Source organism: Burkholderia pyrrocinia (assembly GCF_022809715.1).
GTDB classification, from domain to species: domain Bacteria; phylum Pseudomonadota; class Gammaproteobacteria; order Burkholderiales; family Burkholderiaceae; genus Burkholderia; species Burkholderia pyrrocinia_C.
In genome coordinates this window covers 171,276-227,879 of the sequence record NZ_CP094460.1, presented here as the reverse complement: position 1 = coordinate 227,879, position 56,604 = coordinate 171,276, and the positions used below count along the sequence as shown (strand labels likewise).

At 66.4% G+C, this 56,604-nt stretch carries 50 protein-coding genes, 1 tRNA gene and 4 pseudogenes (1 of these 55 cut by a window edge); 28 read left to right on the top strand and 27 right to left on the bottom strand.

Features of this window, described 5'->3' with window-relative positions; translation table 11 throughout:
- The 5 genes from MRS60_RS17895 to MRS60_RS17875 form a co-directional block, all read left to right on the top strand.
- On the top strand, positions 1 to 3 hold the end of the coding sequence (locus tag MRS60_RS17895; protein ID WP_131947782.1) for a LysR family transcriptional regulator. Its footprint begins 975 nt before the window's first position; only the last 3 of its 978 coding nucleotides appear in the window; its start codon lies beyond the left edge, outside the window; it ends in the stop codon at positions 1 to 3.
- A gap of 76 nt (positions 4 to 79) precedes the next feature.
- Positions 80 to 1,468, top strand: a complete 1,389-nt coding sequence (locus MRS60_RS17890) for a nucleobase:cation symporter-2 family protein (RefSeq protein WP_034179914.1) — start codon at positions 80 to 82, stop codon at positions 1,466 to 1,468.
- Positions 1,469 to 1,811: 343 nt separating this feature from the next.
- A complete protein-coding gene (locus tag MRS60_RS17885; protein ID WP_146120827.1) occupies positions 1,812 to 1,991 on the top strand; it encodes a hypothetical protein in 180 nt (59 codons plus the stop codon).
- Entirely contained in the window at positions 1,933 to 2,289 is a 357-nt protein-coding gene (locus tag MRS60_RS17880; protein WP_374955227.1) for a hypothetical protein, read from the top strand. Before MRS60_RS17885 ends, MRS60_RS17880 begins: the two co-directional genes overlap by 59 nt.
- A gap of 240 nt (positions 2,290 to 2,529) precedes the next feature.
- A complete protein-coding gene (locus MRS60_RS17875) occupies positions 2,530 to 2,847 on the top strand; it encodes a hypothetical protein (RefSeq protein ID WP_034180108.1) in 318 nt (105 codons plus the stop codon).
- A 480-nt stretch (positions 2,848 to 3,327) separates the two neighbouring features.
- On the opposite strand, the gene MRS60_RS17870 is transcribed toward MRS60_RS17875, so the two are convergent.
- Positions 3,328 to 3,552, bottom strand: a complete 225-nt coding sequence (locus tag MRS60_RS17870) for a hypothetical protein (RefSeq protein ID WP_243566314.1) — start codon at positions 3,550 to 3,552, stop codon at positions 3,328 to 3,330.
- A 332-nt stretch (positions 3,553 to 3,884) separates the two neighbouring features.
- On the opposite strand from MRS60_RS17870, the gene MRS60_RS17865 reads away from it, so the two are divergent.
- The gene (locus MRS60_RS17865) at positions 3,885 to 4,289 is read left to right on the top strand and encodes an NUDIX hydrolase (RefSeq protein ID WP_243566313.1); all 405 of its coding nucleotides are present in this window, start codon (positions 3,885 to 3,887) and stop codon (positions 4,287 to 4,289) included.
- Between the two features lie 103 nt (positions 4,290 to 4,392).
- Here MRS60_RS17865 and MRS60_RS17860 read toward each other — a convergent pair whose 3' ends face one another.
- Together MRS60_RS17860 and MRS60_RS17855 are read right to left on the bottom strand one after the other, a co-directional pair.
- Positions 4,393 to 4,605 (bottom strand): hypothetical protein, encoded by a 213-nt coding sequence (locus tag MRS60_RS17860; protein ID WP_243566312.1) that lies wholly within the window; start codon positions 4,603 to 4,605, stop codon positions 4,393 to 4,395.
- A gap of 434 nt (positions 4,606 to 5,039) precedes the next feature.
- Positions 5,040 to 5,972 carry a LysR family transcriptional regulator gene (locus tag MRS60_RS17855; protein ID WP_243566311.1) on the bottom strand — a complete coding sequence of 311 codons (933 nt, stop codon included), beginning with the start codon at positions 5,970 to 5,972 and terminating at the stop codon, positions 5,040 to 5,042.
- 81 nt (positions 5,973 to 6,053) lie between these two features.
- Between MRS60_RS17855 and MRS60_RS17850 the strand changes: the two genes are divergently transcribed.
- The 8 genes from MRS60_RS17850 (at position 6,054) to MRS60_RS17815 (ending at position 13,322) form a co-directional block, all read left to right on the top strand.
- Positions 6,054 to 7,004 (top strand): ketopantoate reductase family protein, encoded by a 951-nt coding sequence (locus MRS60_RS17850; protein WP_243566310.1) that lies wholly within the window; start codon positions 6,054 to 6,056, stop codon positions 7,002 to 7,004.
- Positions 7,001 to 7,399, top strand: a complete 399-nt coding sequence (locus MRS60_RS17845) for a VOC family protein (protein WP_243566309.1) — start codon at positions 7,001 to 7,003, stop codon at positions 7,397 to 7,399. Before MRS60_RS17850 ends, MRS60_RS17845 begins: the two co-directional genes overlap by 4 nt.
- Positions 7,396 to 7,854 (top strand): MaoC family dehydratase, encoded by a 459-nt coding sequence (locus tag MRS60_RS17840; protein ID WP_034179920.1) that lies wholly within the window; start codon positions 7,396 to 7,398, stop codon positions 7,852 to 7,854. The genes MRS60_RS17845 and MRS60_RS17840 overlap by 4 nt, the downstream gene beginning before the upstream one ends.
- A complete protein-coding gene (locus tag MRS60_RS17835; protein ID WP_034179921.1) occupies positions 7,854 to 9,074 on the top strand; it encodes a CaiB/BaiF CoA transferase family protein in 1,221 nt (406 codons plus the stop codon). Before MRS60_RS17840 ends, MRS60_RS17835 begins: the two co-directional genes overlap by 1 nt.
- A complete protein-coding gene (aroE, locus tag MRS60_RS17830) occupies positions 9,074 to 9,907 on the top strand; it encodes a shikimate dehydrogenase (protein WP_243566308.1) in 834 nt (277 codons plus the stop codon). Before MRS60_RS17835 ends, aroE begins: the two co-directional genes overlap by 1 nt.
- Positions 9,908 to 9,926: 19 nt before the next feature.
- Entirely contained in the window at positions 9,927 to 10,370 is a 444-nt protein-coding gene (gene aroQ / locus MRS60_RS17825; protein WP_014899800.1) for a type II 3-dehydroquinate dehydratase, read from the top strand.
- A gap of 207 nt (positions 10,371 to 10,577) precedes the next feature.
- A complete protein-coding gene (locus MRS60_RS17820; protein WP_243566307.1) occupies positions 10,578 to 12,005 on the top strand; it encodes an MFS transporter in 1,428 nt (475 codons plus the stop codon).
- 123 nt (positions 12,006 to 12,128) lie between these two features.
- Entirely contained in the window at positions 12,129 to 13,322 is a 1,194-nt protein-coding gene (locus tag MRS60_RS17815) for an MFS transporter (protein WP_034179923.1), read from the top strand.
- A gap of 24 nt (positions 13,323 to 13,346) precedes the next feature.
- Here MRS60_RS17815 and MRS60_RS17810 read toward each other — a convergent pair.
- Positions 13,347 to 13,645: pseudogene (locus MRS60_RS17810) on the bottom strand (integrase core domain-containing protein); the annotation flags it as partial.
- Between the two features lie 125 nt (positions 13,646 to 13,770).
- Between MRS60_RS17810 and MRS60_RS17805 the strand changes: the two are divergent.
- Positions 13,771 to 13,926, top strand: a pseudogene (locus MRS60_RS17805) (IS30 family transposase); the annotation flags it as partial.
- Positions 13,927 to 14,029: 103 nt separating this feature from the next.
- Here MRS60_RS17805 and MRS60_RS17800 read toward each other — a convergent pair.
- Positions 14,030 to 14,248: a hypothetical protein gene (locus tag MRS60_RS17800; RefSeq protein WP_243566306.1), complete on the bottom strand. Its 219-nt coding sequence runs from the start codon at positions 14,246 to 14,248 to the stop codon at positions 14,030 to 14,032.
- Here MRS60_RS17800 and MRS60_RS17795 point away from each other — a divergent pair.
- The 3 genes from MRS60_RS17795 (at position 14,243) to MRS60_RS17785 (ending at position 17,024) form a co-directional block, all read left to right on the top strand.
- The gene (locus MRS60_RS17795; protein ID WP_243566305.1) at positions 14,243 to 14,863 is read left to right on the top strand and encodes a cytochrome P450; all 621 of its coding nucleotides are present in this window, start codon (positions 14,243 to 14,245) and stop codon (positions 14,861 to 14,863) included. The two genes, MRS60_RS17800 and MRS60_RS17795, sit on opposite strands and share 6 nt — an antisense overlap.
- An 89-nt stretch (positions 14,864 to 14,952) precedes the next feature.
- A complete protein-coding gene (locus MRS60_RS17790; RefSeq protein ID WP_243566304.1) occupies positions 14,953 to 16,380 on the top strand; it encodes a helix-turn-helix transcriptional regulator in 1,428 nt (475 codons plus the stop codon).
- A gap of 26 nt (positions 16,381 to 16,406) precedes the next feature.
- Positions 16,407 to 17,024, top strand: a complete 618-nt coding sequence (locus MRS60_RS17785) for a GNAT family N-acetyltransferase (RefSeq protein ID WP_243566303.1) — start codon at positions 16,407 to 16,409, stop codon at positions 17,022 to 17,024.
- 277 nt (positions 17,025 to 17,301) lie between these two features.
- Here MRS60_RS17785 and MRS60_RS17780 read toward each other — a convergent pair whose 3' ends face one another.
- The 4 genes and pseudogenes from MRS60_RS17780 to MRS60_RS17765 all read right to left on the bottom strand — a co-directional run.
- On the bottom strand, positions 17,302 to 18,492 hold the full coding sequence (locus MRS60_RS17780; protein ID WP_243566302.1) for a M20 aminoacylase family protein: 1,191 nt from the start codon (positions 18,490 to 18,492) through the stop codon (positions 17,302 to 17,304).
- A gap of 81 nt (positions 18,493 to 18,573) precedes the next feature.
- Entirely contained in the window at positions 18,574 to 19,908 is a 1,335-nt protein-coding gene (locus tag MRS60_RS17775; RefSeq protein ID WP_243566301.1) for a DUF3100 domain-containing protein, read from the bottom strand.
- A gap of 47 nt (positions 19,909 to 19,955) precedes the next feature.
- Complete coding sequence (locus tag MRS60_RS17770) at positions 19,956 to 21,473, bottom strand: aldehyde dehydrogenase family protein (RefSeq protein WP_243566299.1); 1,518 nt, start codon at positions 21,471 to 21,473, stop codon at positions 19,956 to 19,958.
- 51 nt (positions 21,474 to 21,524) lie between these two features.
- Positions 21,525 to 22,427 (bottom strand): annotated as a pseudogene (locus tag MRS60_RS17765) (NAD(P)-dependent oxidoreductase); the annotation flags it as partial.
- Between the two features lie 113 nt (positions 22,428 to 22,540).
- Between MRS60_RS17765 and MRS60_RS17760 the strand changes: the two are divergent.
- Positions 22,541 to 23,449: a LysR family transcriptional regulator gene (locus MRS60_RS17760; protein WP_105390816.1), complete on the top strand. Its 909-nt coding sequence runs from the start codon at positions 22,541 to 22,543 to the stop codon at positions 23,447 to 23,449.
- Between the two features lie 123 nt (positions 23,450 to 23,572).
- Here the strand turns inward: MRS60_RS17760 and MRS60_RS17755 are convergent.
- From MRS60_RS17755 to fdnG, 8 genes and pseudogenes are all read right to left on the bottom strand, one after another.
- Positions 23,573 to 23,713: pseudogene (locus MRS60_RS17755) on the bottom strand (integrase); the annotation flags it as partial.
- A gap of 165 nt (positions 23,714 to 23,878) precedes the next feature.
- Positions 23,879 to 23,974: transfer RNA gene (locus MRS60_RS17750), tRNA-Sec, on the bottom strand.
- 31 nt (positions 23,975 to 24,005) lie between these two features.
- Positions 24,006 to 25,931 (bottom strand): selenocysteine-specific translation elongation factor, encoded by a 1,926-nt coding sequence (selB, locus tag MRS60_RS17745; RefSeq protein WP_243566298.1) that lies wholly within the window; start codon positions 25,929 to 25,931, stop codon positions 24,006 to 24,008.
- On the bottom strand, positions 25,928 to 27,367 hold the full coding sequence (selA, locus tag MRS60_RS17740) for an L-seryl-tRNA(Sec) selenium transferase (protein WP_243566297.1): 1,440 nt from the start codon (positions 27,365 to 27,367) through the stop codon (positions 25,928 to 25,930). The genes selB and selA overlap by 4 nt, the downstream gene beginning before the upstream one ends.
- A gap of 75 nt (positions 27,368 to 27,442) precedes the next feature.
- A complete protein-coding gene (gene fdhE, locus MRS60_RS17735; protein ID WP_217589956.1) occupies positions 27,443 to 28,378 on the bottom strand; it encodes a formate dehydrogenase accessory protein FdhE in 936 nt (311 codons plus the stop codon).
- Between the two features lie 106 nt (positions 28,379 to 28,484).
- Positions 28,485 to 29,111, bottom strand: a complete 627-nt coding sequence (locus tag MRS60_RS17730; RefSeq protein WP_059599523.1) for a formate dehydrogenase subunit gamma — start codon at positions 29,109 to 29,111, stop codon at positions 28,485 to 28,487.
- Positions 29,108 to 30,022 carry a formate dehydrogenase subunit beta gene (fdxH, locus tag MRS60_RS17725; RefSeq protein ID WP_034179967.1) on the bottom strand — a complete coding sequence of 305 codons (915 nt, stop codon included), beginning with the start codon at positions 30,020 to 30,022 and terminating at the stop codon, positions 29,108 to 29,110. The genes MRS60_RS17730 and fdxH overlap by 4 nt, the downstream gene beginning before the upstream one ends.
- 10 nt (positions 30,023 to 30,032) lie before the next feature.
- The gene (fdnG, locus tag MRS60_RS17720; protein WP_217589955.1) at positions 30,033 to 33,104 is read right to left on the bottom strand and encodes a formate dehydrogenase-N subunit alpha; all 3,072 of its coding nucleotides are present in this window, start codon (positions 33,102 to 33,104) and stop codon (positions 30,033 to 30,035) included.
- A gap of 141 nt (positions 33,105 to 33,245) precedes the next feature.
- Here fdnG and MRS60_RS17715 point away from each other — a divergent pair, with 141 nt between their 5' ends.
- The 4 genes from MRS60_RS17715 to MRS60_RS17700 all read left to right on the top strand — a co-directional run bounded on the left by MRS60_RS17715 (position 33,246) and on the right by MRS60_RS17700 (position 36,618).
- On the top strand, positions 33,246 to 34,166 hold the full coding sequence (locus tag MRS60_RS17715) for a YihY/virulence factor BrkB family protein (RefSeq protein WP_131949288.1): 921 nt from the start codon (positions 33,246 to 33,248) through the stop codon (positions 34,164 to 34,166).
- Between the two features lie 89 nt (positions 34,167 to 34,255).
- Positions 34,256 to 34,519 carry a hypothetical protein gene (locus tag MRS60_RS17710; protein WP_243566296.1) on the top strand — a complete coding sequence of 88 codons (264 nt, stop codon included), beginning with the start codon at positions 34,256 to 34,258 and terminating at the stop codon, positions 34,517 to 34,519.
- An 81-nt stretch (positions 34,520 to 34,600) separates the two neighbouring features.
- On the top strand, positions 34,601 to 35,758 hold the full coding sequence (locus MRS60_RS17705) for a porin (RefSeq protein ID WP_243566295.1): 1,158 nt from the start codon (positions 34,601 to 34,603) through the stop codon (positions 35,756 to 35,758).
- 386 nt (positions 35,759 to 36,144) lie between these two features.
- Positions 36,145 to 36,618 (top strand): VOC family protein, encoded by a 474-nt coding sequence (locus MRS60_RS17700; RefSeq protein ID WP_105390811.1) that lies wholly within the window; start codon positions 36,145 to 36,147, stop codon positions 36,616 to 36,618.
- 168 nt (positions 36,619 to 36,786) lie between these two features.
- Here the strand turns inward: MRS60_RS17700 and MRS60_RS17695 are convergent, their stop codons facing one another.
- Together MRS60_RS17695 and MRS60_RS17690 are read right to left on the bottom strand one after the other, a co-directional pair.
- Complete coding sequence (locus MRS60_RS17695) at positions 36,787 to 37,578, bottom strand: AadA family aminoglycoside 3''-O-nucleotidyltransferase (protein WP_243566294.1); 792 nt, start codon at positions 37,576 to 37,578, stop codon at positions 36,787 to 36,789.
- 324 nt (positions 37,579 to 37,902) lie between these two features.
- Entirely contained in the window at positions 37,903 to 38,352 is a 450-nt protein-coding gene (locus MRS60_RS17690; protein WP_034179973.1) for an HU family DNA-binding protein, read from the bottom strand.
- A gap of 261 nt (positions 38,353 to 38,613) precedes the next feature.
- Between MRS60_RS17690 and MRS60_RS17685 the strand changes: the two genes are divergently transcribed.
- A complete protein-coding gene (locus MRS60_RS17685; RefSeq protein WP_034179974.1) occupies positions 38,614 to 39,732 on the top strand; it encodes an acyltransferase family protein in 1,119 nt (372 codons plus the stop codon).
- Between the two features lie 387 nt (positions 39,733 to 40,119).
- On the opposite strand, the gene galU is transcribed toward MRS60_RS17685, so the two are convergent.
- Both galU and MRS60_RS17675 read right to left on the bottom strand, forming a co-directional pair.
- The gene (gene galU / locus MRS60_RS17680; RefSeq protein WP_034179975.1) at positions 40,120 to 41,007 is read right to left on the bottom strand and encodes a UTP--glucose-1-phosphate uridylyltransferase GalU; all 888 of its coding nucleotides are present in this window, start codon (positions 41,005 to 41,007) and stop codon (positions 40,120 to 40,122) included.
- Positions 41,008 to 41,237: 230 nt separating this feature from the next.
- Positions 41,238 to 41,381, bottom strand: coding sequence for a hypothetical protein (locus MRS60_RS17675; RefSeq protein ID WP_006479318.1), 144 nt, complete (start codon positions 41,379 to 41,381; stop codon positions 41,238 to 41,240).
- A 228-nt stretch (positions 41,382 to 41,609) separates the two neighbouring features.
- Here MRS60_RS17675 and MRS60_RS17670 point away from each other — a divergent pair, with 228 nt between their 5' ends.
- Positions 41,610 to 42,785, top strand: a complete 1,176-nt coding sequence (locus MRS60_RS17670) for an acyltransferase family protein (RefSeq protein WP_034179976.1) — start codon at positions 41,610 to 41,612, stop codon at positions 42,783 to 42,785.
- A 403-nt stretch (positions 42,786 to 43,188) separates the two neighbouring features.
- Here MRS60_RS17670 and MRS60_RS17665 read toward each other — a convergent pair whose 3' ends face one another.
- The 3 genes from MRS60_RS17665 to MRS60_RS17655 are packed head-to-tail and all read right to left on the bottom strand — an operon-like array spanning position 43,189 to position 49,362.
- Complete coding sequence (locus MRS60_RS17665) at positions 43,189 to 45,657, bottom strand: glycosyltransferase family 4 protein (protein ID WP_243566293.1); 2,469 nt, start codon at positions 45,655 to 45,657, stop codon at positions 43,189 to 43,191.
- The gene (locus MRS60_RS17660) at positions 45,654 to 47,120 is read right to left on the bottom strand and encodes a flippase (protein ID WP_105390806.1); all 1,467 of its coding nucleotides are present in this window, start codon (positions 47,118 to 47,120) and stop codon (positions 45,654 to 45,656) included. The genes MRS60_RS17665 and MRS60_RS17660 overlap by 4 nt, the downstream gene beginning before the upstream one ends.
- A gap of 49 nt (positions 47,121 to 47,169) precedes the next feature.
- Positions 47,170 to 49,362 (bottom strand): hypothetical protein, encoded by a 2,193-nt coding sequence (locus MRS60_RS17655; protein WP_243566850.1) that lies wholly within the window; start codon positions 49,360 to 49,362, stop codon positions 47,170 to 47,172.
- A gap of 492 nt (positions 49,363 to 49,854) precedes the next feature.
- On the opposite strand from MRS60_RS17655, the gene MRS60_RS17650 reads away from it, so the two are divergent.
- Genes MRS60_RS17650 through MRS60_RS17640 form a run of 3 tightly spaced genes read left to right on the top strand, consistent with a single transcriptional unit; the run spans position 49,855 to position 52,949 of the window.
- Positions 49,855 to 50,922: an acyltransferase family protein gene (locus tag MRS60_RS17650; RefSeq protein WP_105390804.1), complete on the top strand. Its 1,068-nt coding sequence runs from the start codon at positions 49,855 to 49,857 to the stop codon at positions 50,920 to 50,922.
- Between the two features lie 31 nt (positions 50,923 to 50,953).
- On the top strand, positions 50,954 to 52,000 hold the full coding sequence (gmd, locus tag MRS60_RS17645) for a GDP-mannose 4,6-dehydratase (RefSeq protein WP_096474752.1): 1,047 nt from the start codon (positions 50,954 to 50,956) through the stop codon (positions 51,998 to 52,000).
- Positions 51,987 to 52,949 carry an NAD-dependent epimerase/dehydratase family protein gene (locus MRS60_RS17640; protein WP_243566292.1) on the top strand — a complete coding sequence of 321 codons (963 nt, stop codon included), beginning with the start codon at positions 51,987 to 51,989 and terminating at the stop codon, positions 52,947 to 52,949. The genes gmd and MRS60_RS17640 overlap by 14 nt, the downstream gene beginning before the upstream one ends.
- Before the next feature lie 135 nt (positions 52,950 to 53,084).
- Here MRS60_RS17640 and MRS60_RS17635 read toward each other — a convergent pair whose 3' ends face one another.
- The 3 genes from MRS60_RS17635 to MRS60_RS17625 form a co-directional block, all read right to left on the bottom strand.
- Positions 53,085 to 54,275: an O-succinylhomoserine sulfhydrylase gene (locus MRS60_RS17635; protein ID WP_175748661.1), complete on the bottom strand. Its 1,191-nt coding sequence runs from the start codon at positions 54,273 to 54,275 to the stop codon at positions 53,085 to 53,087.
- A gap of 244 nt (positions 54,276 to 54,519) precedes the next feature.
- Positions 54,520 to 56,052, bottom strand: coding sequence for an amidophosphoribosyltransferase (gene purF / locus MRS60_RS17630; protein ID WP_243566291.1), 1,533 nt, complete (start codon positions 56,050 to 56,052; stop codon positions 54,520 to 54,522).
- 51 nt (positions 56,053 to 56,103) lie between these two features.
- Entirely contained in the window at positions 56,104 to 56,598 is a 495-nt protein-coding gene (locus MRS60_RS17625) for a CvpA family protein (RefSeq protein WP_034179985.1), read from the bottom strand.
- Positions 56,599 to 56,604 lie beyond the last annotated feature (6 nt).

Here is a 56,604-nt window from a genome sequence, read left to right as displayed (position 1 = left end):
TGACGCAGTGCGCCCCGGCGGCGCCCGCGGGCCCTTCGGCTAAAATGCCGCACTTTCCACCTTGTCCGGCCCGCTCGCCATGCAACCCGCTTCCCACGCCCAACCCGCCTCCCACGGCGCCGACGCCGCAGAATCGGCCCGCGACCTCGTCTACGGCCCGAACGACCGGCCCGCGCCGATGGTCGCCTTCGTCGCCGCGCTGCAGCACCTGCTGGCGATCATCGTGCCGATCGTCACGCCCGGCCTGCTGATCTGCCAGGCACTCGGCGTGTCCAGCCGCGATACGACCCTGATCGTGTCGATGTCGCTGGTGATTTCCGGCATCGCCACCTTCGTCCAGTGCAAGCGCTTCGGGCCGCTGGGCGCCGGCCTGCTGATCGTCCAGGGCACCAGCTTCAACTTCGTCGGCCCGCTGATCGCGGGCGGCAGCCTGATGGTCAAGCAGGGCACGCCGGTCGAGACCGTGATGGCCGCGATCTTCGGCGTCGTGATGGCCGGTTCGTTCGTCGAGATGGGCGTGTCGCGCATCCTGCCGTTCGTGAAGCGCCTGATCACGCCGCTCGTCACCGGCATCGTCGTGCTGCTGATCGGCCTCACGCTGATCAAGGTCGGCCTCATCAGCATGGGCGGCGGCTTTGGCGCGATGGCCAAGGGCACGTTCGCAAGCGCGGAGAACTTGACGCTGTCCGGCCTCGTGCTCGGCACGATCATCCTGCTGAACCGCGTGCCGATCGTCTGGGTGCGCAGCACCGCGCTCGTCATCGCGCTCGCGATCGGCTACCTCGCGGCTGCGTTCCTCGGCCGCCTCGACTTCACCGGCATGCACCAGGCCGCGCTGTTCCAGGTCCCGACGCCGCTGCATTTCGGCATCGGCTTCTCGTGGTCGCTGTTCGTGCCGATGCTGATCATCTACCTCGTCACGTCGCTCGAAGCGATCGGCGACGTCACGGCCACCAGCAAGATCTCGAACGAGCCGGTCCAAGGGCCGGTGTGGATGCAACGAATCAAGGGCGGCGTGCTCGTCAACGGCGCGAACTCGCTGCTGGCCGGCGTGTTCAATACGTTCCCGAGCTCCGTGTTCGCGCAGAACAACGGCGTGATCCAGATCACCGGCGTCGCGAGCCGCCATGTCGGCATCTGGATCGCGGGGATGCTGGTGGTGCTCGGCCTGTTCCCGGTCGTCGCCGGCGTGCTGCAGGCCGTGCCGGAGCCCGTGCTCGGCGGCGCGGCGATGGTGATGTTCGGCGCGGTGGCCGCATCGGGCATCAACATTCTCGCGGGCGTCCAGCTCGACCGCCGCGCGCTGCTGATCATCGCGGTGTCGCTGGCGCTCGGCCTCGGCGTGTCGCAGGTGCCGGACATTCTGAACAGCCTGCCGCACGCGCTGAAGAACGTGCTGGAATCGGGCGTCGCAACGGGCGGCATCTGCGCGCTCGTGATGAACTGGTTCCTGCCGGAAAAGAAGTAAGGACGGAATGCGCGGCAACCGCGCGGTGTTTCAGGCACCGCGTCGGCCAGCCCGCACGCCGGTTCAACCCGCCCGCGCCAGACCGCCACAGCCTCGCACCAGAGGCATTCCGCGTCGCCCGAAATAAGATGGCCACCCGAAGGGCGACGCGCGTATGATGAACTCATCAGGGCATTCGTGAGCCGTTCGACTGCTCGCCCTCCATCTCCCCTCTTGCTGCATCGCGCTCACGTTCGCGCGCAGCGTTACGCCTTTCGCCCCACCCCGTCGCGCCACACTGGCGATACTGGCCGGACGCGTTCGTCCCCGCGATTCGTCGCGACCGAACGTTCAGGAGCTCGTCATGAGCGTGCGTCTCTATCGTGGATTCGCATATTGCCCGCTCATTTGTCCCCATGTGCCGGCGCAGAACGGCCGCCCGCATGACGACGACGCCGGCTTCGTCACCGTGGTCGAGATTTTACGTGCGGGCACTGACGACAACATCGCTCGAAATTGGCCCGCACGGCGGCTTTTCGAGTGAAATCAAACGTGCTGGCCGTGCAGCAAGCCAAGAAGTGAACCATAACCGGGAGTCGAAAAACATGAGCTGGTACTGCGATGTGGAGCGCGAACTGGCTCATATCAGGGGAGCGATCGGACTGCTCGAGCAGACACACGACGCCTTCACCAACCGATCGCCGGTGAGCGATCCGGCGTATTGGCGAGTCAAGCTCGACACACTCCGGACACGATTCGAGCGCAATAAGGTACTTGAATACCAGATCACCGAGCTTTCCGCTCGCCTCGATCGAATCCGGGATCCGAACTTCCGCAAATAAGAATCTGCCACGCACGTCCGAGAATTCGGTTGCACATCAATTCGGGACCCAACACATCTTGAATGCCGGATTGCAGGCTGCAGAACAGCTCGGCGAACGCAGGATCCGCGGCGGCGGCCGTCGCGCGAGTCGCCTTGACCCGGCCTTACTCGCGAGTCGGTTCGTCATCCATATCGTTTTTCCGGCATGCATCCCGGGAAGCAGCCAAACCGGGCTCATGCCGGACTTCGGAGCAACATCATGACTGACGCCAACCCGAACAGCACCTTCCGGCACCTTCCACTGACGCCCGAACAGGATGCGGAAATCCGGCACTACATCAGGAAGAAAGAACAACGGGGCGAACCATGGGACACCCCGGAGCTGGAGACGATGCTCAGAGACATGCTCGATCCTCCCGTCAATGACGACGAGGAGCCCGACGCCGACGTCGAGGAAACGAAGCTGGCCTGCGAGTACGCATTGGCCTCGATCGACGAGGCCATGGAACCTGTTTCCGCGAGTGAGGAACGAAACGCGGCAATGGAAGCCGAGGAGATGAAACACCCCAGGCGGTAGCGCGCGTCCAGATCCGAAAGTCGAACCGAAGCTGCGCCGCCGTCCCGATCTTCATCGCCTTTGTGTCGCCCTTCCGCATCGTTGCCGCTTGCAAAAGGTGGAGCGAATGCGTCGGGCACGATCCTGACGCCGCAAGCTGAATCGACACCGGGCCCGAAGACGGGCGATGTCGCGCAAAGCCCGGTCGACGCGAGCGAACTCCGTGGAGACTCGCCCCAGGCAAGCTTTGCCTTCAACCTGGAGGCCAGCCATCCTTTCGCCCACTTTGCCGCGTATGCAACTGCATCGTCACGCGCCTCGAAGCCGGCCAGATCGCCGCTGGTTTTCGCTTGTCCCTGACGGCGGACGCGATCGCGGATTGCTTCCGATCCGATCGCAGGCATGACACCTGCATCGAGTGCGTTTCGCCATCCTGACCGAATCCCTTTCGAGCAAACCGCGGCAGAGCACGACCGGTGCAGACGACCGCTCAGAAGAAGTTCAGTGCGCCCATAGCTGGCCACGCCGCTCGATCGAGGCCACAACGATATTCAACACATGGCGGACGACGTCCTCGCCCGTCATACCCGCATCAAGGTACTGTCGCACCTTCATGATCTGCGGCTGATGAGAACCGTCATCGTTGTCCATCACGAAAATGCTGGCCGTCGCGGTGTCGGTCATCAGGGCTACCTGAATGGTCTTGCCGCAAACGATCGTTTGCATGCTTAGGGTAGTCATCGCCGTGTCCGGTCTGGTTATTGGGGTCTCAAGTATGCGCCCCTATACCCGGGCGAATCCTCCTGTAAGCGCTCCATTTCCAGCCGATTCGCGGGTTATTCGCTCGCTGCGAGCAGCTTTGACTTATCGGTGCAATTTCGGTGCCGATCGCTCGGGTTTGTTTTGCATCTCGGATTCAACCCGTCGGTTCCCGGTGCTCGCATTAGTCATCCTGGACATGACCGGTTTCCGTATGATCGAGCGGCTCCGGCAGATGCCGTCTTGGCACCGTGATTAACGCTGGCTAGAATCACGCCAGTGTCCATGCTCCCGAGCCCATGAGTTCTCCCCAACCGACCGAAGTACCCGTTAAAGAACGAGCGACGATCGTCTGCTACCGCGACGGCCAGGTGTTGCTCGTCGCGCGCGCGTCGTCGCGCTGGGCCCTTCCGGGCGGCACGATCAAGCGCGGGGAAACGCCGCTCGAAGCGGCGCATCGCGAGTTGTGCGAAGAAACCGGCATGACCGGCCAGCACCTCGTTTACTCGATGCATTTCACCGGGCTCGCGAAGGTACATCACGTGTTCTTCGCGGAAGTCGGCCCGGACCAGACGCCGCAAGCGAACAACGAGATCGAGAAATGCCGGTGGTTTCCAGTCGACGGCGTCGACAAACTGCGCGCGAGCATCCCGACGAAGCGAATCGTCGAACTCGTCTATAACCACGAAATCCGCAAGTCGTAGCCCGCACGAATCCCGTCGGCTCGTGCGCATAGAGGACAAGCGCATTCCCGAGCCGTCGCCGGCCCGAGTCGTTTTTCGTGGATCACAACGGCCCCGCGGCCGCTCAGTGCGCGCGCTTTCTTCGTAACTCGTGCGTGGAATAAACGACGAGGAAGATGCCCAGCATCGCGGCACCGGACGCCATGAAGTCGTTTGTGGTTCCCGAGCTGTGCAGGGACGTCGGGAAGATGCCGAGACTCAGTCCTGCGGCGGCAAGAAGCAATCCTGCAGCCACACCCCAGATCGGTCCGGCGGTCTTTTCGATTTTATTTTTCATGCAGCACCCGTCTACAGTCATTACCTGGTCGGTATCGGCAAAACGCGCCGCGCCTACCACCAGTAGTTCCACTATAACCGGGAAATAATTCGCAAACTTTCAGTGCTTTTCCCGATCAAGTTTGCTCGTTTACGGCCGCTGTGCAGCGCCGGCGCCGAGGCGCAAGTGCGCGCCATCCGAAGCACGCCGATTCGCAGGAAAGCGGGATGGCGGAAGGCAGCGGACTACAACTACGGCTCACATTGAACCGGCAGGTAAGACTCCCGCAGTCGCAGATGGCTCGCTACCCATGATCCTACCCAACGCGCGCGACTCGCCCCAACCCGTTGCCAAACGCCTCCTCGAAAATCGGCCACGGCACTAGCCACAGGCTTCGAACCCGGCGTGCTGCCCGACACGGATAGATCCAAGCAACGCGGAATAAGCGCACATCCCTACGCTGCGGACGGATGCGAGGCGCCGAACAGTTGGATCACGACGCCGCGCAGCCACCGGTTGCCGGCCTCGTGGTGATAGCGCGCATGCCAATGCTGCCGTACCGCGAAGCCTTCGACCGGGATCGGGCACGCATGAACCGCCAGATCGCTCGCCTGAGCCAGTGTCTGGCCGATATGACGGGGTAGCGTCGTGATCAGGTCGGTCGTCTGGACGATCGCACCCAGCCCCAGAAAACCCGGTAACTCCAGCACCACGTCTCGCTCGATGCGCGCCTGCCGCAGCGCCTGTTCGAGGAGTTGCGCCCCGGTTCCCGCGGTAATGGCGACATGTCCTTCGGAACGATACTGCTTCGCCCCGAGGCGACCGCGAATCCTTGGGTGATGCCGGTTGGCCAGACATACCCAGTCCTGGTCGTACAGCTTCTGCTGATAAATGCCGCCGCCTAGCCACGGCACATAGCCGATCGCGAGATCGGCTTCGCCTGATTCGAGCGCGCGCTCCGTATTGCCGTCGATCCGTGCGGCTTCCAGCCGGACGCCGGGCGCCTGCGCGCGGACATGGGCCAGTAGCCGCGGGAGCAGCGTGATGTGGCTCGCGTCGGTCATGCAGATGCGAAAGCGTCGCTGGGCCGTCGCAGGATCGAACGCGATCTCCCATGCCGTGAAGCGCCGCAGGGATTCGAGAATTTCCCGGCATGGCCCGATCAGCGCGTCGGCTTGCGGCGTCGGCGCCATGCCGCCGGGCGTCCGGATGAAGAGCGGATCGTGCAGGTGTTCCCGCAAGTGCCCGAGCCAGATGCTGACCGTCGGCTGACTCTGGCCCAGTTGCTCGGCGACGCGCGTGACGCTGCGCATGTCGTACAGGAGATCGAAAAGCTGAAGCAGCTTCAGGTCGGGCAGATCGGCTGGCATCGCGGCGTTATTGTCCATGGCAATGACGCCATTGTATCCATTGCATTGTCGGCATGAGCGGCGACTCCTATCGTGGTGCCATACGTCAAGGAGAAGCCATTGAAAATAGCGATTCTGGGGGCTGGCGCGCTGGGCTGCGCGATCGGCGCCACCCTTACCCAAGGCGGCCACGAGACCTGGCTGATCGACCGCTCGCCCGCGCACGTCGATGCGATGCGCGGTGACGGCCTGCGCGTCGACGACGCGGGCGGCACCCGCCACGTCCGCGTTCACGCGACGACTCGGGTTGCCGATGTCGGCGCGGCCGACCTGGTGGTGGTGCTGGTCAAGTCGTTCCAGACCGATGCGGCCATCCGCGGCGCCCAATCGCTGGTGGGGCCGGATACGGCCGTGCTGTCGCTGCAGAACGGCCTCGGGCACGAGGACATCCTGATCGACGTCGTCGGCCGCGAGCGCGTCCTCGCGGGCAAGACCTACGTCGGCGGCGTGCTGCGCGGCGCGGGTCACATCGAATCCGGCGTGATCGGCAAAACCACCTATATCGGCGAACTCGACGGCCGCGTCACACCGCGCGTGCAGGCGATCGCCGCCGCATTCAATGCCGCCGGCCTCGCCACGACGATCAGCGACAACATCGTCGGCACGATGTGGGACAAGCTGCTGGTAAATGTCGCGACGGGTGCGCTGACGGGGCTGACCGGCCTCACCTACGGGCAGCTTTATGACGAGGCGCTGCTGAAGGCGACGTCGCTCGCGGCCGTGGCCGAGGCGATCGCGGCGGCGCAGGCAGCCGGCGTGAAGCTGTCGATGACCGATCCCGAACAGGCCTGGACGCTCGCCGCCGAGGGGCTGCCCGCGTCCTTCAAAACGTCGATGCTGCAAAGCCTGGAGAAGGGTTCGATCACCGAGATCGACTTCATCAACGGTTCGGTCGTGCGCTGCGGGCAGCGCTACGGCGTGCCGACCCCGGTGAATGCCACGCTCGTCGCCTGCATCAAGGGGCTCGAGCGCGCGATGGCCGATCGCCAGCGCGAGGAGGCTGCAGCATGAGTGCCTCGAAAGCCTATCTGGAACACGTAGCGATCTGGGTGAAGGACATCCGCTGGCACATCCGCTTCTTCGAGGACGTGCTCGGCATGACCCTGCGCGAAGTGGACGGCACGCTCGACGCACCGCGGCAGTACTGGACGCTCGGCGGCCTGCAGTTCATCCACGCGCCGGAACACGATGGCCCGGAAGGCCGGCTCGCCCATCTCGGCGTGATGTGCGAGGACCTGGAGGCCGCACTGGCCGCGGCACAACGATTCGGCGTGACGGAGATGCCGCAGGGACGGAACTGGCTTCGTCTGCCCGACGGGCTCGCCGTCGAACTGATCCAGGCCAGGCCGGCTTCCTGCGTCGCGCAGGCACTGGCGATCAACCCGCGCGCGGAGGCACGGCCATGACGATCGTCGAGAAATACTGGGACGACGCCCGCGAGGGTGACACGTGCACGAGCCCGAGCTACATCGTGACCAAGGAGCGCATTCTCGCGTACGCCGACCTCACCGGCGACCATACGCCCGTCCACGTGGACGAGGAATACGCAAACGCGAGCCATTTCGGCTGCCTCGTCGCACACGGACTGTTCGGCCTGTCCATCGCCGACGGCCTGAAGACGCAGAGCGACTATCGCTTTCTGCCGGGCATGTCGCTCGGCTGGACCTGGGATTTCCTGCTGCCGATCAAGGTCGGCGACGTGCTGCACGTGAAATTCCGCGTCGGTTCGATGCGGGCCAGCAAGAGTCGCCCGGATTGGGGCATCGTCGTGCTGCCGTCGGAGCTGATCAATCAGGACGGTCAGGTCGTTCAACACGGCGAGCATCGCCTGATGGTGCCGCGCCGCCCGGAGGCACTGTAATGCAGGCTCGCCCACTCGAAGGCATTCGCGTCGTCGACTACAGCCACTTCCTTGCCGGGCCGTATGTCGGGCGCTGTCTCGCGGCGCTCGGCGCCGAAGTCATCAAGGTCGAGCGCCCCGGGTCAGGCGACGCCGGACGCCAGCACGCGACCGTGCTCGACGACCAGCAAAGCGGCTACTTCCTGCAGCTCAACATGGGCAAGCGCGGCGTGAGCGTCAACATGAAGGACGCGCGCGGCAAGGCGTTCATGCAGCGGCTGTGCGACTCCGCCGACGTGTTCATCGAGAACTATCGGCCGGGCGCGCTGGACAAGCTCGGGCTCGGCTATGCCGAACTGTCGGCGCGCAATCCGCGCCTCGTCTACTGTTCGATTTCGGCGTACGGGCATACCGGTCCCGATGCGCATCGCGCAGGCTTCGGGCTGATCGCGGAAGCCAAGAGCGGAATCATGCAGATGGTCGGCACGCCGGGCGAGCGGCCGCCGCTGCTGCGCATCTCGCTCGGCGACATGTACACCGGCATTCATGCGGTCGCGGCCATCAACGCCGCGCTGCTCGGGCGCGTGAAGAGCGGCCGCGGGCAACACATCGACATGGCGCTGTACGACACGCTGGTATCGATGCACGAATATGCGGTGCAGTGCTACACGCTGCAGGGCGTGCTGCCCGAGCAGACCGGGCACGACATGCCGACGTCGACGCTCTACGGCGTATTCCGCGCCGCGGACGGCGATCTCGTGATCGCCGCGCAAGTCGACGACGCGTGGAAACGCTTCGCCGATCTGATCGCGACGCACGGCGGCCCGGCGGATTTCGGCGCCGACACACGGTTTCACGACAGCACCGGCCGCAACGCGCACCGCGCGGAGATTCTGTCGGTGGTCGAGCCGTGGGTGGCCGCGCGTTCCGTCGCGTCGGTGCTCGAACTGCTGGACGGCATCGACGTTCCGTGCGCGAAGGTGCAGCGCATCGACGAGGTATTGAACGATCCGCAGATCCAGGCGAGAGGCATGGTCGTCGAGCAACAGCATCCGCGCTACGGGACACTGCGCCTGCCCAACCTGCCGTTCCGGTTTTCCGATTGCGATACGACGATTCGCGACGTCGCGCCCGATCTCGGGCAGCACAACGCGGAAGTCGCGCGCTCCCTCGGGTTCGATTCGGCCGAAATCGATGCGATGCAGGCCGACGGCGTCCTCTATTCAAAAGCGAGCCAATGATGACCGACCAGTACGCGGTGATCGGCAATCCGATCGGACACACGAAATCCCCGCTGATTCACGGCCTTTTCGCGCAGGAGACGCGGCAGGACCTCAGCTATACGGCCATCGAGGGGCCCGTCGAGCCGGCAGGCGCTTTCGCTGCCGCGGTTCGTGCGTTTTTCGAGGGCGGCGGCAAGGGCATCAACGTAACCGCGCCGTTCAAGCTCGACGCGTTCGCGATGTCGGACGAACGCAGCGAGCGTGCGCAGCTCGCGGGCGCGGCCAACGCGCTCAAGTTCGACGGCGGCCGCATCCTGGCAGACAACTTCGACGGCATCGGACTGGTTCGCGATATCGAAGCGAACCTCAATCTGCCGATGGCCGGCAAGCGTGTCCTGGTGCTCGGTGCAGGCGGCGCGGCACGCGGCGCGCTTTTACCGTTCCTCGAAGCCGGACCGGCCGAACTGGTCATCGCGAATCGCGACGTCGACAAGGCGCGCGCATTGGTCGCGCAAGTTGCCGGGCGCGGTCCGCTCGTTGCCGGCGGCTACGCAGACCTCGCACGGATGGGGCGTTTCGACCTGGTCGTCAATGCGACGTCGGCCAGCCTGACCGGCGACCTGCCGCCGGTCCCGCCGAGCGTGTTCAGTCCGGCCGGCACGGCCTACGAACTTGCATACGGCAAGCGTCTGACGCCGTTTCTCCGGCTCGCGAAAAACGCAGGCGTACACGGAATCGCGGACGGCGTCGGCATGCTGGTCGAGCAGGCGGCCGAAGCGTTCGCGTGGTGGCGCGGCGTGCGCCCCGAGACCAGTTCGGTGATCGATCGGCTGGCCGTGCCCTTTGATTGAACACGCAATGGAGATTCGCATGAAGAAGATCCTGATGCTGCACGGCATCAATCACAACATGTTCGGCAAGCGCGACCCGGCACAGTACGGGACGATCACGCTCGCACAGATCGATGCACGGCTGCAAGGGCTGGCGGAGGAACTGGGTGTACAGGTGGATTCGTTCCAGACAAACAGCGAAGGAGCGATGTGCGAGCGCATTCATCGCGCCTTCGAGGAACGCCAGGATGCGGTGCTGATCAACGCGGGCGCATGGACGCATTACAGCTACGGCATTCGCGATGCCCTTGCCATCCTCACGTGCCCGATCGTCGAACTGCACATGTCCAACATTCATGCACGCGAGCCGTTCCGGCATCACTCCGTCCTGGCCGAGATCGTCAGCGGGCAGATTTGCGGTTTCGGTGTTCAAAGCTATCTGCTGGCGCTGAGGGCCGCGGTCTCGGCGCTCGGCGAGGAATAGGCCGATTCCCGTATCGGCTGCCGATGCGGGACCGACGCACATGCGCAACCGCTGCCGGGTGCACGGCGTTGCGCACCGCGGTTGCTCGCCGCGCGTCGTATCGATCGGCCTCGGTCAGGTCACACAACGGAGTCGATACATCGGGCAGTGACGACTCCCCGCATCACCCGCGTTGCCCGGCACACATATCAATATCTGGAGACGACGATGACCACGACCTTGCGAGACGAGCCCCGGGGCAGGCACCAATCGAGAAAAGCCGCCATCAGCGGCTGGATCGGCTCGGTGCTCGAATACTACGATTTCTTCATCTACGCCACGGCATCGGCGCTGATCTTCCCGCAGATATTCTTTCCGCACGGCAGCCCCACGACAGCCATCATCGCGTCGCTGGCCACTTACGGTGTCGGCTATGTGTCCCGCCCGATCGGCGCGTTCGTGCTGGGCCATCTCGGCGACACGCGCGGACGGAAAACCGTCCTGCTTTTCTGCATGTTCCTGATGGGAATCTCGACCGTCGGAGTCGGCCTCCTGCCGACCTATCAGCAAGCCGGGCTGATCGCGCCGGCATTGCTGGTGACGCTTCGCCTGCTGCAGGGTTTCGCCGTGGCCGGCGAGATCACCGGCGCGAGCTCGATGATCCTGGAGCACGCGCCGTTCGGTCGACGCGGATACTTCGTCAGCTTCACGCTACAGGGCGTGCAGGCCGGGCAGGTGCTGGCCGCCGCCGTGTTCCTGCCGCTCGCCTACTACATGCCGTCCGCGCAATTCGATAGCTGGGGCTGGCGCATTCCGTTCCTGCTGAGTGCGCTGGTCATCGTTGCGGGCTTGATCATTCGCCGCGAGGTCGACGAGTCGCCGGCCTTCGACGAAGCGGTACGCAACCGGTCGCAAGCCGGCTCGCCCGTTGCCGACGCTTTCAGGCACCACCTTCCCGACATGGTGCGCGTCGCGTGCATGTCGATGATGAACGTGATTCCGGTCGTCGCCACGATCTTCGGCGCAGCCTATGCGGTCCAGCCGGCGTATGGAATCGGATTCCAGAAAGATATCTATCTCTGGATCACGGTGGTGGGCAATATCGTTGCGATGATCGTGATTCCGTTCGTCGGCAACCTGTCCGACCGGGTCGGACGCCGGCCGCCGATCATCGTCGGCTCGCTGGCCGCCGGGCTGCTCGCGTTCGCCTACCTGTATGCGATCAGCATCCGGAACGTGCCGCTCGCATTCGCGATGTCGATGCTCATGTGGGGTGTCGTGTATCAGGGCTACAACGCCGTATTTCCCGCCTTTTATCCGGAACTCTTCCCGACCCGCACCCGCGTCTCGGCAATGGCGATCGCGCAGAACCTCGGTACCGCAGCCACGGCGATGCTGCCGGCTCTGTTCACGGCGGTCGCGCCGCCCGGCGGACACCACGTCTGGCTGATCGTCGGTGCGATCGCGTTCGGCATCACCGTGATTGCGTCGCTCGCAGCCTTGAGCGCACGCGAGACCCATCGTGTCCCTATGAACGACCTGGGACGAGCGAACGCTCAACCGGTCGACACGGCAGAATACGACCGGCTGCGCGTCGCGGCGATGTCGCGCAATCGCATCGTGCGCGAACACGTGCCAGGATCCGTCGGCAGCTAGCCGGCACTCGACGGGGCGTCGTGTTCGGCGCCCCTTCCGCCAATCATTTCCAGCTTGCTGCTGCGCCCTCACTGACAGAGCCAACTTGCGTTACCGATGCCCGATACCGTACCGAAAACCGTCATGCCGGACACCACGCGCCCTGCTCGCCTGAACTTCGCGCTCATGTTGCCGCTTCTGCTGGCGGCCCAGCCGGTGGCGACCGACAGTTACCTGCCGGCGCTGCCTGAAATCGCCGCAACGCTGGGCTCTGCCAGCGTCAGCCTCACGGTTTTCGCATTGATATTCGGTATCGGGCAATTGCCGATGGGCAGTCTTTCCGACCGATACGGCCGCCGCCCCGTGTTGCTGAGTGGCCTGGCGCTCTATGCGCTTGCAGCGCTCGCGGCTGCGCTCGCTTCAACCGCAGCGCTGCTGGTAGCCGCTCGCGCGATGCAGGGCTTTGCCATGGCCGCGATCCTGGTATGCGCGCGCGCGACGGTGCGCGACCGGTATTCGGCAGCCGATGGCCCGTACGTGATGGCGCGTGGTTTCATGGGAATGGGGATGATGGCGTTCCTCGCGCCGATTCTCGGCGCGTATGTCACGCAGCTGGCCGGATGGCGATGGGTGCTCGCGGGGATGAGCCTGTATGCGTTCGGGCTGCTCGTCATGTGTTGGTACGGCTTCGAGGAAAGCTTCGCCAGAATCGCTTCGAGCCGAGGCTCGATCCGGGACGTGCGCGAGATATTCGGCAATGCCACGTTCAGGGTATGGGCGTTGCTGGCCGCCTCGACGTACACCGGCATGTTCTGCTTTCTATTGCTCTCTCCCGCAATCTACATCCGGCATCTCGGCCTGTCGCCCCAGCGATATGGCTGGATACCGGCGAGCGGTACGTTCGTCTATGTCCTGAGTACGTATGGCTGCCGCCTGCTGTTGCGACGTCAGAGCATGCTGCGAACGGTGCGACAAGGCGCAACGTTGAGCCTCTCCGGCGCGGTGATTCAGGCGGTGGGCTGCGCGTTGCTTCCCGGGAGCATCTGGCCGCTGCTCGCGGGGCATGGCGTGTATTGCCTCGGCCACGGGATCCATCAGCCATGCGGGCAGGCGGGGGCGGTCAGCAGCCTGCCTCATCTTGCGGGTCGCGCGGTATCCTGGTCTGGCTTCATCATGATGTTCTTCGCTTTCAGCGTGGGACAGACGGCAGCGGCTTTCACCGATCCGCGCTATCAACTGGGCGCGTGGCCAATGGTGGTGCCGATGCTCGTCGTCGGCGTCACGCTGGTGACAATCGCGTTTGCCTGGCTGCCAAAAATCAACGACGCGACTACGTGACATGCGGCGGAATTTTGTAGCCAGTCAGACGCTGAGTCTCGCGTCGATATTATCGGAACCCAGCCAGGCCGGACGGACGGTGGCGGGAAGTTATAGCGATGTGTGGCAAGAGGCCGGCGCCCGTCGTAAAACTGCCGCCAGCGTTCGATGAGCACCTTGGCTGCGGCACGACTGCGGAACCCTCCCCGGTTCAGCAATTCCTCGCGCGGCTTGCGGCCAACGCTCTCAACGACCTCGATTTGCCACGGACTGCCCGGTGCGACGAAGGCCGGACCGATGGCAGCATCTCTCGGCCAGCTGCGTGCCCCGGCAGAGGCAAATTCAAGCGCGACGGCCACGGAAGCAGCAAGCATATCGTTACCCATGAATCGCTTTAAAAACAGCGCCCTACAGGACGTCTGCGGAAGAAATCGGAATGCCCGCGAACCCTTGACTGGCGGAAGACAGCAGCTATCGGGCGAGCCAGGCCGACGCGCTCGCCCGGGACCGCGCACGGCGCCCAAAGACATGTAAGCTGGTCAGGAATCGGACACTCGCCCAGGTTGCGGCAAGCAAGCTCCGATTGCAGTGGTCGCCGGAGCAGATTGCGGGTTGGCTCAAGCACCCGAGCACACCGGCAACCTCGAGGATCGGCTGGCCGAATACGACCGTTGTTGAAGTTCGTAGATTCTGCTAATGGTGTCCGTTCGAGCGCTAATCGTGTCCGTTTATTCCGCTAACGCTTCGACCTCGTCGAGCACATCGCGCAGCGCCTGCCGGCGCTCGCGGCATGCCGACTGCTGGGCATCGACCCCGTGCACGCGCCGCGCCTGCAGGCTCAGTCGATGGGGCCGATCCGGCTGATCAGCGCGATGCCGATCGGGCCTGCGGACCACGCGCTGGCCGTCGCACAGACACGGCGTTTCGTCGACGAGCTGGACGTGCATCTCGATACCGTGTGCGCCGTGCTGCAGGCCGGCGGCACGCGCCCGGCGCTCGCGCGCCGCCAGTTGCTCGCCAATGTGCTGCTGACGTTCATCGCGGGCTACGGCACGACCATGCTGTCGCTGGGCAACACGTTCGCGCAGGCGCTGGCGCGCCGCGATCTGTGGCAAGCGCTCGTGCAGGAGCCGCGGCGCGTGCCGCTCGCGCTTCGCGAACTGATGCGGATCGAACCGGCCGTGCACGTGATGATTCGCTTCGCGCGCGCCGACGTCGAACTCGACGGGCTCCGCATGGTGAAAGGCGATGTCGTCGCCGTGGTCGCCGCCGCCGCGAACCGCGATCCCGACGAATTCGCCGGGCCGGGCGACATCCGTCTCGATCGTGCGCACGGCGGCCTCGTATTCGGTGCCGGTTCGCACGGATGCCTGGGCGCCGCGCTCGCACGCATGCAGCTGGCCGTCGTATTCGAAACGCTGCTCGCCCGCATGCCCGGCCTCATGCTCGAACCCGGCGCGCACTCGCGTCTGCAGGAAGGGGCGTTCCGCGGCTACCGCTCGCTGCGGGTGTACGACGCGGCCGCGCCTGAGCGGCGCGGACATACGGGCCGTCGAAAGTAACAGAACGTCACAAATGCCGGCCGCGGCGAAGCGACGGTGCCACGATGCGCTCACCGACACGTTCGTGTCATCCATCACGGGAGCGTCTCATGTCCTCATCGATCTACTTCGCCGTGGCGTCGACCCTCGCGTCGGTCGACGCCGAATCGCCGCTGTTCACCATGATGTTGAACGGCCAGTTCCGCGAGGCGTCGGTTGCCGCGGCGGCGCGCGCCGAGCCGGCCGTACCGGGCGTGCCGGCCGACTATGCGAGCCTGCAGACGTACGCCGACGTGCTGCTGGTGCTCGGGCAGTACGAAGAAGCCGAGGACGCATACCGGCATGCGCAGAAGGCCGTTCGCGGCGAGCACCGGACGGCCCGCGCCGCACTGTCGCGCAACGCCGGCTGGCAGGCCCTGTTCCAGAACCATCTCGGGACGGCGCTCAAATGCTTCCAGCGCGTGAGCGACGACGAAGACGCCAGCGCCGGCCAGCGGCTCGAAAGCCTCGTCGGCTCGGTGCTGGTGCTGTTCAGGCTCGGCCGGCTGGACGGCGTGTATGCGCTGCTTACCGCGTTGCACGGACAGGCGGCCTGCGCGCAGGATGCGCGCTGGGCGCGCGTCGCCTACATGCTGAACCGCGACATCGTCGATCAGTACAAGCTGCGTTCGAGTGCCCAGTTGGCCGATCACATCTACTGGCATTCGGCGGCACTCGAAACGCGCTCGAAGGCATTCGACGAGACGTTGCCCGCGCAACCCGACGCCACGCCGCCGATCGGTGTCCTGTCACGCCACGCGGATTATCTGAATCACCTGCGGGCGCTCGCGGGCGGCGCCGAATCCGCGCTCACCCGCATCGAAACGCATCTGCGCTGGAGCCAGGGTGCCGGGCTCGCGGAATACCATCGCGAATTGCGGCTCGAAGTCACGCTGGCCGCGCTCGCGGGGCGCCTCACGCACGTTGCCGAAACCACGCTCCACATGTTCGGCGAACGCGCGTTCCAGGGCAACCAGCATGCACACTGGTACAACGAGCTGCTCTATTGCCAGTCGAAACTGCGCCAGCAACAGGGCCGCCTGCAGGACTACGCGCAGATGTACGCGCGCTATGCGCTGCAGTCGCTGCGCCACGTGCGCGCCGACAGCGCCGCCGTGCCGGCGGTGGCCGCCGAACGCGCGCAGCCCGCCGCCGACGACATCAGCGCGCGGCTGCCCGGCAAATACCGGCGCGCCTATCGTTACCTCGTCGAGCACCTCGAGCGGCCGGATCTGTCGGTACGCGAAGTGGCCAGCCATATCGGCGTCACGGAACGTGCGTTGCAGGCCGCATTCAAGGCCAATCTCGGCTATACGCCGAGCCAGTTGATCCGCACGCGGCGCATGGAACATATCCGCCACGACCTGCTCGAGGACGACGCGCACACGTCGAGCGTGCTGCGCATCGCGAACCGCTGGGGCGTCCAGCATCGCTCGACGCTGCTGAACGGCTATCGTCAGCTGTTCAACGAAGCGCCGTCGGAAACGCTCGCGCGCTGACGCACATGTGCGCCACATGCCCGTCCATGCCGGACGCCGTCGCGCCCCGCTTCGCGGTTCCGCGCGTCATCGAGGCCGGCGCCGTGCGGCTGCGCCCGTTTCGCGCGGACGATGCGCCGGCCCTGTTCGCGGTCCTGCTCGGCGATCCCGGCGTGACGGCGTGGCTGCCGATGCGCACCCATGCGAACGTCGCCGAAACGCAGGCGTTCATCGTCGGTTGCGACGCGGCCTGGCACGCCGGATGCCGCTATACGTGGGCGCTCGAGGACGCCGCCAGCGGCACGCTGCTCGCCGCGATCGAATTGCGGCCCGAGCCGCCGCGCGCGGAGATCGGCGTCGTGATCAGCCGGCTCGACGGTCACCGGCGCCGGCGGGCGTGTCTCGCCGCGCTGCTCAAGCTCCTGCGCTGGCTGCTGGCGCGGCCTGCCCTGTGCCGCATTCACGCGTATTGCGCGCCGGAAGGCGCCGCCGCCGGCACGCTCACGCGGCTCGGCTTCCGGTTCGAAGGCCGGCTCACGAACTGGGAACCGCGCCCCAACCAGGGGCTGGCCGCCGCCGATGCGCTGCTCTTCGCGATCACGCGCGAGCCAGGCGCGGCCGACGCGGCGGCTGCGCCGCCGATGCACCGGCTGGTCGACACCTGAGTGCGGGGCGCCAATGCGCCGATGCCCGGCCGCCAGCCGCAGTCGATGCATCGCGATTCCGAGCGATTCCGCAGATGTTGAAAGACGCCGTTAAAAACGCTGGGAAGCGGCCACATGAAAGCGTATCGTCTCCCAAATTTCGAGACGAGGAGCTGCCATGCGATGCACTGATCCGCTCGGGTCGAATTAACGTTTACCAACGAGCGCCACCCATACCGAGATCACCCCGGCGGCGCTCGTTCATCACGATCGGCCCCGAAAAGTCGGCACCGCTTCCCTACCGCGCCAAAACCCGCTCCACCAACCTCACGAAATAGCTCGCCCCCACCGGCAGCAACGCATCGTTGAAGTCGTAACTGGCGTTATGCAGCAGGCAAGGCCCGCCGCCATGCCCATGCACGCGATGATCGCCCGCCCCATTCCCGAGGAACGCATAACAACCCGGCTTCTCGCGCAGCATGAACGAGAAATCCTCCGCCGCCATGGTCGGATCGACGGCCGCGTTCACATGCGCCTCGCCCACCAGCTCGCGCATCACCGCCACCGCCACCGCTGTCTGCTCGGCGTCGTTCACGGTAGCCGGATACTGGCGCTGGAAATCCACCTCGCTCTCGCAATCGAAGGCCGCGGCCGTCGCGGCCACCACGGCACGCATGCGCGTCTCGATCAGGTCGAGCGTCGCATCGGAGAAGGTCCGCACCGTGCCGCCTAGCCAGGCATCGGTCGGCACCACGTTCATCGCCTCGCCCGCATGCACCTGCGTGACCGACAGCACCGCGCCGTCGATCGGATTCCGGTTGCGCGTGACGATCCCCTGCAGGGCGCTCAGCACCTGTCCCGCCGCGAACACCGGATCGCGGCCCAGGTGCGGCATGGCCGCGTGGCAGCCGGCACCGCGCAGGTTGATCCGGAACAGGCTGGTCGAGGCCATCAGCGGCCCCGGCCGCACCGCGAAATCGCCGGCCGCGATGCCGGGCCAGTTGTGCAGCCCGAACACGGCATCCACCGGGAAACGCTCAAACAGGCCGTCATCGATCATCGCGCGCGCGCCGCCGCCCGCCTCCTCGGCCGGCTGGAAGAACAGCTGCACGGTGCCGTCGAACTCGCCATGCCGCGCCAGATGGCGCGCGGCCCCCAGCAGCATGGTGGTGTGCCCGTCGTGGCCGCAGGCATGCATCGCGCCAGGCACCGTCGAACGATGCGCGAAGGTGTTGGCCTCCTGCACGGGCAGCGCATCCATATCGGCGCGCAGGCCGATCGCGCGCGCGCTGCTGCCGCGCTTCAAGGTGCCGACCACGCCGGTGCGGCCGACGCCGCGCGTGACGGCATAACCCCATTGCTCGAGCCGCTCGGCGACGAGTTCGGCGGTGCGGAACACGTCGTAGCCCACCTCGGGATGGGCATGGATATCGCGGCGTATCGCCGTCAGTTCGTCGGCGTGCGCGACGATGGAATCGATCAATTTCATGCGGATGGGAACGCTTTTGTCGGTCGTCGCGGCACGGCGGTGGGCCGGTCCATGCCGCCCACCGCCGTGCCGCATCAGGCATCAGATATGGAACAGCTGCGCCACCAGGGTCGCGCCGATAAAGGTTCCGGCATTGGCCACGAAGGACACCAGCACGATGCGCCAGCCGAGCCGGCGGAAAGCCGGGATGTCCTTGGCGATCGACAGCCCCGCAAACACCAGCATCGGCGTGGTCACCCCGAGGAAATCATTGTGCGAGCTGAGCGCGGCGATCTGCGAAGCCCACGGGCACCACGGCGAGGTCAGGAACATCGCCACCACCGATACCCAGCAGACCGCCGGAATCCGCCGCCCCGTCACGCGCGCCAGCGCATCGCCGACGATCGTCGCGCACACCATGATCGCGATTCCCGGCAGTCCCGCCAGCGGTGTGGTGCCGTGGGCGATCCAGTCGCACACCAGCGCCATCGCGGCCGTCACGATCCAGGCCAGCAGCTTGCCGCCGTAGCCGAGCGCGGGCGCCTCGGTCCGCACTTCGCCCAGCGACGGGCTGACCGCCTCGGGCTGCGCCGATGCCTTGGTGGTGCGGCCGATCAGCGGCTCCAGCACGCGATAGCCCCAGACCGCGAGCGGCAGCGAGATGAACAGCGTGAAGTAGGTGCCGATGGTGGTGGTGATCAGGTTGCTGGCCGCGGCGAAGGCGAGCACCGATTTCGCCGTCTCCGGGTCCTGCTGCGCGGCGATCGCGCCCGAGGCAGCCGCCATCATGCTGCCCGAGCCGACGCCCGAGCCCATCGCCAGCGCGAGCGGATCGAAGATGCCGAGGCTGCTCACGAAACCCGCGAACACGGCGATGAACACCGCACCGAACACGGTGCCGGTCAGGTACTCGGCCAGCACGCCGCGGCCCTCGGCCGAATCCATGCCGTACTTCTCGCCGATGATCGCCAGGCTCGGCTCGCGACCCACCGAGAAGGTCGCGCCAATCGCCTCGCGCTTGATGCCGAGCAGCAACGCGAGCGGCAGGCCGAGCAGGATGGTGCCGACGAAGTGGCCGAATTCCTGGAAGGCCAGCGCCCAGCCCGCCGAAGCCAGCTTGGGCAGCGCGCTGCCCACCATCAGCCCGAGCTTGGAAACGAACAGCAGCAGCGCAGGCTGCAGGATCGCGGCCGCGAAGAACTGGTCGGGCACGCTCAGGCGCGCGCTGCTGCTCCAGCGCGCGCTGGCCAGCCCCACCGCGGCGCCGAGCAGCAGCGCCCAGATCATCGGCAGCAGCACGACCTTGCCCGGTCCGAGCTTGAACGTGAACGAGCCGATCCATTCGGCGACCAGCAGGATGCCGGCCGCGTAAAGCAGGACCTTGGCGGTGGCCGCGCCGCCAAGCTCGCGGCGCTCGATACCCAGTGCGTGTTCCATGACGAATCTCCCCTTGAAGCCCGGCTGCCGTCGAATGCGGGCCGGTGTTACAAATAACCGAACGCGGTGGGCGGCGCTTCAGCCGTCTCGACCCACACGCTCTTGGTCTGCGTGTATTCGTACAGCGCCTCGACCCCGCTCGAGCGGCCGTAGCCGCTCATGCCGTAGCCGCCGAACGGAGAGGCCACGTTGATGGTCTTGTAGCCGTTGACCCAGAAGGTGCCGGCATTCACCTGCGCGGCCACGCGATGCGCGCGCGCCACGTCGGTGGTCCAGGCCGCGCCGGCCAGGCCGAAGTCGGTGTCGTTGGCGATCGCGATCGCCTCCTCCTCGGTGTCGAACGGGATGGCGGCCACCACCGGCCCGAAGATCTCGGTGCGCGCCACCTCCATCGCGTTCGACACGCCGGCCAGCACGGTGGGCGCCACGAAGTAGCCGCCGCGGCCCTCCCCGACGGCCTCGGCCGAGCCGCAGACGAGCGTGGCGCCCGCCGCCACGCCGCGCGCAATCATCGACATCACGTGGTCGTACTGCTTGCGATTGTTGATCGGGCCCACCTCGGTCGCATCGTCGAGCGGCGCGCCGACACGGATCTTCTTCGCCCCGGCAGCCACCATCGCGACGAATTCGTCGTAGACGGCGCGCTGCACCAGCAGGCGCGAGCCGGCCACGCAGCTCTGGCCCGCGCCGGCGAAGATCGCCGCCTGGGCGGTCAGCGCGGCGCGCTTGAGGTCGGCATCGGCGAACACGATATTGGCCGACTTGCCGCCTAGCTCCAGCACGCAGGGCAGCACGCGGCGCGCGGCGGCCTCGGCGATGCGCGCGCCGGTGGCCGGCGAGCCGACGAACACCACCTTGCTCACCACGCGATGCGCGATCGCGGCCTGCCCGGCGGTGTGACCGAAGCCGGCCAGCACGTTGACCAGGCCGCGCGGCAGCCCGGCGCGCTCGCCGAGCCTCGCGACCGCCAGCGACGTGAAGGGCGTCAGCTCCGAGGGCTTGAGCAGCACGCCGTTGCCCATCGCCACCGCGGGCGCCACCTGCCAGCCGCAGGTGAACACCGGCGCGTTCCAGGGCGTGATCTGCAGCACCACGCCGGCCGGCTCTCGGCGCGTGTAGTTGAGGTGCGAGGTCGGCACCGGGATCACGCTGCCGTAGAACTTGTCGGTCCAGCCCGCGTAGTATTCGAACATCTCGGCGACCTTGGCCACCTCGCCCCGGCAGTCGCGGATCGGCTTGCCCGAGCCCAGCGCCTCCAGCCGCGCGATCGCCTCGGCCTCGGCGCGGATCGCACGCGCCACCTCCTGCATCACGCGGCCGCGCCCGGCATGCGTGAGCGCCCACCATTCGCGCTGCGCGCGGCGCGCGCTTTCGGCAGCATGGTCGATCACGGCTGCGCCGGCGTCGCGATAGGCGAGCGTGGCCTCGCCCGTCGCCGCATCGTAAAGCTGGATCGTGTCGCCCTGGCCGGCGACGAGTTCGCCGTCGATATACGAGCCGATCGTGGCGGCACCGGGGAAGAAATGCGCGAAGGCGGCGAGCAACTGGTCTGCGTGCTGGGTCATGTCAGGTTTCCGTATACGGTCGAGCGGGATCGTGGCGCGTGCTGCCCGGCCTCAGGCAGGGTCGAGGAAGTCGACGATGCGGTTGAAGTCCTCGCCGTCGGCGACGAATACCTCGCTGGCGGCCCACACGCGCGCAGCCTCGCGCGCCACCGGCGCGACGCTGTCGAACTGGTCGAGCAGGCCCAGCGCGAGCCGCACGTCCTTGCGCATCAGCTTCATGGTGAAGCCGGAATCGAACTTGCCGTTGAAGATCCAGGTCGGGTAGTTGGTCAGCGTCGCGCTGTTGCGGCCAGAGCCGCCGTTGAGCGCCTCGACCAGCTTTTCCGGATCGACGCCGGCCGCGCGCGCGGTGCGCACCGCCTCGCTGGCGGCCAGCAGGTGCACGCCGGTCAGCAGATTGTTGAGCAGCTTGGTGACGTGGCCGGCGCCCACCGGGCCTACATGCACGCGCTTGGCGCTGATCACCGCGAGGATTGGCTCGATGGCCGCGATATCGCTGTCCGAGCCGCCCAGCACCATGGTCATGGTGGCGGTGGCCGCACCCTTCGGGCCGCCGCTCACCGGGCCGTCGACAAAGCCGATGCCGCGCTCGGCCAGGGCCGCCGCCACGCGCCGCGTGCTGTCCGGATCGGCCGTGGTGGTGTCGATCACGATGCTGCCCGGCCTGGCGTTCTCGAGCACGCCGCCCGCACCCAGCACCACCGCCTCGACCACCGCCGAGGTCGGCAGCGACAGCAGCAGCACGTCGGCGTCGCGCGCGATCTCGGCCACCGAATCGCGCGCCGACAGCACCGCCTGCCCGGCCAGCGCGAGCGCCACGCCGGGCGCCGCGTCGTAGCCGAGCACCGTGTAGTCGCCGCGCCGCAGCGAACCGGCCATGCCGCGCCCCATGTTGCCCAAACCGATCACGCCCACCGTTTTCATCCGACGACTCCTGATAACTGTTGGTTCGAGGCCGGCGCGCCAGCGTCGGCCCGCCTTGCATGGCCACGATGTTCGGTCCGGCGACCCGTATAATCAATCAACGCCAATATTGATATTGTTCTCTTTTTTAGAACACCAGGATCATGAGCGATACCCTTACCGACAGCCGGATCGTCTATTTCTACGAGGCCGTGCGCTGCGGCACGATCCGCGCCGCGGCTGACTGGCTCGACGTGGCGCCCTCGGCCGTGAGCCGCCAGATCGGGCTGCTGGAGAAGGAGCTCGACGCCACCCTGGTGGAGCGCCACGCACGCGGCGTGACGCCCACCGAGGCGGGACGCTGCGTGATCGAGTATTTCCGCGAGCAGCTCGCGCACCGCGACGACCTGATCTCGCGCCTGCAGGAGTTGCGCGGGCTCAAGACCGGCCAGGTCAGCCTGGTGCTCGGCGAGGGCTTCGTCTCCGACCTACTGGCCGGGCCAATGCAGCAGTTCTGCCGGCAGTTCCCAGGGATCCGCGTCAACCTCGACGTGGGCAGCACCAACGACGTGATCCGCAAGATCTCGAACGACGAGGGCGAGATCGGCCTGGTCTACAACCCGCCCGCCGAGCCCAAGCTGGTGTCGCGCGCCTCGAAGCGGCAGCCGATGATGGCGATCGTCGGCCCCGACTTCCCGCGCCGCAGCCACAAGGTGCTGACGGTGCAGCAACTCGCCACCTACCCGCTGGCGGCCACCCACCCGTCCTACGGCACGCGGCAGATGATGGAGGCTGTGGAATACGCCGAGCGCGTGCGGCTCGCGCCGATCGTCACCACCAATTCCTTCGCGATCCTGAAGGAGTTCGTGAAATCGGGACTCGGCATCTCGGTGATGCCGGCCTTCGCGGTGGCGGCCGAGCTACAGGCCAAGGAGCTGTTCGCGATCGAGATCGCGCATCCGATCCTCGAGAACGCCGAGGCGCATATGGTCACGCGCGTAGGTCGCAAGCTCTCGGTGGCCGCCAACAAGATGTTGCAGATGATGACGGGGCAGATGCGGGCGTTCCGCTAGCGGGTCCTGCTCCGGTCCGTGCCCCTGCTCCTGCCCCCGACGCGAGGCCGGGCTTAGAGACGGTTTCATAAAGACTGAGGCTAGCCGATCGCGAAACTGCTGGAGCAACGGATCAGTATTAGTCACATTGAACCGGAACACCCATGAACGCGCACCGCTGTCCGCGATCTGCATATAGAGACCGCCGCCATCCGCGTAATGACCCGGCGTCACCTCTTTCGCGACCCGCAGTGCGCTGAGCCGATGCAACTGTCGTCCAGCCATGTTGCCCTCCCTACCCACAAACCCACATCGCTACCCATACTTCGTGAGGAAATTGTGTGGGACGCCAGCGGTAGCCGCAAGCACGCCGTTACCCATAAACCGCTTTAAAATCAGCGGCCTAGAGGAAATCAGCGGAAGAAGTCAGAATAGCCCGGAAAGGCCATATGGCGGAAGGCAGCAGGAGTCGAACCTACCCGGGAGTGTCTGACACCCCCAACCGGATTTGAAGCCCGGCCGTACCACCGGATACGAATGCCTTCCTCGGGGAAACAACCCAAAGAACAACGAGCGCCTACGCCTGAATACCCACCCAACCGCTGTCAGGCCGCAGGAAGTGAAGATCGCGGCGGAAGCGAGTATACCCAACCCGATCGAAGAACTCGAGAATCTGGATCGCACGTTTGCGGCCCAGCCCCGTCGCGTCGCGAAACGTCGCGGCATCGAGCCCGCCGCCGCTCGAAGGCGCGAGGTGCGCGACCAGTTCCGTCAGCTCGCGTACGACATCCGCGTGATAGAACAGGTCGCGCACGACCTGGTGCACGTCGCCGCGCCGCGCGAGCTTGCGCAGCAGCGTGCGCACCGCGTCCTCGGCCGCGCCCGTGTCGCGGGCCAGGTCGCGCACCCACGGCGGATCGAAGCGGCCCGCATGAATCAGCGGCAGCAGTTGCCGCGCCAGCGCTTCCTCGCGCGAATCGAGGCTCACCGAATGCGACGGCAGATGCAGCCACGGCCCGCTTCGCGCGACTTCGCCGCCGCCCACCAGCGCATCGACGAGCGCGCGCCACAACGCATCGCCGGCAAGCGGCGCAGCCATCCGCCGCAGGCGCGCGGCGTCGAGCCCCTGTTCGTCGGGCATGCGCTCGTGATACGCGCGCAGCGTCTCGATCGCCCGCGTCTGCAGCGCGCGCCAGTGCGCATGCGAAATCACCGCGCCGTCGTTCGACGCGGCATCGCGTTGCCCGATCGCGTGCGCGTCGTCCGGCAATGCGAGCGCATCCGGCGCGAAACCGGTGAGGTGCGTGAGCATCGCGCGCGGGATGCCGAGCGGCGCCTGCGCGAGCAGCGCATCGAGGCGCCCTTCGTCGAGCCACTCGGCAAGCGCATCGAGCCACGCGCGGCGCGCGGGCGTGCGGCGCTTGCGCGCCGGCCCGAACGGATCGAGCACACGACCGCCGCCGACGGTGCGGGTCGCCTGCGGATTGCGGACGATGAACCGGTCGCCCGGCAGCGCGAACACCGGTTCGTCGAATACCAGTTGCACGCGCATCCGCTGGCCGGCCGCGAGCGTATCGCCGTCGAGCAGCGCGACATGCGCGACGCGATGCAGCGTGCCGAGATGCACGTGCAGCGGCGCCCAGTGCGTCAGCGTCAGCCCCGCGTCCGCGAGCAGCGTCAGCTCGACGTCCACGCGCGGCGACGTCGCGGCGAGCCGCGCATCGGCGACGGTATCGCCGCGCTCGACGTCGGCCTTGTCGACGCCGGCCAGGTTCAGTGCGCAACGCTCGCCCGCGCGGCCGGCCTGGACCGGCCGGTTCTGCGCATGGATGCTGCGCACGCGCGCCGCGCCGCCCGTGCGCACGATCGTGAGCGTGTCGCCCGTCGCGACGCGGCCCGCGAACGCGGTGCCCGTCACGACGGTCCCCTGCCCCGCGAGCGTAAACACGCGATCGACCGCGAGCCGGAACAGGCCGTCGTCGCGGCGCGCACGCCACGCGATCGCCGCGTCGGCCAGGTGACGCTTCAACGCGGCGACGCCCGGATCGTCCACGGCCGTCGCACGGGTTTCGAAGATCGGCGCGCCGGCCAGCGTCGAGTCGTGCAGCCATGCGGCGATCTCGTCGCGCACCTGGGCGACGCGCGCGGCGTCGACACGATCGCACTTCGTCAGCGCGACCGCGCCGTGCGTGACGCCGAGCAGCTGCAGGATCGCGAGATGCTCGCGCGTCTGCGGCATCACGCCGTCGTCGGCGGCGATCACGAGCAGCGCGAAGTCGATCCCGCACGCGCCGGCCGCCATCGTATGGATCAGCTTCTCGTGGCCCGGCACGTCGATCAGGCCGAGCACGTCGCCGTTCTCGAGCGGCGTATACGCGTAGCCGAGCTCGATCGAGATGCCACGTGCCTTCTCTTCCTTCAGCCGGTCGGTATCGACGCCCGTCAGCGCCCGCGCGAGCGTCGTCTTGCCGTGATCGATGTGTCCCGCGGTACCGACGATCATGCAGCGGGCTCCGCGGGCGGCACGCATTGCGCGACGAATGCCGCTTCGTCGGCGGCTTCGAGGCAGCGCAGGTCGAGCCGCAGCGCGTTGTCGGCGATGCGGCCGATCACCGGGCGCGGCCATTCGCGCAGCCGCTTCTCGAGCTGCGCAAGCGCGCGGCCGCTGCGCTTGCCGTCCGGCGTGCGCACGACGAGCCCGGCGCTCGGCAGCTGGTCGACCGGCAGCGCGCCGCTGCCGATCTGGCTGAACATCGGTTCGACCGTCACGTCGAAACCGTTGCCGAGCGCGGCCTGCAGCGCCGGGCGCACGCGCTCCGCGGCCTCGGCGATCTCGCGCTGCGGACGCGTCAGCAGGCGCAAAGTCGTGAGCCGGTCGCGCAGGAATTCGGGCGCCTGGTAGAGCCGCAGCACGGGCTCGAGCGCCGCGAGCGTCAGCTTGCCGACGCGCAGCGCGCGCTTGAGCGGATGCTTCTTGATCTTCGCGACCAGTGCACGATCGCCGACGATCAGGCCGGCCTGCGGCCCGCCGAGCAGCTTGTCGCCGCTGAAGGTGACAACGTTTGCGCCGTCGGCGACGGTTTCCTGCACGGTCGTCTCGTGCGGCAGCCCCCATAACGACAGGTCGGCGAGCGTGCCGCTGCCGAGATCGACGGCGACCGGCAGCCCGTGCTCGCGCGCGAGCGGCGCGAGTTCGGCGAGCGTCGCCTCCTTCGTGAAGCCGCTGATCGCATAGTTGCTGCAGTGCACCTTCATCAGCAGCGCGGTGCGCGGGCCGATCGCGTCCGCGTAGTCGCGCAGATGGGTGCGGTTGGTCGTGCCGACCTCGCGCAACCTGGCGCCGGCGCGACTCATGATGTCGGGAATCCGGAAGGCGCCGCCGATCTCGACCAGCTCGCCGCGCGATACGACGACTTCGCGCTTCGTCGCGAGCGCCGACAGCGTCAGCAGCACGGCCGCCGCATTGTTGTTGACGACGGTCGCCGCTTCCGCGCCCGTCAGTTCGCACAACAGATCGTCGATCAGGTCGTCGCGATCGCCGCGACGGCCCGTGGCGAGATCGAATTCGAGGTTGACGGGCCGCGTCAGCACGTCGATCACCGCGCGCACCGCTTCGTCGGGCAGCAGCGCGCGCCCGAGGTTCGTATGCAGCACGGTGCCGGTCAGGTTGAACACCGCGCGCACGGCGCCGGCGCTCTGTGCGGCCAGCGTGCGCGCGACGGCCGCGGCGATGCGCGGCTCGTCGAGCGGCTCGGCCGCCGCCGGATCGTGCTGCGCGGCGGTACGCCAGCGTTCGAGTTCGGCGCGCACGGCATTCAGCACGCGCGTGCGGCCATGGTCGGCAAGCAGCGGTTGCAGCGGTGCCGACGACAGCACGCGCTCGACCGACGGCACGCGCGCCAGCACCGCATTCAGTTCATTCACACCCGGTTCGGTCACGTAGTAGTGGCTCCAGTCTCATGCTTCGCAGTCGGCCGGGGCCGGCGCTCGCGCACCGCCCCCGGCCCCGTGCCGTCAATCCGCTTCCCGCGACACGTCCGGCCACAGCAGCGGGTTCGGCGAACTGCGCTGGTATCCGGCCTCGTTCATCAGCAGGTCGAGCGTGAGACTCGCGAGATCGTCCGCCAGCGGCTCGAATTCGTAGTCCTTCTCCTGGTAGCCGATCTTGCGATAGGTCTTGCACTCGTCGCACGATTCGGCCTTGACGGCTTCGCTGCCGCCCTCGATCCCGTGGTATGCGATGCCCTTCGTCGAATCGCAGTGCGAGCACTTGGTGCGCACCATGTGCCACTCGGTCGTGCACAGCCCGCATTGCAGGAAACGGTAGCCCTGGAACTGGCCGCCGACCCGCACGACGCTCGCGACCGGGTGCGAGCCGCACACCGGGCACAGCCCCGGCTGGTCGAGATATGGAACGTCGGCCGGCGTCACGCGGCTGGCGAGATCGGTCCACACGACCTGCAGCGCGGCCATCAGGAACGGCGCGGTGGCCGGGTCGACCTCGGCGAAACGCAGCGCGAGGATCGCGTCGGCCTGCGCGTCGAGTTCGGCGGGCGCCATCAGGCGCAGCCGGTCGAGCAGCTTCGCGAGCGACGGATTGACGAGCCCGGCGCCTTCGACGCGATCGAGCAGTTCGTACAGCACGGCGCGCCAGCGCGGATCGCGCTCGCCGTCGAGCGCCGGCACGAGCGGCATCGAATGCTGCTGCGCACGCGCGATCGCTTCCTTCGACGGCAGCGGCAGCTCCAGCGTCTGCAATGTCGCGTGCTGCGCATCGGCGACGGTGGCCATCAGCCGCAGGTAGCCGCTGATCGGGTTCAGGTCGGCAAGCTTGCGCAGCCGCGCGGCGCGCGCCGCAAACGCGGTGGCGCGCTCCGGCAGGCGAAAGCGCGGAATGGCCGAATGATCGAGTGCCGAGATCTCGGTCGGTTCGAGAATGCGTTGTGTCACAGAAATGTATTCCAAATAAACAAGCGCCGACGGATCGGCGCTTCGGGCAGTTCCGACGGCTGACGGAGCGGCCCGCCGCGATCGGCGAGCCGCCCGCTCCGGTGCGTTATTTCACGCTTTCACGGAACCACTTCGGGTGATGCTTGCGAGCCCAGCCCAGCGTAACGGTGCCACGCACCATCGCGCCGATCGAGCCCTTCACCCACAACGCCGCGTAAATGTGCACGATGATGCTCGCGATCAGCACGAAGGCCGCCACGGCATGCACGACAGCGGCCGCGCGGATCACCCCGATCGGGAAGTAGAACGAGAAGTAGCGCCGCCAGATCACGATCCCCGACAGCAGGAGCAACAGCAGGCACGCCACCAAGGTAAAGAATAGCAGCTTCTGCCCGGCGTTATAGCGGCCGACGGGCGGCAGCTTGTCTTCCTGGTTGGTCAGCACGTCGCCGATCTGCTTCAGCCACTGCCGGTCGTCCGCGTCGAGCGCGTTGTGGTGCCAGAAGCGCACGACCAGGATCGCGAACGACACGAACATCACGAGGCCGACGAACGGATGCAGGATCCGCGTCCACTGGCCGCCGCCGAACAGCGCGGTCAGCCAGAACATCGACGGATGAAACAGCGCGAGCCCGGACAGCGCGAGCAGCACGAACGTGATCGCGGTGATCCAGTGATTCGTACGCTCGTTCGCCGAGTAGCGGACGATCAGGTTGGGGTCGTCGTGCTTCATTTCGCGTCCTCCTTGATGCGTCGCGCCTCGTCGCGCGCGGCCGATTCCTCGTCGTCGCTCACCTCGTTCGGACCGACCCGGACATAGTGGAAGAACCCGGCAAGCGCCGTCAGCGCGATGCCGGCGACCGCGAGCGGCTTCGCGATGCCCTTCCACAGCTTCACCATCGGGCTGATCGACGGATTGTCGGGCAGCCCGTGGTACAGCGACGGTTTGTCGGCATGGTGCAGCACGTACATCACGTGCGTGCCGCCGACGCCCTGCGGGTCGTACAGCCCCGCATGCTCGAAGCCGCGCTCCTTCAGGTCCTCGATCCGCTCGGCCGCGTGCTGCTTCATGTCCTCCTTGGTACCGAACACGATCGCGCCCGTCGGGCAGGTCTTCACGCAGGCCGGTTCCTGGCCGACCGCGACGCGGTCGGAACAGAGCGTGCACTTGTACGCGCGATGATCCTTCTTCGAGATCCGCGGAACGTTGAACGGGCAGCCGGTCACGCAATAGCCGCAACCGATGCAGTTCTCCTCGTGGAAATCGACGATCCCGTTGTTGTACTGCACGATCGCACCCGGCGACGGACACGCCTTCAGGCAGCCCGGATCCTCGCAGTGCATGCAGCCGTCCTTGCGGATCAGCCATTCGAGGTCGCCTGCCGGGTTCTCGTATTCGGAGAACCGCATCACCGTCCACGAGTGCTCGGTCAGGTCGGCCGGGTTGTCGTACACGCCGACGTTGGTGCCGACCTCGTCGCGCAGGTCGTTCCACTCCATGCACGCCGTCTGGCATGCCTTGCAGCCGATGCACTTCGATACGTCGATCAGCTTCGCGACGCTCCCGGTCACCGGTTCGCGCACCGTGGGCGGTGGCGTCGTGGTGGCCGAGACGCGCTTGATATCCAGCGATTGCAATGCCATCTCTTTCCCCTTACGCCTTTTCGACCTTCACCAGGAACGACTTGAATTCCGGTGTGTACGAGTTGCCGTCACCCACGGACGGAGTCAGGGTATTGGCGAGATAGCCGGGCTTCGTCAGACCCTTGAAGCCCCAGTGCAACGGGATGCCGACCGTCTGGACCTTCTTGCCGTCGACCGTCAGCGGCTTGATCCGCTTCGTGACGAGTGCGACCGCGATGATGTAGCCGCGCTTGGACGACACCTTCACGCGTTCGCCGTGCGCGACGCCGACTTCCTTCGCGAGGTCTTCGCCGATCTCGACGAATTGCTCGGGCTGGATGATCGAGTTCAGCCGCGCATGCTTGGTCCAGTAGTGGAAGTGCTCGGTCAGGCGGTAAGTCGTCGCGGCGTGCGGGAACTCCGGTGCCTTGCCGAACGACGCGCGGTCGTCCGGGAACACGCGGGCGGCCGGGTTGTTCAGCGCCTGCGGGTTGTTCGGGTGCAGCGGGTTCGTGCCGATCGGCGTCTCGAACGGCTCGTAGTGCTCGGGGAACGGACCTTCGTTCATCCCCGCGCGCGCGAAGAAGCGCGCGACGCCTTCCGGGTTCATGATGAACGGCCCCATCCCGTTCTCGGGCGGCTCGTCCGCCTTGAAGTCCGGGATATCCGGGCCCGCCCACGCCTTGCCGTTCCAGCCGATCAGCTTGCGGGTAGGGTCGAACGGCTTGCCGTTCACGTCGCACGATGCGCGGTTGTACAGGATCCGCCGGTTCGCCGGCCAGGCCCACGCCCAGTTCAGCGTCTGGCCGATGCCGGTCGGATCCGAGTTGTCGCGCCGCCCCATCTGGTTGCCGGCCTGCGTCCATGCGCCGCAGAAGATCCAGCAACCGCTCGCGGTCGTGCCGTCGTCCTTCAGTTGCGCGAACGCGGCGAGCTGCTCGCCCTTCTTCACGAGCGTCTTGGTCGGATCCTTCGGGTCGGGCAAGTCGGCGAGCGCCTTGCCGTTGAACTCCATCGCGAGCTCTTCCGGCGTCGGGCTTGCCGGGTTCGCATACGGCCAGGTCAGGTTCACAATCGGGTCCGGATACTTGCCGCCGTCTGCCTGATACATCTTGCGCATGCGCAGGAACAGCCCCGACATGATCTCGAGATCGCTCTTCGCGTCGCCCGGCGGCTCCGCACCCTTCCAGTGCCATTGCAGCACGCGGCTCGAACTGACGAGCGAGCCGTTTTCCTCCGCAAAGCACGTGGTCGGCAGACGGAACACCTCGGTCTGGATCTTCGACGCATCGACGTCGTTGTAGTCGCCGTGATGCTTCCAGAACTCGGACGTCTCGGTCGCGAGCGGATCCATGATGACGAGCCACTTCAGCTTCGCGAGCCCCGCGGCCGTCTTCACCTTCGACGGCGCCGCCGCGAGCGGGTTGAAGCCCTGGCAGATGTAGCCGTTCATCTTGCCGGCATTCATCAGCTCGATCGCCTGTAGCAGGTCGTACTGCTTGTCCAGCTTCGGCAGGTAGTCGTAGCCCCAGTTGTTCTCGGCGGTCGCCGCATCGCCCCACCACGACTTCATGAAGCTGACGTGGAACGCCTTGTAGTTCTTCCAGTAGCTCAACTGGTTCGGCCGCAGCGGCAGCTGCGTGCGCTTCTTGATGTAGCCCTCGAAGTCCTGCTCGGACTGCATCGGCAGCGTCATGTAGCCCGGCAGCAGGTTCGACATCAGCCCGAGGTCGGTCAGCCCCTGGATGTTCGAGTGGCCGCGCAGCGCGTTCATCCCGCCGCCGGCGATGCCGATGTTGCCGAGCAGCAGCTGCACCATCGCGCCGGTGCGGATCATCTGCGCGCCGATCGAGTGGTGGGTCCAGCCGAGCGCGTACAGGATCGTGCCGGCGCGGCCTGGCACGGCCGTCGTCGCGAGCATCTCGCACACCTTCAGGAACTTCTCCTTCGGCGTGCCGCAGGTCTGCGCAACCATGTCCGGCGTATAGCGCGCGTAGTGCTGCTTCAGCAGGTTGTACACGCAGCGCGGATGCTGCAGCGTCGGGTCGACCTTCGCGAATCCGTCGTCGCCGCGCTCGTAGTCCCAGCTCGATTTGTCCGGGTACGCGTGCTTCTCCGCGTCATAGCCGGAATAGATGCCGTCGTTGAACGCGAAATCCTCACGCACGATGAACGTGAAGTCCGTGTAGTTCTTCACATACTCGTGCTGGATCTTGTCGTTCGTCAGCAGATAGTTGATGACGCCGCCCAGAAAGACGATGTCGGTGCCGGTGCGAATCGGCGCGTAGTAATCGGCCACCGAGGCCGTACGCGTAAAGCGCGGGTCGACGACGATCAGCCGCGCCTTGCGGTGCGCCTTCGCCTCCGTTACCCACTTGAAACCGCACGGATGGGCCTCGGCTGCATTGCCGCCCATCACGAGAATCACGTCCGCGTTCTTGATGTCGACCCAATGGTTCGTCATCGCTCCACGGCCAAACGTCGGGGCAAGACCTGCCACCGTCGGGCCATGTCAGACACGCGCCTGATTGTCGAATGCGAGCATTCCCAGACTACGGATAGTCTTGTGCGTCAGGTAGCCGACCTCGTTGCTGCCCGCCGACGCGGCCAGCATGCCGGTCGTGAGCCAACGGTTGACCTTCGCGCCGTCTTCCGTCGTCTCGACGAAGTTCGCGTCGCGGTCGGCCTTCATCAGCTTCGCGATCCGGTCGAGCGCGTCGTTCCACGAGATGGGTTCCCACTTGTCCGAGCCGGGCGCCCGGTATTCGGGGTGCGTCAGGCGGTTCGGGCTGTGGATGAAGTCGATCAGGCTCGCGCCCTTCGGGCACAGCGTGCCGCGATTGACGGGATGGTCGGGATCTCCCTCGATATGGATGATGCTCGGCTGCGCATTCTTCGCGCCGTCTCCGAGGCTGTACATGAGGATGCCGCAACCCACTGAGCAGTAAGGACAGGTGTTGCGCGTTTCGACGGTGCGCGCCAGCTTGTACTGTCGGACTTCGGCAAGCGCTTCGGATGGAGAAAAGCCCATCAGGGCAAGACTCGATCCGGCAAGCGACGTGGCCGTCACCTTCAGGAACTGGCGCCGGGACATTTGTAGCATGGTGGTCTCGGCGTTATTGTGGGGTGGAGGAAACTGAAAGGAATTATAGACAGTTCGAGCAACTATGATCGAATCCTCGGATCAATGCTGAATTGTCTGATTACCAACGATGATCCGCGTTCCGCGCGCAACCTAACCGTCATGAAACGACAGATCACTTCCGAAGCAACCCGTCTTGCCCAGCAACAGGCCAACTGGGCCCTCACCGCGTTCAAGCGCTTCTCGTCCGACCGCTGCTCGTCGATGGCCGCGGGCATCGCGTTTTTCTCCGCGTTCTCGCTTGCGCCGACGCTCGTAATGGTGATCGCGGTGGCCGGCTGGTTCTACGGCGACGACGCCGCGCGCGGCCAGGTGTTCGAACAGGCGCACCAGTTGATCGGCGACGACGCGGCGGCCAGCATCCAGACGATCGTGCAGAACGCGCACCGCGCGGGCGAGCGCGGCGGCCTCGCGACGCTGATCTCGTTCGCCGCGCTCGCGGTCGGCGCGTCGGCCACGTTCGCGTCGCTCAGCGCCGCGCTCAGCGTGATCTGGCCGGCCACCGAAAACCGCTGGTCGAGCATGCTCGGGCTCGTGCGCGTGCGGCTGATCTCGTTCGGGCTCGTGCTCGGCGTCGCGTTCCTGCTGATCGTGTCGCTCGTGCTCGACACTGCGATCACGTTCGTCGGCACCTGGCTGCTGGGCGATTCGCCGTATGTCGTCGTCACGAACCTCGTGCAGTTCTTCGTCGGCATCGCGGTGCTCGCCGGCGCGTTCGCCGCGTTGATGAAGTTCCTGCCCGATGCGCGCGTCGCGTGGCGCGACGCCGCGGTCGGCGGCGTGGTGTCCGCGATCCTGTTCTCCGGCGGCAAGAAGCTGTTCGCGCTGTACCTCGCGCATGCAGGCACGGCCAGTGCGTTCGGCGCGGCCGGATCGTTCGCGGTCCTGCTGATGTGGCTGTACTTCTCTGCGATCGTGCTGCTGCTCGGCGCGGAATTCGCGGCGGCCCGCGGCAACGCGCACCGGCCCGCCGGTATCGCACCGGCCGTACACGCTCAGACCGATCGCATGCACAACGACTGATTCACCCGCCTCCTCCGCAAAGCGGCTGCGCGCCGGCATCGCGCGCGCCGCCAATGCCCCCTCGCACATCCGCCCGACTCCTGGCAACCATGCTGTCCGCCGCGCATTCGCGCGGCGTTGACGCGTTTCTCGTACGTCGGCGCGTTCGCAGTTGCAACAGCAAACGTTTGCAAGCGCTCATTTCGCTGCTCCAACCGGCCGAAACGGCGCGTCTGCCGCAATGTGCATCAAGCATTGAAACAATCGCGCCGCAGCAATTGTCAACTATTTCAAAAACAGGAACAGTCGTTGATGTGCTTGATATATATGGACTTTTCCACGCTGTTACCTTTTCGAGACACTTTATTTTTTAAGCTTTCTTGCGTGGATGGCACTGAGCTATTCTCCAATCCGCAACAAATAACGATGAATCACTTGCGTGGAGAATCTCAACGATGAAGAAACTTGCTCTCTCGACCCTCTCGCTCGCCCTGCTGGGCGCCGCTGGCGCTGCGCACGCTCAGTCGAGCGTGACGCTGTACGGCGTGATCGATACGTCGATCGCATGGGTGCACGGCAATGACGGTCAAGCCAACAACTCGTGGCAAATGCTGTCGGGCAACCTGCAAGGCAGCCGCTTCGGCCTGAAGGGCGCAGAAGACCTCGGCGGTGGCCTGAAGGCGATCTTCCAGTTGGAAAACGGCTTTGATCCGGGTACGGGCAAGCTGAACCAGGGCGGCCGCATGTTCGGTCGTCAGGCATTCGTCGGTCTCGACAGCAAGCAATACGGTACGCTGACGCTCGGCCGCCAGTACGACCCGCTGGTCGACCTGGTCCAGGCAGTCACGGCCGACAACTACTTCGGCAGCGTGATGGCCACGCCGGGCGACGTCGACAACAACGACAACAGCCTGCGCGTCAGCAACGCAATCAAGTACACGTCGCCGGTCTTCGCAGGCTTCCAGGTCGAAGGCATGTACGGCCTCGGCGGTGTAGCGGGCAAGACGGGCGCGGGCCAGACCTGGTCGGTCGCAGCCGCCTACAACAACGGCCCGGTCGGCGTTGCCGCAGGCTACTTCTACGCGAACAACCCGTCGCCGACGGCCACGGCCCTGCGCAGCGGCTGGGGTTCGACGACGTCCGACGCGATCTTCGACGGCCCGATCAACTCGGGTTACGCCACGGCGAAGTCGATCGCCATCGCGCAAGTTGCAGGTCAGTACGCGATCGGCCCGGTGACGTTCGGCCTCGGCTACAGCAACGCACAGTACAAGCCGGACGCGTTCTCGGGCTTCGGCTCGACCGAAAAGTACAACACGGGCCGTGCGTTCGTGACGTACCAGGTCACGCCGCCGCTGCTGCTGGGCCTCGGCTACTCGTACACGAAGGCAAGCGGCGACACGTCGGCGAAGTACCACCAGGTCGGCGTCGGCGCGGACTACTCGCTGTCGAAGCGCACGGACATCTACCTGGTTGGCGCATACCAGCACGCGAGCGGCACGCAGCTCGTCGACGGCGTGCAGCAAAGCGCGCAAGCGTCGATCGCTTCGTACGGCTTCGCCGGCAAGAGCTCGGCCGAAATGGTCGCACTCGGCATTCGCCACAAGTTCTAAAAACGATGTATCCGGCGTGCATGGCGTCTCCGACGCCTTGCCGCCGAACTGGAAAGCCAGCTCCGGTTTCGGCCGCAGCTGGCTTTTTTTCGTCCGTCTCACGCGTGCCCGCAGCGCCTGTACGGGCCGGCGAACGAAGCCGATGCCGACGCACGTCGGCGGGCCGGCAACGGCGCCTGGCGGCTGCAAAGCGCTGCAAATGCCGCTTCCGGGTGTCCGGCCAGGTCGCCGTCTTTCCTCCAGGCGACTACCATCCGCACTGTCGGCGCCGCTCATCCGGCGCGACGGCCATTCGCCCCACGTGTGTCGAATTCGGCGGCCGTCGTCCGTCGTATCGACGGCGGCACGCGGTTTGCGGCCCGGCCACTACAGACAGGAGATTCGCCATGACGATTCAGAAGATCACGCCTTTTCTCTGGTACTCGACGGAAGCCGAGGAAGCAGCGGCCTTCTATACGGGCATCTTTCCGGATTCACGCGTCGTGCGCGTCACGTCGGTGTCCGGCACCGACGGTACGCGGATGGTCGAGTTCGAGCTGTTCGGGCAGCCGTTCATCGCGATGAGCCACCCGCGCACGGAGACGTTCAACCACGCGATTTCGCTGCTGGTCAGTTGCGCCGACCAGGCGGAACTCGACCGCTACTGGAGTGCCCTGCTCGACAACGGCGGCACGGCCGACGGCTGCGGCTGGCTCAGGGACCGCTACGGCGTGTCGTGGCAAATCGTTCCGGAAGCGCTCATCCCGATGATGGCCGATCGCGACACGGTCAAGGCGGCACGCGTAGCCGCAGCGATGATGCAGATGACCAAGTTCGACGACGCCGCGCTGAAGGCTGCCTACGCGGGCACGGCGGGTTGACGAAGCGCGTCGTGCCGCGGATGCGTGACGGCGTGCCGGTCAAGCGCGCAAATCGCGCGTCGCCGGCGAGCGCCCGGATCGGCGGCTTGCGCGTGCGGCGGCGAAAGCGCTCATGATCCACCGAGGCGCCGGCCCGCAAGCCGATCGCGCGCACCGTGGCATCCGCCGCTACGCCGACAGCATCGATTCGACGGTCCGCCGCGCGTAGCCGATGAACGCGGCGAGCGGTTCGCCCGACAGGATCGCCGCGCCCGCTTCGCCATCGAGATAGGCGGCACGCGCAGCCGCTACAACCGGCCGGTAAGCGGCCGGCAGGCGCTCCAGCACCCATGCCGCGGCGACGTCCTTGGGCGCGATCCTGCCGGTTTCCGCGCTGTACCAGATGCGTGCGAGCGCTAGCACCACGTTGCACTCGTCGCCGCGCCAGTCCGGTTCGGCATTCCACTGCGCAACGGTAGCGAGAAGCGCGGCGACAAAGTCGCGGGCGGGCACCGGCTCGAATAGCGTGGCCGCCGGCGGACCGACCAGCGCGACACTGTGCTGCCGCGCCTTCGTCAACAGGATCGCCAGATCGTGATCGGCGAGCGCCGGTTCGACGATGCCTGCTTCGAGATCGCGCCGCAGCCACTCGCCGAACTGCAGTTCGCGTCGCGCCGGATGACGCCACGGCACCACGTCGCCGTGCGCGACGACGGTGACCTCGAGCGCGCGCATGCCGCCTGCGTGACCGGGCGGCGCCGACGCAGCGAGCACGTCGAACATCAGCGCACGCCGCGCCGTTTCGTCGGGTCGCACGGCCACCGTCACCAGCAGGTCGATGTCGCTGCGCGGTTTCAAGCCGCCGTCGAGCGCCGAACCGAACAGGTGGATCGCATCCAGCGTCGCACCGAGATGCCGCTCGAGCGCGGCGCGCGCGGTAGCGACCTGCCCGGCGATTTCAGACGGGACGAATTCAGTCACGATGCGCGGGCCTCACGATACGCACGCAACAGATGCAGCGGGAGCGACGAGGTAACGAGGTGAGGCGACGAGAGCGACGGGCTGCGGCGGTATACCGGCACGCGCGGACGACGATTGCCGTCCGTCATTGCGCAAGCGCGGCCCGCCATTCGCCACGCGGCACGCGGCACGCGGCACGCATCGAACCACGCATCGCCGGCGCTTCGCGTTTTCGCTGCCGCGCGATTTGCGCGGCGCAATAAAAATCCCCGCACGCTTTCGCGTACGGGGATCGCAGGACATCGCAACGGCTGCCGACATGCATTCGGCAGCCGTTGCGCGGCATTACGCCGCCGCGTCCTTCAGCTTCTTCAGCGCACGTGCCTTCACGCGCACGCTGGCCGGCTTCGCCGGGAACCAACGCTCTTCGCCCGTGAACGGATCCTTGCCGAAGCGCTTCTTCTTCGCCGGCACGACTTGTGCCGTGATCTTCAGCAGACCCGGCAGCGTGAACTCGCCTGCGCCCTTCTTGTGGACCGAGCCCAGCACGACGTTCTCGAGTGCGACGAGCACTGCTTTGACCGCCTTCACTTCCACGGCTGCACGCTCAGCGATGTGCGTTGCGAGCGATGCCTTCGTGAACTTGTCCTTCAGCGGCGTCGGAGCAGCGGGCGCCTTCGCGACGGCGGCCTTCTTGGCCACTACTTTCTTCGCGGGCGCTACTTTCTTAGCAGCCACTTTCTTGGCCGGTGCGGCGGCAGCCTTCTTGGCCACCTTTTTTGCGGAAGTCGCCATGTTTCTCCTACCAGGTGTGGTCGTTCGTTGGATACACGAAGCGTGCACTGCGCACGCTTCAACGCCGGATTCTACAAGCGCCTTGACGCTTCGTGCAGTACTTTTATGCGTTTTCGCGGGGTTTCCCGCAGGTTTTGTTGCGCGCGACCGACTTCAACGACGCTCGAGCGTCAAAAAACGCCTTCACGTATGCGTCCGAACGCGAATTACGTTCGATATTTGCGCACCTATACTGGGCTCGCTCAATGCCCGGATGCCTCCATGCGCGAAGTCAGATACGTCAAAGGACTCGACGGCCTGCGAGCCATCGCCGTCATTCTCGTTTTCCTGTCCCACAAGGGCCACGTCCTTGCCGTCGACGTCGGCAAGCTTGGCGTGTGGACGTTTTTCCTCATCAGCGGATTCCTGATCGTCGGCGAACTGCATCGCAACCGCCGGGCGGTCGAATGCGGCACCATGACGCGCCGCCATGCGCTCGCGCTGTTCCTCGCGAAGCGCGCGTTGCGGATCTTCCCCGTGTACTACCTGCTGCTCGCCGCGCTCGCGATCGCGCACGCGCTCTTCTACCAGCGCGGCGTCAACCTCGGGCTCGCGTGGCACGCGGCGTTCCTGTCGAATTACTGGATCGGCGTCGTCAAGGACGGCTGGCCGGGCTCCACGTCGCACTTCTGGAGCCTCGCGGTTGAACAGCAGTTCTATCTGATCGCACCGCTCGCGCTGCTCGCGGTGCCCGCCGCGCGACACGTCGCACTCGGCGTCGCGGCCGTCGCGCTGTGCGCGGCCGCGCATCTCGCGCTCTACCTGTCCGACGCGTCGCCGGTGCTGATCTACGCGTTTTCCCCGTGGAATTTCGCGCTGATCGCGCTCGGCGGCGTCGGCGCGATCGCGCTCGCCGATCACGGCCCGGCCGCCGTGCGCCGCGTCCCGCCCGGCTGGCTCGGCGCGGCAGGCGTCGTGTTTTTCCTCGCACTGCCTGCGTGCACGGCACTGCCCGACGCGGTCGCGGGGCTCGCGGATCTCGGCCTGTCCGCGTCGCTCGGCGCGCTGATGCTGTGGATCGTCAGCGAGCCCGAGCATCCCGTCGTCGCACTGCTCGACTGGGCGCCGCTCGTCTATCTCGGCACGATCAGCTACGGCTTCTACCTGTTCCACAACCTGATTCCGACGCGCTTCGGCGTGATGCCCGCGCTCTTCGCGCACGTGCCGATGCCGGAAATCGTCCGCGAAGCGCTGCCCGAGATGCTGCAATTCGCGCTCGCCGTGCTGCTCGCGCACCTGTCCTGGCGCTATCTCGAAAAAAGACTGCTCGACTTCAAGAAGCCGATCGCCGCGATGCTCGCCCGGCATTTCGTCGCGCGGCCGAGTACGTCGGCGCGTTGAGCGCCACGCGGAAGCGGAAAACACCGGGCGGGAAATGCGCGGGAAGACCGCGAGGCAGGTAGCGCCGGGAAGCTGACGCGCGGCGGCGCTGCGTCATGAACCGGCGGACCGACGCCGGCGCGAACGTCGACAATGCATCGCGCAACGACAACAACGCCGCACCGCACACCCCGGCAAGTGCTTCGGCACCAGTTTCAGGCGTGACGCCGGACCGCGCCGGAGCGCCCCGCTCCACACACGGCACCACGCTCCACGCGAACCCGACCGCACGACAAGCCGGCCGAACGCACCACGATCGCGCACCGGCAAATGCAAAAAAGCCCCGGCGCCTGAGCGGCCGGGGCCAACGGAACAACCACCACCTGAAACAACGGAGCGCGCGGCCGCCTACGCGACGGCGGCCAGCGCGGGCAAGCAGGTACGCAGGTACGCCTCGAATTCGCGGCTCACTTCCGGATGCTGGAGCGCGAGTTCGACGGTTGCCTTGAGATAGCCGATCTTGCTGCCGCAGTCGAAACGCGTGCCGTAGTAGCGGTACGCGAGCACCTGCTCGTTCGCGAGCAGCGTCTGGACCGCGTCGGTCAATTGCAGTTCGCCACCCGCGCCCGGCTTGAGCTTGCGCAGGTGATCGAAGATCGTCGGCATGAACACGTAACGACCGACCACGCCGAGATTCGACGGCGCATCCTCGGGCGCGGGCTTCTCGATGATGCCCGACAGCTTGATGATGTCCTCTTCCCATTCGCGGCCTTCGACGACGCCGTACGAGCGGCTGTCCTCGCGCGGGATCGTCTCGACCCCGATCACCGAGCTGTGATAGTGGTCGAACACGTCGACGAGCTGCTTGAGCACCGGCTGCTCGCCGTGCAGCAGGTCGTCGGCGAGGATCACCGCGAACGGCTCGCCGTGCACGAGCTTTTCCGCGCACAACACCGCATGGCCGAGGCCAAGTGCTTCCGGCTGGCGCACGTAGAAGCAGTTGACGTGGCTCGGCTTGATGCCGCGCACGAGTTCGAGCAGCTTTTCCTTGCCGCGCGCCTCGAGTTCGGCCTCGATCTCGTACGACTTGTCGAAGTGATCCTCGATCGCGCGCTTGCTGCGCCCGGTGACGAAGATCATCTCGGTGATACCGGCGTTGATCGCTTCCTCGACCGCGTACTGGATCAGCGGCTTGTCGACGACGGGCAACATTTCCTTCGGGCTCGCCTTCGTTGCCGGGAGGAACCGCGTGCCGAGACCGGCAACGGGGAACACGGCCTTGGTGACTTTCAACATGTTCGCATCCTGATTGCGTTGACTGCGCCGCGTCCATCTGCGACCCGGCGCGATTGTGTTCCGAACGGCATATCGAGAATCGACGGCACTGCCAATTCCACTCCGCTCATTTTCGATATGGACTGATTGCCCAATGTTTCCGAAAAAAATATAATCCTTTCAATCCGGTCGATATTGCCGGACCGAGTGCCGAAGCAGAAACAAATTACCGATTTTCCAGATACAAATTCTTACGATTCGAATTCCTCGATATAGGGCACGCCGCCCCGTTCGAGGCCCGGGCGAATCGGCTCGTTCTTCAGCGCTTCGCGGTACGCCGACAGCACGGCCATGACCAGCAGTACTGCAGCGCTCGCGATCCAATGCATGTCCATCTTGCCGCTCCTTGCATCAATCAACTGGAGCTTCAAACTATCAGAAAAAAATCGGTAAATAATTGACGCGCCTGCGGAACCGCTTTCAGAACCCCGATAAAACCATCATGCGGAATTCCGTTATTTCCGGGCGAGATTTTTTTATTCATTGATCGAATTCTTGCGCATTACGATGAGACTTCCCGTTCGTCCGTCTTCCACACCATCCGTCGCAAGGAATCGAATCGCATGCAAGCTTTCAGCGGATCGTCTCTGACCGCGCCGCCCGTCGCCGATCACAAGGAACACGTCATCGACGCGATGCGCGGCTTCGCGGCGCTGCTCGTCGCCTATTTCCACTGCCGCCAGATCGTCTGGGTCGGGATGCAGACCTTCCATCATGCTTACGGTCGCGCGCTCGACCCGAGCGTGATCGTCGGCTACCTGACCTTCCCGTTCGCGTGGGGCTCCGCCGGCGTGCCGATCTTCTTCGTGATCAGCGGCTACTGCATCCACCGCAACGCGGCGCTCAAGCTCGCGGCCGATCCCGCGTACCGGCTCGACGCGCCCAACTTCTGGGCACGCCGGTTCGCGCGCATCTACCCGGTGCTGCTCGCCGCGCTGCTGTTTACGCTCGCGCTCGACCTGGTCAGCCTGCAGATCGAGCCCGTCAGCCACAAGATCCGCGACATCGGCATCACCGCGTTCCTCGTGAACCTGTTCTCGCTGCAGGGCGTCGCCGGCTACACGTACGGGTCGAACGGCGCACTGTGGACGCTGTCGCTCGAAGTGCAGTTCTACGCGATCTACCCGCTGCTGTTCGCGCTGCGCCGGCGCATCGGCATGCCGGCCGTCGTGGCCGCGGTCGCGCTCGTCAACGTCGCGTCGGCGTGGCTGCTCGAACGGCACGACCTGCAGTTCTTCACGTCGTACTGGCTGTCCTGGACGATCGGCGCATGGATCGCCGACGTGCGGGCTCAGCAGGCGCGCGGCGCGGCCGCCGTGCCGTCGCGCGCGTGGTACGTCGCGGCCGCCGTGCTGCTGGCCGCCGGTTGCGGCGCGTTCCGTTTCGGCCAGTACGGCGCGTTCCAGCTGTGGTCGGCCGGCTTCGCGTGCTTCCTGTACCGCGCGCTCGCGCGCCCGCCGCGCCCGACGCCGCCGCTGCGCGTGCTCGGCTGGTTCGGCGACTTCAGCTACTCGCTGTACCTGATCCACCTGCCGCTGTTCGTGTGCCTCGGCTCGGTGCTGTTCCACTCCGAACTGCAACTGTCGATCTGGCCGTCGATCGCGTTCATGGCCGCCGCGATTCCGGTCGCGTACCTGTTCTACCGGATGTTCGAACGGCCGGCGATGACGTGGTCGGCCAGTTTCAAGCCGACGCGCGCTGCCCGAGTCGTCGCGCAGGCGCCCGAGCGGGCCGTCTGATCCACGGCCGGACCGGTTTCGAAGCCCCCGTGCAGCGCCTTGCTGCGCGGGGGCTTTTTCACGACCGAAGCGCGGTTGCATGGCGGGTCAGGAGGATACACAACCAACCCTGTATGCCGGCGCGCGTGACGGCCGCCTGTCCGGTCGCAATGCACCGGCCCTGGGCTGCCCCCTATCGGATTCGTCCCTGCGCCGCCTGGCCACCTGGCCGCCTTGCCGCCCCGTCAGCCGCACGATCCCGATCGAAACGGCAACCGGTCGATCCCACGCCCGTGCACGACACGGCCCGCACCAGCCCACCCGCCACTCGCCCGACCAAACGCACCCGCTGAAATACGAAGCCCCCACGCGGCACAACACCGCATGAGGGCTCGTTTCGTTTCCCGCCGGCTGGCGCCGTCTGCTACGCCCGCTTCTTCGCCTTCGCAGCCTTCGCCGTATCAGCGAGAATCTTCTCGACCCGCTCCACGTAGGTCTCGGTGCCGAACCGGCGCACCGCCGTCACGCGCCCGCTCGCGACGAGCCGCTCGCGCAGCGCGCCGTCGCGCTTCAGCGTATCCAGCGCATTGGCCAGCGCGGTCGCATCGCCCGGCTCGCAGAGCAGCCCGTTGTCGCCGTCCTCGATGATCTCGACGACGCCGCCCGCGCGGGCCGCGACGACCGGCCGGCGCGCGAGCATCCCTTCGACGATCACGCGCCCGAACGGCTCCGGCGTGATCGACGTGTGCGCGACGACGTCGACCGCCGTCATGCACGCGGCCACGTCGCGCTGGAACCCGAGGAAATGCACGCGCGCGCCCATCCCGTGCCGCGCGACGTATTCGTGCAGTTGCGCCGCGTATTCGTCCTCGCCGAACAACGGCGCGCCGACCAGCACCACGTGCATGTCGGGATGCCGCGCGGCAGCCTCCAGCAGCACGTGCTGCCCCTTCCAGCGCGCCAGACGGCTGAACGAGCCGACGAGCCACGCATCCTGCGGCAACCCGAGGCGCGCGCGCAGCGCAGCCTGGCTGACGCCTTCCAGCGCATCGAACGGCTCGGCCGAAATGCCGTTGAACACGACGTCGACGTGCTGCGGCGTGAAGCCCGTCAGCGTGCGGAACGCCTGCGCGGAAGCATCGGAGTTCGCGATCACGCGCGTGACGCCGAGCCGCGCGCAGTACTTGATCGCCAGCAATTGCTTGCTGCCGAAATGGTCAGTGCTGACGATGTCGCGCAGATGCCAGACCACCGGCTTGCGCGCGAGCCGCCCGGCGAGCGCGGCGACCACCATCGCGCGCTGCGTGTTCGCGTAGATCACCTCGGCACGGCGCGCGCGCCGCGCGACGTCGCGCACGAGCCGCACGAGCTGTTTCAATGCGCCGACCGACACGCCGCCCTGCTTGCGCACGGCCGCCAGCGCGCCCTGGTCGACCACGTCGACGCGCGCGCCGATCTCGTCGAGCGCCGCGCGGAACGGGCCGTCGTCGAACAGCAGCACGTCGGCGTTCGCGCGCATGTGCTTCATGATCTCGAGCAGCGACAGCTCGGCGCCGCCGAGCACGCCGCTCTGGTCGAGCACGAGCGTCGCCGGGCCGCGCGCGGCCGGCATCGGCGCGACGGCCGTGCCGCGCTGCGCGGTCGAGCCGGGCAGCGCGGTTTCCACATAGTCGAGAAAGCGCCGCCGGAACGTATCGGCGGAAAACCGCTCCGCGTTCGCGCGGCATGCGTTCGGCGTGAAGCGCTGCGGCGCGCGCTCGAAATCGTCGACGGCCGCGACGATCGCGTGCGGCGTCTGCTCGTCGAAGAACAGCCCGGTCGGATTCGCGCCCGATTGCGGGTCGAGCACGGTTTCGAGCGCACCGCCCTTGCCGTATGCGATCACCGGCGTACCGCAGGCCTGCGCCTCGACGACCGAGATCCCGAAATCCTCCTCGGCCGCGAACACGAACGCCTTCGCGCGCCGCATCCGGTCGTGCAGCACCGCGAACGGCTGGTAGCCCATGATCTCGACGTTCGGGCCGGCCTTCGCGCGGATCTTCTGCATCTCGGGGCCGTCGCCGATCACGACCAGCTTGCGTTCGGGCGTCTTCGAGAACGCCTCGACGATCAGGTCGATCTTCTTGTACGGCACCATCCGCGACGCGGTCAGGTAGAAATCGTCCTTGACCGCGTTCAGCGAGAAACCGTCGACGTCGACCGGCGGGAAGATCACCGCCGCGTCGCGGTGGTAGACCTTCTTGATGCGCCGCGCGATGAACGCGGAGTTCGCGACGAAGCCGTCCACCGCGTTCGCGGTGCGCGTGTCCCAGTTGCGGATGTAGTGAAGAATCATCCGCGCGAGCAGCGATTTCGGCCCGTGCGTGAGGTTCGACTGCTCCAGGTACTGGTGCTGCAGGTCCCACGCATAGCGGATCGGCGAATGCACGTAGCTGATGTGCACCTGGTCCGGCCCTGTCAGCACGCCCTTCGCGACCGCGTGGCTGCTCGAGATCACGAGATCGTAGTCGGACACGTCGAGCTGCTCGATCGCGAGCGGCATCAGCGGCAGGTAGCTGCGGTACTTGGTGCGCGCGAACGGCAGTTTCTGGATAAACGACGTCGTCACCGGCTTGCCGCGCACGAACGCGCGGTCGTCGAGAAAATCGACGAGGCTGAACAGGTCCGCGTCGGGAAAGCACGCGACGATCTGTTCGAGCACGCGCTCGGCGCCTGCATAGGTGACGAGCCAGTCGTGGACGATCGCCACGCGCAGCGCGCGTGCCGGCTGGCGCGCGCTGGCCCGCTCGGCCGGCATGGACCGGCGCAGCGCGGCGGCATCGCCCGCTTCGGCCGCAGCCGCATCGGCGGTGGCGAGGTTCAGGATGGCGTGTTCCGCCAGATCGCGATTCATATCGTTTTCCTCGCATTGAGACGGACAAACAGGTCACGCACGAGCGCACGCAGCCCCGGCGTCATCGTGAGCGACCACGCGACGTTCAGCACCAGCACGATCGCGCACATGCCGATCGATTCGCCGAGCCCCGGCCACGCCTGCGCGAGAAACAGGCTCGCGAGCAGGAAGGCCAGGTGCGCCAGCATGTCGAGCACGATCGCGCGCATCCGGATCGCCGACAGATACAGCAGCACGCCGTAGTCGACGAACGCACGCGCCGCGACGACCACCGCCGCGCCGATCAGCCCGAAGTGATGAATGCCGAACCACAGGCCGCCGACGAAGAACGGCATCTCGACGAGCCCGGCGAACGCCGCGCGGGCCGGGTTGACCTGCGACTGGATCAGGATCCGCGTCACGCTCGCCTGGCCGACGAGCCACACGCTGATCACCAGCACGCGGCCGACCGGCGCCGAATGCGCGGCGAGATCGGCGCCGACCCACAGCGTGAGGAACGGCGCGAGCGCGAAGATCGCGACGATGCCGACCGGCGTGAACACGCCGTTCAGGAATTCGAGCGACTGGCGCGCGAGCGTGTCCGCGTGATCGCGGCCGACCGCCGACAGGCGCGGGAACAGCGTGCGCACGAGCGCGTTCGGCAGCATGTTCAGGCGCGTGACGAGGTTCTGCGGCACCGTGTAGTAGGTGACGAACTTCGCGCCCATTCCGGCGCCGAGCATCACGCGGTCGAGCGTGTCCGCGATCATGCTCGTCGTGCTCGCGATCAGCATCCAGCCGCCGAAGTTGAACAGCCCCTTCGCGGTGCCCCACTGCGGCGGATCGATGCGGCGGATGCCGAGCACCTTGATGCTGGCGTGGCCGAGCATCACCGCCGCGATCAGCCGCGCGACGACTGCCGCGGCGAGCACGGTCTGCAGGTTCGGCGCGATCCACCATGCGGCGCCGAGCGGCAGCAACTGGAACAGGAACGTGCCGATCGTCTGGTTCGTGTTGAACACGCCGAACCGTTCGGCGCCGTTGATCGCGCCGGCGAACACCCACGACACGTTCGCGAGCGGAATCGCGAGCGCGAGCCACGGCAGCGCGAGATACACCTCGTGCTGCATCGCGGCCGACACCTTCGTGAAATACGCGGTGTAGACGAACGCGCCGAAATAGATCAGCAGCCCGCCCACGACGCCGGTGCCGAGATTCAGCCAGAACGCGCTCCAGAACACGCGCGCGCTTTCGTCGTCGTTGCCGCTCGCGAGCGCCTTCGAGATGTGGTTCTGCGCGGCCATGCTCATCCCGAGATCGAGGATCCCGAAATAGCCGATCAGCGTCCACACGAGGCTGACGACGCCATAGCGTTCGACGCCGAGCGCGTGGATATAAGCGGGCACCGTCACCAGCGACACGAAGGTCGGCAGGATCAGCCCGATGAAATTGATCGAAACGTTCTTGAGTATGCCTTTGTCCATGCTTGTGCCTTATGTGACGGCGACGACGTCGTTAACGGCGCGCCGCCCGTCACGGTTTCCAGCGATACATCAGCACCTTGCCGCGTGCGTCTTCCTCGACGAACACGAGGTATTCGCCGTTCTCGCGCCGGAACGCACTGATGCCGAACGGCACGTCGACCCAGCCGGATGCCTTGCCGACCTCGGTGCCCGGGCTCATCACGCCCACTTCCTTGCCGGTGTCCTTGTCGTACACGTGGATCTTGCCGACCGGCTCCACGGTGAAGATGTAGCGGCCCTCGACCGTGATCCCGATCAGGTCCAGGATCGGCTTCGCGTCGAGCTGCCACGGCAGCGCGACCGTGTAGCGCACGACGGGTGAGCCGGTCGACCACTTGTCGAAACGCACCAGCACGCGGCCGACTTCCTTGTTGATGCCCGGCTGCGGCGGCGCGTCGGCCGTGTAGCCGGTCACGTACAGCGTGTCGGCTTGCGCGTCGTAGATCGAGCGGCGCAGTTGCGTGAACGGCTGCGGCATCGGGTAGGTCGTGACCTTGTCGTACGAGTAGACCGGGTTGCCGGCCTTGTCGACGCCGCCGTACTGGAAGCGGTGGATGCCGCGCACGTCGCTCGTGCGCCAGATGTCGCCCTTCGTGTCGACCCACCAGCCCCAACCGCCCGCCTTCGCCTTGCCGGTCGTGTTGATCTCGAACTCGTCGGCGTCGAGCCGGCCGTTGCCGTTCGCGTCGCGCCACAGCCAGTCGCCGCCGGGCGGCTTGTTCGGCACCTTGTCGACCGGTCGCGCGCGGCCCGCGATCAGGCCCGACGGAATCGCGACCTCGCCGTCGCGCTTCGCGTCGAAGCGGTAGATCTTCAGGTGATCGGCGTACATGTCGGTCAGGTACAGGAACGTACGGCCGTCGACGCGGCGCGCGATCGGCATGCCCGGCCACTGGTCCGTGTGGAACACGGGATCGTCCGGATACTTGAAGCGGTTCGACAGGAAGCCGACATATTTCCAGTCCTGGCCCGGCGGCTTCGACAGGTCGAGCTCGAAGCGCTTGTTGCCCGTGTACACGCTGTTCGGCCGCGCGGGGTCGAGCCACGCACCGTCGACGAACAGCAGCCCCTGCACCTGCCAGCGCGGCTTGCCGTCCGGCGTGTAGCTTTCGAGCACCGCGCCGAGCCCCGCGCCGATCGTGTCGTGGCGCGGTCCGATGCCGTTCATCGACACATACACGTTGCCCGCGCGATCGACGCCGACGCCCGTCAGCCCGTTGAAGCGCTGCGGCCCCGGCCGCCCCGGCACCGGGCCGGCGAAGATGCCGCCGCGCTCGCCGAGCGTGCCGGACTGCGCATAACCCTTGCCGCCTTTCGAGAAGATCAGGATCTGCTGGCGCGGCCCGTTGTCCGCGACGAGCACGCGCCCTTTCGTGTCGACCGCCACGTCCACCGCGTCGGTGCCTTCCGGCAGCGCGGGCGCGTCGTCCAGCTTGCGGCCGTCCGCACGCACGTGCACGAGGTGCGCGGGGCCGTTCAGCGTGTCCGTGAGCAACCACAGCGTGCCGTCGCCCGCGAGCGCGATGCGGCCCGGTTCGTGCGCGCTCCACGTGCCCTTCTGCTGCATCGTCTCCGCGTCGTACACGTCCACCATGTCGTGGGACGGATTCGTCGCGAACAGCGTCTTGTCGTCAGCCGCGAGACCGCCCACTTCCGCCTTCACCTCGCCCACTTCCGAGCGCGCGGGAGCCGGCACCTCGTTCATCATCATGAAACTCGCGGCCATGCGCGCGCGGCCGGCATCGGCGCGTCCGCCCGGCGCGACCTGCGGTGCCGCGCGAAACGGCGCGGGCTGCTTCATGTCGCCGATCGTGCGCCGCGAGATGCCGAACCACTGTTTGCCCTTGTCCGGCCAGATGCCGGGCGACTGCAGGTGGCCGCGTTCGTTGCCGACGCCGATCGCGACATACGCGTACTTGCTGTTCACGGCGATCGCATTGCCGCCGAGATTGCCCCAGCCGTGCGTGCCGCCGGCGAAGCCGAGCATCTTGCCGTCCTGGTAGACGCTCGCCTCGGCGCCGCTTTCGTCCCATGGCGCATTCGTATATACCTTGCCTTCAGGCGTCACCGCGATCGCTCGGATGTCGATCTGCGTCCAGCTGCCGTCGCCATAGCCGAACGTGTTGCCGATCCACGACGTCGTCGCGGGCAACACCGTTTCGGCCGGTGCGGCGCTCGTCAGCAGCGTCGCGCATACCGTCATGCCTACCAGAATCAGACGTCGCAATGCGCTTCTCCAGACTCGATGCAACAGCGACCGGTGCCGCCTCGGACTGCCGCCGGCGCACCCTGTCGCTAAATGGGTTTCAAACGTCGCGATGCAGGTTACAAGCAAAAATAATCACAAGAAATTTGGAAATATTTGGGGATGTTTCCGCCTGAAATATCGAACCGGAACAGGTCGAAAATGGCACCCGGAAACGGCAATAACGACCGCCTTTCACGCGCCGCCCTGTAGAAAATGCCGCCCCGCACCGCCTGTCGCGGCTGCCCGGGCATCAACCTTTCATCTCACGACCGGAATAATCGGCATTCGAGTGTTTGTCGTCAGATAAATGGCGCGCGTTTTTTTGCCGATTTCTTTTCCCTAGAATCGTTTTCGATTCGATATTTCATTTAAAGGCATGCATTACGTTCACGCATCGGATGTGCGACGCGCCGCGGCCCCCGCCGCGCGTCGCGAAGGAGCGGCGCGATGACGGGCATCTCGCGATCCGCCGACCTGGCCCCGCCGCAACACGGCCGCATCGTGCAGCTCGACGGGCTGCGCGCGATCGCGGTCGGCGCCGTGTTCCTGCAGCACGCGCTCAAGGCGCCGCTGTGGATGGGTGTCGACCTGTTCTTCGTGCTGAGCGGCCTGCTGATCACCGGCATCCTGCTCGATCGCAAGGCGCGCGGGCAGTCGTACTTCAGCCACTTCTACGCGCGTCGCGTGCGACGCATCCTGCCGCCGTACGTGCTGCTGCTGGTGGTGTCGACGATCCTGTTCGGCGCGAGCTGGCTGCCGCACTGGCCGTGGTTCGCGTTCTTCTCGACCAATATCGGGCTGTCGCTCGGCAGCATCGGCCACGACAGCCTGAACGTGCTGTGGTCGCTCGCGGTCGAGGAGCAGTTCTACATCTTCTGGCCGTTCGTCGTGCTGTGGTGTTCGGAGCGCGTGCTGCTGTGGGTCGCCGCCGCGCTGATCGTCGCAGCGCCGGTGCTGCGCGCGATCGCGACGCCGTGGTTCGACTCGTTCTGGCCGATCTACTACCTGACGCCGTTCCGGATGGACCTGCTCGCCGCGGGCGCGCTGCTCGCGATCGTGCTGCGCCGCGACCGGCGCGCGCTGGAGCCGTTCTACCCGCTCGCGATCGTCGGCGCGCTCGTGTCGCTCGCGATCCTCGGCTGGCTGCACCTGTCGTTCCCGCGCTTTCGCGCCGCGAACACGCCGCTGTCGAATGCGGCGCTCTACAGCATCTCGCTGCTGCTGTGCACGTCGATCGTCGTGATCGCACTGCGCGGCCGCGGCATCGTGCAACGCGTGCTGACGAACCCGATGCTCGTCTACGTGGGCACCGTCAGCTACACCGTGTACCTGATCCACCTGAGCGTGCTGTACGCGCTCTGGCCGCTGCACCTGAACCGCTTCGTCACGGCCGCGCTCGCGCTCGCGATCACGCTCGCCTACGCGACCCTGAGCTGGTACGGCTTCGAACGGCGCCTGACGCGCAGCCCCGCACGCCGGGCGCTGCCAACTGCCGCCACCAGCACGACCGCCTGATTTTCCCTTTCGCTTCTACCAGGACAACGCCATGAGCCAAACTCGCAAAAAGGCCATCATTACCGGGATCTCGGGGCAAGACGGCGCCTACCTGACCAAACTGCTGCTCGACAAGGGCTACGAGGTCACGGGCACCTATCGCCGCACCAGTTCGGTGAATTTCTGGCGCATCGCCGAGCTCGGCGTCGACACGCACCCGAACCTCACGCTCGTCGAACACGATCTGACCGATGCCGGCTCGAGCCTGCGCCTGCTCGAACGCACGCAGCCCGACGAGCTGTACAACCTGGCCGCGCAGAGCTTCGTCGGCGTGTCGTTCGACCAGCCGACGACGACTGCCGAAGTGACGGGCCTCGGCCCGTTGAACCTGCTCGAGGCGATCCGCGTCGTGAGCCCGAAGACGCGCTTCTACCAGGCGTCGACGTCCGAGATGTTCGGCAAGGTGCAGGCGATTCCGCAGACCGAAACGACCGCGTTCTATCCGCGCAGCCCGTATGGCGTCGCGAAGCTGTACGCGCACTGGATGACCGTGAACTACCGCGAGTCGTACGGCCTGTTCGGCAGCAGCGGCATCCTGTTCAACCACGAATCGCCGCTGCGCGGCCGCGAGTTCGTCACGCGCAAGATCACCGACACCGTCGCGAAGATCAAGCTCGGCAAGGCGACCCGCCTCGAGCTCGGCAACCTCGACGCGAAGCGCGACTGGGGCTTCGCGCTCGAATACGTCGAAGGGATGTGGCGCATGCTGCAGGCCGACGAGCCCGACACCTACGTGCTCGCAACCAATCGCACCGAGACCGTGCGCGACTTCGTGCAGATGGCATTCGCGGCTGCCGGCTACCAGCTCGAATGGACCGGCAAGGGCGAGCAGGAACGCGGCCTCGACGCGTCGAACGGCAACGTGCTCGTCGAAGTGAACCCGAAGTTCTACCGCCCCGCCGAGGTCGACCTGCTGATCGGCTGCGCGGACAAGGCTAAATCCAAGCTCGGCTGGGTGCCGGAGACGACGCTCGAACAACTTTGCCAGATGATGGTCGAAGCGGATTTGACGCGGAATCAACACCATGACACGTTCTGAAGCCGGACGCCCGTCGCGCCGTGCGTTCGTCACCGGCCTGACGGGCTTCACGGGCCGCTACATGGCCGAACGCCTGCAGGCGGCCGGCTATGACGTCTGGGGCACGATCGCGCCCGGCGCGCCGCGGCCCGACGATCCGGCCTTCGCGCATTGCACGCTGCTGCCCGTCGACCTGCTCGACGCGGACGCGGTGCGTGCAGCGGCCGCCGATGCGCGGCCCGATGCGGTCGTGCATCTCGCCGCGCGCGCGCATGTCGCGCAGGACGAGCCGTCGCAGACCTACGCGGTCAACATCGTCGGCACACGCAACCTGCTTGCCGCGCTCGCGGGCCTCGACCACCGCCCGTCGGCCGTGCTGCTCGCGAGCAGTGCGAACATCTACGGCAATTCGACGGCCGGCGTGCTCGACGAGACCGTCGCGCCCGCCCCCGCCAACGACTACGCGGTCAGCAAGCTCGCGATGGAATACGCGGCGAAGCTGTGGGCCGACCGGCTGCCGATCGTGATCGCGCGGCCGTTCAACTACACGGGCGTCGGCCAGGGCGAAGCGTATCTGCTGCCGAAGCTCGCCGCGCACTACGCGCGCAACGAACCGCGCATCTCGCTCGGCAATCTCGACGTGAGCCGCGATTTCTCCGACGTGCGCGACGTGACAACCGCCTATCTGAAGCTGCTCGAAGCGGCGCCAGCCGGCGAGACGTTCAACGTCTGCTCGGAGCGCGCGTATTCGCTGAAGGAGGTGCTGGCGATGCTGTCGCGCATCGCCGGTTACGTGATCGACGTGACGGTCGATCCGCGTTTCGTGCGGCACAACGAGGTGAAAAGCCTGAGCGGGTCGCGCGACAAGCTGCGGCGCGCGGTGGGCGAGCTGCCCGTCACGCCGCTCGACGAAACGCTGCGGTGGATGGTGGATGCGATGCGCGCCGCGCCGCAAGGGCACGGCGGCTGAATCACGCGGTGCATGCGCGAGCGCGGTGCGCCGGACGTAATGCCTTCATGCGGAAAAAACAACGGGCCGCCTGTTTTGCAGGCGGCCCGTCGTCGTTGATGCGTCGATGTCGATGCGGCGAAAGCACCGCGTCGCTCAGCCCTCCAGGCCGCGCGCGAGATCGTTACGCAGGTCGCCCGCGTGCTCGAGGCCGACCGACAAGCGGATCAAACCTTCGGTGATCCCCGCCGCCGCGCGCGCTTCCGGCGTGATGCGGCCGTGCGTCGTGGTCGCCGGATGCGTGATCGTCGTGCGCGTATCGCCGAGGTTGCCGGTGATCGAGATCAGCTTCGTGTTGTCGATCACGCGCCATGCGTTCGCGCGCTGCTGCTCGGGCGTGTCGCCCTTCAGCTCGAACGACAGGATCGCGCCGCCCGCCTTCTGCTGACGCTTCGCGAGTTCGTACTGCGGGTGCGACTCGAGGCCCGGATGAAACACGCGTGCCACCGCCGGATGCGAATCGAGCCAGCGCGCAATTTCCAGCGCGTTCGCCGATTGCTTCTCGACGCGCAGCGACAGCGTCTCCATCCCCTTCAGCAGCACCCACGCGTTGAAGGCCGACAGCGTCGGGCCCGCGCTGCGTACGAACGGGAATACCTTGCCCATGATGAATTCCTTCGAGCCGACCAGCGCGCCGCCGAGCACGCGGCCCTGCCCGTCGAGGAATTTCGTCGCCGAGTGCATCACGACGTCCGCGCCGAGCTTCAGCGGCTGCTGCAGCACCGGGCTGCAGAAACAATTGTCGACGACGAACAGCGCGTTCGCGGCCTTCGCGATCTTGCCGATCGCCTCGATGTCGGCGAGTTCGGTCAGCGGGTTCGACGGCGTCTCGAGGAAGAACATCTTCGTTTCGGGCCGCACGGCTTCCTTCCATGCGTTCAGGTCGGTCGGATCGACGAAGGTCGTCGTGATCCCGAACTTGCTGAAGATCTGCGAGAACATCCCGAGCGTCGAGCCGAACAGGCTGCGCGAGCTGACGAGGTGGTCGCCCGCCTGCAGCGCGGACATCACGACCGACATGATCGCGGCCATCCCGGAGGCAGTGGCGATGCACGCCTCGCCGCCCTCGAGCGCCGCGAGACGCTCCTGGAACATGGTGACGGTCGGGTTCGTGAAGCGCGAATAGGTGAAGTAGTCTTCCGAATTCGCGAAGCGCTCGGCCGCGTCGGCCGCGCTCTGGAAGCAGAAGCTCGACGTGAGGAACAGCGCTTCCGAGTGCTCGTTGAAGTCGCTGCGCAGCGTGCCCGCACGCACGGCAAGCGTGTCGAAGTTGAGGGAGTCGTCCATGTTCCGTTTTCCGTATTCGATGGCCGCGCGTGTCGCGCAGGCCAAGTCAAAACCAGGCCAAAACAAAAAGCCCGCTATGCGTCGGCATCAGCGGGCTTCGGGCGGTACGACAGCGATCGACTCGGGCCGACTGCCGCCGGCCTTCGCTTTAGCTGTTTTGGGAAGTCGCCCCGCGTCCGCAAGCTGATATCAAATCGACGCAAGGCCACATCCTATCACGCTTCGGCAAAAGCGTACGCCGGTGTCACTCGACCGACAGCTGCAGGTTCATCTGCGAGCGCCCGGTGTCGCCGGCCGTGTCGCGATCGGCCTGCGACGCCGGCGTGAGGCGCGCGCGCTCGATCGCGTCGAGATACTCGGGCGTCACGTCGCCGGTGATGTAGTTGCCGTCGAAGCACGACGCCTCGAAGCGTTCGAGCTTCGGGTTGATGTCGCGCACCGCGCGGCGCAGGTCGTCGACGTCCTGGTAGATCAGGTGGTCGGCGCCGATGATCTTCGCGACTTCGTCGTCGGTGCGGCCGTGCGCGACGAGCTCGCCGCGCGTCGGCATGTCGATGCCGTACACGTTCGGGAACTTCACGGGCGGCGCCGCCGACGCGAAGATCACCGACTTCGCGCCCGCATCGCGCGCCATCTGCACGATTTCATGCGAGGTCGTGCCGCGCACGATCGAATCGTCGACGATCAGCACGTGCTTGTCCTTGAACTCGATGCTCATCGCGTTGAGCTTCTGGCGCACCGACTTCTTGCGCACGGCCTGCCCCGGCATGATGAACGTACGGCCGACGTAGCGGTTCTTGAAGAAGCCTTCGCGATACTCGACGCCGAGCTTCGCGGCGACCTGCATCGCAGCCGGGCGCGACGAATCGGGAATCGGCATCACGACGTCGATCGGCACGTTCGGCAACTCGCGCTTGATCTTCTCGGCGAGATAGTCGCCCATGCGCAGGCGCACGTTGTAGACGGGCACGCCGTCGAGGCACGAATCCGGACGCGCGAGGTACACGTATTCGAACATGCACGGATTCAGCGTCGGCTTCTCCGCGCATTGCTGGCTGTGGAAGTTGCCGGCCGGGTCGATGAAGATCGCCTCACCCGGCTGCACATCGCGCACGAATTCGAAACCGATGCCTTCGACCGCGACCGACTCCGACGCGACCATCCATTCGGTGCCGTGCTCGGTTTCGAGCTTGCCGATGCAGAGCGGGCGGATGCCGAACGGATCGCGGAACGCGAGCAGGCCGTAGCCGGCGATCAGCGACACGATCGCATACGAACCCTGCAGGCGGCGATGGACACCCGAAACCGCCTTGAACACCGAGGCCGGATCGAGCTCGAGGCCCGTCGTCGACAGCTGCAGCTCGTGCGCGAACACGTTGAGCAGCACTTCGCTGTCGGAATTGGTGTTGATGTGCCGGCGGTCGATCCGGAACATCTCGTCCTTCAGTTGCTGCCAGTTCGTCAGGTTGCCGTTGTGCGCGAGGATGATGCCGAACGGCGCGTTCACGTAGAACGGCTGCGCCTCGGCTTCGCTCGACGCCGAACCGGCCGTCGGGTAGCGCACCTGGCCGATGCCGTAGGTGCCGGGCAGGCTGCGCATGTTGCGCGTGCGGAACACGTCGCGCACCATGCCGTTCGCCTTGTACATGTGGAAATTGCTGCCGTCCGCCGTCGCGATGCCCGCTGCGTCCTGACCGCGATGCTGCAGCAGCAGCAGGCTGTCATAGATCAGCTGGTTGACCGGAGATTGGGAGATAACGCCTACGATGCCGCACATGGCATGTCCTTCAGAATGACAAAATCGGTTACGTCCTGCCCGGCCGCGTCGTCACACGCGTACGTACTGGGCCATGCCGTCGGGCAGGAGCTGCTTCAGCTCATGCACGCCCTGTTCGGCGAAAGGACGCAATAGCGCATTGCGCCAGAAATCCTGTTTGGGCAGTTCGGTCAGCCCGGCCGCCGCGACCAGCAGCACCACCAGCACGCCGCCGCGGACCAGCCCGAACATCATGCCCAGCGAGCGATCGACACCGCCGAGGCCGCTCGCCTGCGCGATCCGCGACAGCAGCGCGTTCGCGACGCCGGCGACCAGCACGACGCCGATCACGAGCAATGCGAAGGCGATCACCCACTGCGTCAGCGCGCCGCCCGGCCAGTTCGCCGGAATGTACGGTACGACCAGCCCGACGTAGCGGCCCGCGATCACGATCGCCGCAATCCAGCCGATCAGCCCGAAAATCTCGGACACGAAGCCGCGCCACGCACCGCGCAGCGCCGACAACACGATCACCGCCAATACAGCGTAGTCGAAAGCGGTCAGCATCGTGCG

Coding starts and splice junctions, on each gene's coding strand:
- MRS60_RS17890 (WP_034179914.1), top strand. CDS start 80: ATGCAACCCGCTTCCCACGCCCAACCCGCCTCCCACGGCGCCGACGCC.
- MRS60_RS17885 (WP_146120827.1), top strand. CDS start 1,812: ATGAGCGTGCGTCTCTATCGTGGATTCGCATATTGCCCGCTCATTTGT.
- MRS60_RS17875 (WP_034180108.1), top strand. CDS start 2,530: ATGACTGACGCCAACCCGAACAGCACCTTCCGGCACCTTCCACTGACG.
- MRS60_RS17870 (WP_243566314.1), bottom strand. CDS start 3,552: ATGCAAACGATCGTTTGCGGCAAGACCATTCAGGTAGCCCTGATGACC.
- MRS60_RS17865 (WP_243566313.1), top strand. CDS start 3,885: ATGAGTTCTCCCCAACCGACCGAAGTACCCGTTAAAGAACGAGCGACG.
- MRS60_RS17860 (WP_243566312.1), bottom strand. CDS start 4,605: ATGAAAAATAAAATCGAAAAGACCGCCGGACCGATCTGGGGTGTGGCT.
- MRS60_RS17855 (WP_243566311.1), bottom strand. CDS start 5,972: ATGGACAATAACGCCGCGATGCCAGCCGATCTGCCCGACCTGAAGCTG.
- MRS60_RS17845 (WP_243566309.1), top strand. CDS start 7,001: ATGAGTGCCTCGAAAGCCTATCTGGAACACGTAGCGATCTGGGTGAAG.
- MRS60_RS17840 (WP_034179920.1), top strand. CDS start 7,396: ATGACGATCGTCGAGAAATACTGGGACGACGCCCGCGAGGGTGACACG.
- MRS60_RS17835 (WP_034179921.1), top strand. CDS start 7,854: ATGCAGGCTCGCCCACTCGAAGGCATTCGCGTCGTCGACTACAGCCAC.
- aroE (WP_243566308.1), top strand. CDS start 9,074: ATGACCGACCAGTACGCGGTGATCGGCAATCCGATCGGACACACGAAA.
- aroQ (WP_014899800.1), top strand. CDS start 9,927: ATGAAGAAGATCCTGATGCTGCACGGCATCAATCACAACATGTTCGGC.
- MRS60_RS17820 (WP_243566307.1), top strand. CDS start 10,578: ATGACCACGACCTTGCGAGACGAGCCCCGGGGCAGGCACCAATCGAGA.
- MRS60_RS17815 (WP_034179923.1), top strand. CDS start 12,129: ATGCCGGACACCACGCGCCCTGCTCGCCTGAACTTCGCGCTCATGTTG.
- MRS60_RS17800 (WP_243566306.1), bottom strand. CDS start 14,248: ATGCACGTCCAGCTCGTCGACGAAACGCCGTGTCTGTGCGACGGCCAG.
- MRS60_RS17790 (WP_243566304.1), top strand. CDS start 14,953: ATGTCCTCATCGATCTACTTCGCCGTGGCGTCGACCCTCGCGTCGGTC.
- MRS60_RS17785 (WP_243566303.1), top strand. CDS start 16,407: ATGCCGGACGCCGTCGCGCCCCGCTTCGCGGTTCCGCGCGTCATCGAG.
- MRS60_RS17780 (WP_243566302.1), bottom strand. CDS start 18,492: ATGAAATTGATCGATTCCATCGTCGCGCACGCCGACGAACTGACGGCG.
- MRS60_RS17775 (WP_243566301.1), bottom strand. CDS start 19,908: ATGGAACACGCACTGGGTATCGAGCGCCGCGAGCTTGGCGGCGCGGCC.
- MRS60_RS17770 (WP_243566299.1), bottom strand. CDS start 21,473: ATGACCCAGCACGCAGACCAGTTGCTCGCCGCCTTCGCGCATTTCTTC.
- MRS60_RS17760 (WP_105390816.1), top strand. CDS start 22,541: ATGAGCGATACCCTTACCGACAGCCGGATCGTCTATTTCTACGAGGCC.
- selB (WP_243566298.1), bottom strand. CDS start 25,931: ATGATCGTCGGTACCGCGGGACACATCGATCACGGCAAGACGACGCTC.
- MRS60_RS17730 (WP_059599523.1), bottom strand. CDS start 29,111: ATGAAGCACGACGACCCCAACCTGATCGTCCGCTACTCGGCGAACGAG.
- fdxH (WP_034179967.1), bottom strand. CDS start 30,022: ATGGCATTGCAATCGCTGGATATCAAGCGCGTCTCGGCCACCACGACG.
- MRS60_RS17715 (WP_131949288.1), top strand. CDS start 33,246: ATGAAACGACAGATCACTTCCGAAGCAACCCGTCTTGCCCAGCAACAG.
- MRS60_RS17710 (WP_243566296.1), top strand. CDS start 34,256: ATGCTGTCCGCCGCGCATTCGCGCGGCGTTGACGCGTTTCTCGTACGT.
- MRS60_RS17705 (WP_243566295.1), top strand. CDS start 34,601: ATGAAGAAACTTGCTCTCTCGACCCTCTCGCTCGCCCTGCTGGGCGCC.
- MRS60_RS17700 (WP_105390811.1), top strand. CDS start 36,145: ATGACGATTCAGAAGATCACGCCTTTTCTCTGGTACTCGACGGAAGCC.
- MRS60_RS17690 (WP_034179973.1), bottom strand. CDS start 38,352: ATGGCGACTTCCGCAAAAAAGGTGGCCAAGAAGGCTGCCGCCGCACCG.
- MRS60_RS17685 (WP_034179974.1), top strand. CDS start 38,614: ATGCGCGAAGTCAGATACGTCAAAGGACTCGACGGCCTGCGAGCCATC.
- galU (WP_034179975.1), bottom strand. CDS start 41,007: ATGTTGAAAGTCACCAAGGCCGTGTTCCCCGTTGCCGGTCTCGGCACG.
- MRS60_RS17675 (WP_006479318.1), bottom strand. CDS start 41,381: ATGGACATGCATTGGATCGCGAGCGCTGCAGTACTGCTGGTCATGGCC.
- MRS60_RS17670 (WP_034179976.1), top strand. CDS start 41,610: ATGCAAGCTTTCAGCGGATCGTCTCTGACCGCGCCGCCCGTCGCCGAT.
- MRS60_RS17665 (WP_243566293.1), bottom strand. CDS start 45,657: ATGAATCGCGATCTGGCGGAACACGCCATCCTGAACCTCGCCACCGCC.
- MRS60_RS17660 (WP_105390806.1), bottom strand. CDS start 47,120: ATGGACAAAGGCATACTCAAGAACGTTTCGATCAATTTCATCGGGCTG.
- MRS60_RS17655 (WP_243566850.1), bottom strand. CDS start 49,362: ATGACGGTATGCGCGACGCTGCTGACGAGCGCCGCACCGGCCGAAACG.
- MRS60_RS17650 (WP_105390804.1), top strand. CDS start 49,855: ATGACGGGCATCTCGCGATCCGCCGACCTGGCCCCGCCGCAACACGGC.
- gmd (WP_096474752.1), top strand. CDS start 50,954: ATGAGCCAAACTCGCAAAAAGGCCATCATTACCGGGATCTCGGGGCAA.
- MRS60_RS17640 (WP_243566292.1), top strand. CDS start 51,987: ATGACACGTTCTGAAGCCGGACGCCCGTCGCGCCGTGCGTTCGTCACC.
- MRS60_RS17635 (WP_175748661.1), bottom strand. CDS start 54,275: ATGGACGACTCCCTCAACTTCGACACGCTTGCCGTGCGTGCGGGCACG.
- purF (WP_243566291.1), bottom strand. CDS start 56,052: ATGTGCGGCATCGTAGGCGTTATCTCCCAATCTCCGGTCAACCAGCTG.
- MRS60_RS17625 (WP_034179985.1), bottom strand. CDS start 56,598: ATGCTGACCGCTTTCGACTACGCTGTATTGGCGGTGATCGTGTTGTCG.